The 57671-nt window shown below is 37.2% G+C and carries 62 protein-coding genes and 1 pseudogene (2 of these 63 running past the window's edge); 41 read left to right on the forward strand and 22 right to left on the reverse strand.

Annotated features, from left to right (window positions below; genetic code table 11):
- Both HCH28_RS12965 and HCH28_RS12970 read left to right on the forward strand, forming a co-directional pair.
- Nucleotides 1–1122: the 3' portion of a polysaccharide deacetylase family protein gene (locus HCH28_RS12965; protein WP_221681263.1), read on the forward strand. 630 nt of this gene lie to the left of the window's left edge; the window shows 1122 of its 1752 coding nt (coding positions 631–1752); its start codon lies off the left edge, out of view; the stop codon is at nt 1120–1122.
- A gap of 22 nt (nt 1123–1144) precedes the next feature.
- The gene (locus HCH28_RS12970; protein WP_221681264.1) at nt 1145–2191 is read left to right on the forward strand and encodes a glycosyl hydrolase family 18 protein; all 1047 of its coding nucleotides are present in this window, start codon (nt 1145–1147) and stop codon (nt 2189–2191) included.
- 36 nt (nt 2192–2227) lie between these two features.
- Here HCH28_RS12970 and gltC read toward each other — a convergent pair whose 3' ends face one another.
- Entirely contained in the window at nt 2228–3130 is a 903-nt protein-coding gene (gltC, locus tag HCH28_RS12975) for a glutamate biosynthesis transcriptional regulator GltC (RefSeq protein WP_004228242.1), read from the reverse strand.
- Nucleotides 3131–3285: 155 nt separating this feature from the next.
- Here gltC and HCH28_RS12980 point away from each other — a divergent pair, with 155 nt between their 5' ends.
- The 17 genes from HCH28_RS12980 to HCH28_RS13060 all read left to right on the forward strand — a co-directional run bounded on the left by HCH28_RS12980 (nt 3286) and on the right by HCH28_RS13060 (nt 21454).
- Complete coding sequence (locus HCH28_RS12980) at nt 3286–6231, forward strand: histidine kinase (RefSeq protein WP_221681265.1); 2946 nt, start codon at nt 3286–3288, stop codon at nt 6229–6231.
- Complete coding sequence (locus HCH28_RS12985) at nt 6203–6967, forward strand: response regulator (RefSeq protein WP_221681266.1); 765 nt, start codon at nt 6203–6205, stop codon at nt 6965–6967. The genes HCH28_RS12980 and HCH28_RS12985 overlap by 29 nt, the downstream gene beginning before the upstream one ends.
- A gap of 477 nt (nt 6968–7444) precedes the next feature.
- Nucleotides 7445–8224, forward strand: a complete 780-nt coding sequence (gene sufC, locus HCH28_RS12990; RefSeq protein WP_004228249.1) for a Fe-S cluster assembly ATPase SufC — start codon at nt 7445–7447, stop codon at nt 8222–8224.
- Nucleotides 8225–8242: 18 nt separating this feature from the next.
- A complete protein-coding gene (gene sufD / locus HCH28_RS12995; protein WP_221681267.1) occupies nt 8243–9550 on the forward strand; it encodes a Fe-S cluster assembly protein SufD in 1308 nt (435 codons plus the stop codon).
- Complete coding sequence (locus HCH28_RS13000) at nt 9550–10779, forward strand: cysteine desulfurase (RefSeq protein ID WP_221681268.1); 1230 nt, start codon at nt 9550–9552, stop codon at nt 10777–10779. Before sufD ends, HCH28_RS13000 begins: the two co-directional genes overlap by 1 nt.
- Nucleotides 10769–11194, forward strand: a complete 426-nt coding sequence (gene sufU, locus HCH28_RS13005; protein WP_221681269.1) for a Fe-S cluster assembly sulfur transfer protein SufU — start codon at nt 10769–10771, stop codon at nt 11192–11194. The genes HCH28_RS13000 and sufU overlap by 11 nt, the downstream gene beginning before the upstream one ends.
- Before the next feature lie 99 nt (nt 11195–11293).
- Nucleotides 11294–12691, forward strand: a complete 1398-nt coding sequence (gene sufB / locus HCH28_RS13010) for a Fe-S cluster assembly protein SufB (protein ID WP_016993620.1) — start codon at nt 11294–11296, stop codon at nt 12689–12691.
- 279 nt (nt 12692–12970) lie between these two features.
- Nucleotides 12971–13945, forward strand: coding sequence for an ABC transporter substrate-binding protein (locus HCH28_RS13015; RefSeq protein ID WP_221681402.1), 975 nt, complete (start codon nt 12971–12973; stop codon nt 13943–13945).
- A gap of 181 nt (nt 13946–14126) precedes the next feature.
- Nucleotides 14127–14984 (forward strand): DUF72 domain-containing protein, encoded by an 858-nt coding sequence (locus HCH28_RS13020; protein ID WP_221681270.1) that lies wholly within the window; start codon nt 14127–14129, stop codon nt 14982–14984.
- Entirely contained in the window at nt 14984–15808 is an 825-nt protein-coding gene (locus HCH28_RS13025) for a sulfite exporter TauE/SafE family protein (RefSeq protein ID WP_221681271.1), read from the forward strand. Before HCH28_RS13020 ends, HCH28_RS13025 begins: the two co-directional genes overlap by 1 nt.
- A 20-nt stretch (nt 15809–15828) precedes the next feature.
- Nucleotides 15829–17196 (forward strand): bifunctional metallophosphatase/5'-nucleotidase, encoded by a 1368-nt coding sequence (locus tag HCH28_RS13030; RefSeq protein WP_221681272.1) that lies wholly within the window; start codon nt 15829–15831, stop codon nt 17194–17196.
- A gap of 33 nt (nt 17197–17229) precedes the next feature.
- Entirely contained in the window at nt 17230–18339 is a 1110-nt protein-coding gene (locus HCH28_RS13035) for an HD-GYP domain-containing protein (RefSeq protein ID WP_004228267.1), read from the forward strand.
- Nucleotides 18340–18362: 23 nt separating this feature from the next.
- Complete coding sequence (gene yunB / locus HCH28_RS13040) at nt 18363–19160, forward strand: sporulation protein YunB (protein WP_048394406.1); 798 nt, start codon at nt 18363–18365, stop codon at nt 19158–19160.
- A 107-nt stretch (nt 19161–19267) separates the two neighbouring features.
- Nucleotides 19268–20185 (forward strand): lipoyl synthase, encoded by a 918-nt coding sequence (lipA, locus tag HCH28_RS13045; protein WP_004228269.1) that lies wholly within the window; start codon nt 19268–19270, stop codon nt 20183–20185.
- Nucleotides 20186–20218: 33 nt separating this feature from the next.
- Nucleotides 20219–20566: a YutD family protein gene (locus tag HCH28_RS13050; protein ID WP_004228271.1), complete on the forward strand. Its 348-nt coding sequence runs from the start codon at nt 20219–20221 to the stop codon at nt 20564–20566.
- Nucleotides 20567–20680: 114 nt separating this feature from the next.
- Nucleotides 20681–21208, forward strand: coding sequence for a D-glycero-alpha-D-manno-heptose-1,7-bisphosphate 7-phosphatase (locus HCH28_RS13055; RefSeq protein ID WP_221681273.1), 528 nt, complete (start codon nt 20681–20683; stop codon nt 21206–21208).
- A 51-nt stretch (nt 21209–21259) separates the two neighbouring features.
- Nucleotides 21260–21454 carry a hypothetical protein gene (locus tag HCH28_RS13060; RefSeq protein WP_175400780.1) on the forward strand — a complete coding sequence of 65 codons (195 nt, stop codon included), beginning with the start codon at nt 21260–21262 and terminating at the stop codon, nt 21452–21454.
- Between the two features lie 83 nt (nt 21455–21537).
- Here the strand turns inward: HCH28_RS13060 and HCH28_RS13065 are convergent, their stop codons facing one another.
- Nucleotides 21538–21804 (reverse strand): DUF3055 domain-containing protein, encoded by a 267-nt coding sequence (locus HCH28_RS13065; RefSeq protein WP_009371988.1) that lies wholly within the window; start codon nt 21802–21804, stop codon nt 21538–21540.
- A gap of 88 nt (nt 21805–21892) precedes the next feature.
- Here HCH28_RS13065 and HCH28_RS13070 point away from each other — a divergent pair, with 88 nt between their 5' ends.
- Entirely contained in the window at nt 21893–22345 is a 453-nt protein-coding gene (locus tag HCH28_RS13070) for a DUF86 domain-containing protein (RefSeq protein ID WP_009371987.1), read from the forward strand.
- The gene (locus HCH28_RS13075; RefSeq protein WP_048394415.1) at nt 22342–23094 is read left to right on the forward strand and encodes a TIGR01457 family HAD-type hydrolase; all 753 of its coding nucleotides are present in this window, start codon (nt 22342–22344) and stop codon (nt 23092–23094) included. The genes HCH28_RS13070 and HCH28_RS13075 overlap by 4 nt, the downstream gene beginning before the upstream one ends.
- Before the next feature lie 79 nt (nt 23095–23173).
- Here HCH28_RS13075 and HCH28_RS13080 read toward each other — a convergent pair whose 3' ends face one another.
- The gene (locus tag HCH28_RS13080; protein WP_004228286.1) at nt 23174–23410 is read right to left on the reverse strand and encodes a YuzB family protein; all 237 of its coding nucleotides are present in this window, start codon (nt 23408–23410) and stop codon (nt 23174–23176) included.
- 269 nt (nt 23411–23679) lie between these two features.
- On the opposite strand from HCH28_RS13080, the gene HCH28_RS13085 reads away from it, so the two are divergent.
- Nucleotides 23680–24744, forward strand: coding sequence for an NAD(P)/FAD-dependent oxidoreductase (locus HCH28_RS13085; protein ID WP_004228288.1), 1065 nt, complete (start codon nt 23680–23682; stop codon nt 24742–24744).
- 54 nt (nt 24745–24798) lie between these two features.
- Here HCH28_RS13085 and HCH28_RS13090 read toward each other — a convergent pair whose 3' ends face one another.
- Nucleotides 24799–25134 carry a YuzD family protein gene (locus tag HCH28_RS13090; protein WP_004228290.1) on the reverse strand — a complete coding sequence of 112 codons (336 nt, stop codon included), beginning with the start codon at nt 25132–25134 and terminating at the stop codon, nt 24799–24801.
- 83 nt (nt 25135–25217) lie between these two features.
- Between HCH28_RS13090 and HCH28_RS13095 the strand changes: the two genes are divergently transcribed.
- On the forward strand, nt 25218–25454 hold the full coding sequence (locus HCH28_RS13095; RefSeq protein WP_004228295.1) for a NifU family protein: 237 nt from the start codon (nt 25218–25220) through the stop codon (nt 25452–25454).
- 47 nt (nt 25455–25501) lie between these two features.
- Here HCH28_RS13095 and HCH28_RS13100 read toward each other — a convergent pair whose 3' ends face one another.
- Nucleotides 25502–26194: a DUF2225 domain-containing protein gene (locus tag HCH28_RS13100; RefSeq protein WP_221681274.1), complete on the reverse strand. Its 693-nt coding sequence runs from the start codon at nt 26192–26194 to the stop codon at nt 25502–25504.
- Nucleotides 26195–26380: 186 nt separating this feature from the next.
- Here HCH28_RS13100 and HCH28_RS13105 point away from each other — a divergent pair, with 186 nt between their 5' ends.
- A complete protein-coding gene (locus tag HCH28_RS13105; RefSeq protein WP_009371985.1) occupies nt 26381–26755 on the forward strand; it encodes a HesB/IscA family protein in 375 nt (124 codons plus the stop codon).
- A 186-nt stretch (nt 26756–26941) separates the two neighbouring features.
- On the opposite strand, the gene HCH28_RS13110 is transcribed toward HCH28_RS13105, so the two are convergent.
- From HCH28_RS13110 to HCH28_RS25445, 4 genes and pseudogenes are all read right to left on the reverse strand, one after another.
- Nucleotides 26942–27361: a DUF3139 domain-containing protein gene (locus HCH28_RS13110; RefSeq protein WP_221681275.1), complete on the reverse strand. Its 420-nt coding sequence runs from the start codon at nt 27359–27361 to the stop codon at nt 26942–26944.
- 439 nt (nt 27362–27800) lie between these two features.
- Nucleotides 27801–28205 carry an NUDIX hydrolase gene (locus HCH28_RS13115; protein ID WP_221681276.1) on the reverse strand — a complete coding sequence of 135 codons (405 nt, stop codon included), beginning with the start codon at nt 28203–28205 and terminating at the stop codon, nt 27801–27803.
- A gap of 219 nt (nt 28206–28424) precedes the next feature.
- A complete protein-coding gene (locus HCH28_RS13120) occupies nt 28425–28811 on the reverse strand; it encodes a hypothetical protein (protein ID WP_221681277.1) in 387 nt (128 codons plus the stop codon).
- Between the two features lie 233 nt (nt 28812–29044).
- Nucleotides 29045–29532, reverse strand: a pseudogene (locus tag HCH28_RS25445) (GNAT family N-acetyltransferase).
- 178 nt (nt 29533–29710) lie between these two features.
- Here HCH28_RS25445 and HCH28_RS13130 point away from each other — a divergent pair.
- Nucleotides 29711–29929 (forward strand): NUDIX hydrolase, encoded by a 219-nt coding sequence (locus HCH28_RS13130; protein ID WP_082431457.1) that lies wholly within the window; start codon nt 29711–29713, stop codon nt 29927–29929.
- On the opposite strand, the gene HCH28_RS13135 is transcribed toward HCH28_RS13130, so the two are convergent.
- Entirely contained in the window at nt 29888–30439 is a 552-nt protein-coding gene (locus HCH28_RS13135) for a hypothetical protein (RefSeq protein WP_221681278.1), read from the reverse strand. The two genes, HCH28_RS13130 and HCH28_RS13135, sit on opposite strands and share 42 nt — an antisense overlap.
- Before the next feature lie 149 nt (nt 30440–30588).
- Here HCH28_RS13135 and HCH28_RS13140 point away from each other — a divergent pair, with 149 nt between their 5' ends.
- From HCH28_RS13140 to HCH28_RS13160, 5 genes are all read left to right on the forward strand, one after another.
- Complete coding sequence (locus HCH28_RS13140) at nt 30589–31086, forward strand: NUDIX hydrolase (RefSeq protein WP_221681279.1); 498 nt, start codon at nt 30589–30591, stop codon at nt 31084–31086.
- 25 nt (nt 31087–31111) lie between these two features.
- Nucleotides 31112–32863: a sensor histidine kinase gene (locus HCH28_RS13145; RefSeq protein ID WP_221681280.1), complete on the forward strand. Its 1752-nt coding sequence runs from the start codon at nt 31112–31114 to the stop codon at nt 32861–32863.
- A 6-nt stretch (nt 32864–32869) separates the two neighbouring features.
- Entirely contained in the window at nt 32870–33613 is a 744-nt protein-coding gene (locus tag HCH28_RS13150; protein WP_221681281.1) for a LytR/AlgR family response regulator transcription factor, read from the forward strand.
- Nucleotides 33614–33730: 117 nt separating this feature from the next.
- Nucleotides 33731–35524, forward strand: a complete 1794-nt coding sequence (locus HCH28_RS13155) for a carbon starvation CstA family protein (protein WP_221681282.1) — start codon at nt 33731–33733, stop codon at nt 35522–35524.
- Nucleotides 35525–35768: 244 nt separating this feature from the next.
- Nucleotides 35769–36098, forward strand: coding sequence for a YuiB family protein (locus tag HCH28_RS13160; protein WP_004228336.1), 330 nt, complete (start codon nt 35769–35771; stop codon nt 36096–36098).
- Nucleotides 36099–36188: 90 nt separating this feature from the next.
- Here the strand turns inward: HCH28_RS13160 and HCH28_RS13165 are convergent, their stop codons facing one another.
- Entirely contained in the window at nt 36189–36671 is a 483-nt protein-coding gene (locus HCH28_RS13165) for a divergent PAP2 family protein (RefSeq protein ID WP_221681283.1), read from the reverse strand.
- A gap of 123 nt (nt 36672–36794) precedes the next feature.
- On the opposite strand from HCH28_RS13165, the gene HCH28_RS13170 reads away from it, so the two are divergent.
- The 7 genes from HCH28_RS13170 to cysI all read left to right on the forward strand — a co-directional run bounded on the left by HCH28_RS13170 (nt 36795) and on the right by cysI (nt 44344).
- The gene (locus tag HCH28_RS13170) at nt 36795–38303 is read left to right on the forward strand and encodes a leucyl aminopeptidase (protein WP_221681284.1); all 1509 of its coding nucleotides are present in this window, start codon (nt 36795–36797) and stop codon (nt 38301–38303) included.
- Nucleotides 38304–38438: 135 nt separating this feature from the next.
- Nucleotides 38439–38642 carry a hypothetical protein gene (locus HCH28_RS13175; RefSeq protein WP_016991509.1) on the forward strand — a complete coding sequence of 68 codons (204 nt, stop codon included), beginning with the start codon at nt 38439–38441 and terminating at the stop codon, nt 38640–38642.
- A 350-nt stretch (nt 38643–38992) separates the two neighbouring features.
- Entirely contained in the window at nt 38993–39766 is a 774-nt protein-coding gene (gene cobA / locus HCH28_RS13180) for a uroporphyrinogen-III C-methyltransferase (protein WP_221681285.1), read from the forward strand.
- Between the two features lie 12 nt (nt 39767–39778).
- Nucleotides 39779–40519, forward strand: a complete 741-nt coding sequence (locus HCH28_RS13185; protein ID WP_221681286.1) for a sirohydrochlorin chelatase — start codon at nt 39779–39781, stop codon at nt 40517–40519.
- Nucleotides 40519–40668 (forward strand): YezD family protein, encoded by a 150-nt coding sequence (locus HCH28_RS13190; protein ID WP_004228347.1) that lies wholly within the window; start codon nt 40519–40521, stop codon nt 40666–40668. The genes HCH28_RS13185 and HCH28_RS13190 overlap by 1 nt, the downstream gene beginning before the upstream one ends.
- Before the next feature lie 43 nt (nt 40669–40711).
- The gene (locus HCH28_RS13195) at nt 40712–42505 is read left to right on the forward strand and encodes an assimilatory sulfite reductase (NADPH) flavoprotein subunit (protein WP_221681287.1); all 1794 of its coding nucleotides are present in this window, start codon (nt 40712–40714) and stop codon (nt 42503–42505) included.
- A 123-nt stretch (nt 42506–42628) separates the two neighbouring features.
- Nucleotides 42629–44344 carry an assimilatory sulfite reductase (NADPH) hemoprotein subunit gene (gene cysI, locus HCH28_RS13200; protein ID WP_221681288.1) on the forward strand — a complete coding sequence of 572 codons (1716 nt, stop codon included), beginning with the start codon at nt 42629–42631 and terminating at the stop codon, nt 44342–44344.
- Nucleotides 44345–44387: 43 nt separating this feature from the next.
- Here cysI and HCH28_RS13205 read toward each other — a convergent pair whose 3' ends face one another.
- Genes HCH28_RS13205 through HCH28_RS13220 form a run of 4 tightly spaced genes read right to left on the reverse strand, consistent with a single transcriptional unit; the run spans nt 44388 to nt 48257 of the window.
- Nucleotides 44388–45458 (reverse strand): sulfate/molybdate ABC transporter ATP-binding protein, encoded by a 1071-nt coding sequence (locus HCH28_RS13205; protein ID WP_221681289.1) that lies wholly within the window; start codon nt 45456–45458, stop codon nt 44388–44390.
- 15 nt (nt 45459–45473) lie between these two features.
- On the reverse strand, nt 45474–46349 hold the full coding sequence (cysW, locus tag HCH28_RS13210; protein ID WP_221681290.1) for a sulfate ABC transporter permease subunit CysW: 876 nt from the start codon (nt 46347–46349) through the stop codon (nt 45474–45476).
- Between the two features lie 10 nt (nt 46350–46359).
- Nucleotides 46360–47193 carry a sulfate ABC transporter permease subunit CysT gene (gene cysT, locus HCH28_RS13215; protein ID WP_221681291.1) on the reverse strand — a complete coding sequence of 278 codons (834 nt, stop codon included), beginning with the start codon at nt 47191–47193 and terminating at the stop codon, nt 46360–46362.
- Nucleotides 47194–47204: 11 nt separating this feature from the next.
- Nucleotides 47205–48257 carry a sulfate ABC transporter substrate-binding protein gene (locus tag HCH28_RS13220; protein WP_221681292.1) on the reverse strand — a complete coding sequence of 351 codons (1053 nt, stop codon included), beginning with the start codon at nt 48255–48257 and terminating at the stop codon, nt 47205–47207.
- 466 nt (nt 48258–48723) lie between these two features.
- Between HCH28_RS13220 and HCH28_RS13225 the strand changes: the two genes are divergently transcribed.
- From HCH28_RS13225 to cysC, 4 genes are all read left to right on the forward strand, one after another.
- Nucleotides 48724–49425 (forward strand): phosphoadenylyl-sulfate reductase, encoded by a 702-nt coding sequence (locus tag HCH28_RS13225; RefSeq protein ID WP_004228361.1) that lies wholly within the window; start codon nt 48724–48726, stop codon nt 49423–49425.
- 12 nt (nt 49426–49437) lie between these two features.
- Complete coding sequence (locus HCH28_RS13230) at nt 49438–50502, forward strand: sulfate permease (protein ID WP_221681293.1); 1065 nt, start codon at nt 49438–49440, stop codon at nt 50500–50502.
- Nucleotides 50503–50572: 70 nt separating this feature from the next.
- On the forward strand, nt 50573–51712 hold the full coding sequence (sat, locus tag HCH28_RS13235; RefSeq protein ID WP_221681294.1) for a sulfate adenylyltransferase: 1140 nt from the start codon (nt 50573–50575) through the stop codon (nt 51710–51712).
- A complete protein-coding gene (gene cysC, locus HCH28_RS13240; RefSeq protein WP_004228371.1) occupies nt 51709–52302 on the forward strand; it encodes an adenylyl-sulfate kinase in 594 nt (197 codons plus the stop codon). The genes sat and cysC overlap by 4 nt, the downstream gene beginning before the upstream one ends.
- A 44-nt stretch (nt 52303–52346) precedes the next feature.
- Here the strand turns inward: cysC and mnhG are convergent, their stop codons facing one another.
- The 7 genes in view from mnhG to HCH28_RS13275 are tightly spaced (at most 4 nt apart) and all read right to left on the reverse strand, a layout consistent with a single transcriptional unit that may run on beyond the window.
- Nucleotides 52347–52715 (reverse strand): monovalent cation/H(+) antiporter subunit G, encoded by a 369-nt coding sequence (gene mnhG, locus HCH28_RS13245; RefSeq protein ID WP_004228373.1) that lies wholly within the window; start codon nt 52713–52715, stop codon nt 52347–52349.
- Nucleotides 52699–52980 carry a Na(+)/H(+) antiporter subunit F1 gene (locus HCH28_RS13250; protein WP_004228375.1) on the reverse strand — a complete coding sequence of 94 codons (282 nt, stop codon included), beginning with the start codon at nt 52978–52980 and terminating at the stop codon, nt 52699–52701. Before HCH28_RS13250 ends, mnhG begins: the two co-directional genes overlap by 17 nt.
- Entirely contained in the window at nt 52977–53456 is a 480-nt protein-coding gene (locus HCH28_RS13255; RefSeq protein WP_004228376.1) for a Na+/H+ antiporter subunit E, read from the reverse strand. Before HCH28_RS13255 ends, HCH28_RS13250 begins: the two co-directional genes overlap by 4 nt.
- 4 nt (nt 53457–53460) lie before the next feature.
- Nucleotides 53461–54948, reverse strand: coding sequence for a Na+/H+ antiporter subunit D (locus HCH28_RS13260; RefSeq protein WP_274770028.1), 1488 nt, complete (start codon nt 54946–54948; stop codon nt 53461–53463).
- Complete coding sequence (locus tag HCH28_RS13265) at nt 54941–55282, reverse strand: Na(+)/H(+) antiporter subunit C (RefSeq protein ID WP_004228379.1); 342 nt, start codon at nt 55280–55282, stop codon at nt 54941–54943. Before HCH28_RS13265 ends, HCH28_RS13260 begins: the two co-directional genes overlap by 8 nt.
- Nucleotides 55282–55704: a Na(+)/H(+) antiporter subunit B gene (locus HCH28_RS13270; protein ID WP_004228380.1), complete on the reverse strand. Its 423-nt coding sequence runs from the start codon at nt 55702–55704 to the stop codon at nt 55282–55284. Before HCH28_RS13270 ends, HCH28_RS13265 begins: the two co-directional genes overlap by 1 nt.
- Nucleotides 55691–57671: the 3' portion of a Na+/H+ antiporter subunit A gene (locus HCH28_RS13275; protein WP_221681296.1), read on the reverse strand. It continues 434 nt past the right edge of the window; 1981 of the gene's 2415 nt are visible here — the last part of the coding sequence; its start codon lies off the right edge, out of view; its stop codon occupies nt 55691–55693. The genes HCH28_RS13270 and HCH28_RS13275 overlap by 14 nt, the downstream gene beginning before the upstream one ends.

Raw genomic sequence — 57671 nt, forward strand, 5'->3', positions numbered from 1 at the left:
TACAACCATTATTTAATGGACTTTATTCGGAATCCATATATGATTCCAAGTGAAACACGACAAGAGATGGAAGAACGCATTAAGAAGGATTACACGTTGATGGAGGATATTTATCAACAAGAGTTTGGCGAAGTGCCAAAAGCTTATGCGATTATGCATGCTAATTCCCTTTATAACAATATGGACCTGTTAGTCCAAAAAATGAATGACAAGGAAATTAAAGACAAGTTTCGCCTGCATTTTAATTTAGAGAGGAGTGCCTATAATGATCGAGAGGCAGATCTTTATAACTTAAATCGCTTACAAGTATCACCGTATTGGTCAACCAATCATGTCATGATGAAAATTTTTCAAACTAGTAAACAAAACATTGAATTTAAGATAGGCGATCCTCAAATAGCACAAAATTGGCATGTGGTAAATGGAGCAGCTGAATTTGAAAATAATGAAATTACCTTAACCTCTCCTCCATCTAGTGAAGGCAGAATTCTCTTAAAGGATGCTTTAGCCGAAAGCTTTCAAGCACACTTTACTTTTAAAGGAAATGTTGTAGGTCAGCAAGCTTTCTACACCAATTACGATGAAAAAACAAACAGCTATTTACGAATTGCATTAGTAGATAATGAGATTGTAGTAAGTGAAAAATTACCAGAGGCAGGTATTGTTGAGAAGGAGCGCTTTCAGTTAAATAAAATAAAATGGAATGAAGAGGAATATGCATTTAACAAAGCGACCGTTTACACCTATCGTGATACTCAAAAGGGTTCTCGCATTGACGACAAAGAGTACCCAAGAAACCTAGCGAAAAAAAGAGTATTTCACATTAACGTCAATCAGGATAAAATAGAAATAAATGTAGATAATGTATTATCCGAGACCGTTCAAATAAATCCAGCATTACAAGGGTCACAGATTGGGTTTGGTGCGTTATACAGTAAAAAGGATACTTCACATGAACAGTATGCAGATGATATTTACGATACATTCGTAGAGGATATTTTGATTACAGATAGTAAAAAGCAAATCATTTATACAAACCAATATACGAATTTTGAGAAGGTAAAGAAAAAAACTATAGCTATGATAAACGATGTAGTGGATTTCTTTATTGAAACCTTCTAAACTGAGGTGAAATTTAATTCAAGTGAAGAATTTTGTATTGTTTATCTGTATAGCGCTCCTATTTATTACGGCTTGTAGTCCTAGTAAAGAACCATCAGCTGTAGCAAAAATTGATGAAAAAAATAAAGAGAAGCTTCGTTTGTCTATCTGGTTACCTGAATGGCAAAATTATTTTGCTATGGAGGATTTGAAAAATTCTCAAAAAGGACTACACGATATAAGGGTTTTCGGTGCTTATTTTAATAGTAATGATGAATTGCTTTTAACAGAAAATGCAATTGATATGTTGCAACAAACACAGCAGCAATTTACTAAATCACATCATGTAATCCTAACGCTTATTAATGATTATGTTACAGATAACGCTCCATCAGTTCAAAAGGATAGTAAGCTTTTGCACAGACTGGTCTATGATTCTGCTGCTAGAAAAAGGCATATCAGCAATATTTTAGAGGTAGTAGAACAGTACCAATTGGCTGGGATTGAAATTGATTATGAAAAGGTAGCACAAGAAGACCTAAAAAAATATACCCTCTTTTTAAAAGAGCTGTACCAAGCGCTTTCCAAAAAGAATAAGACATTACATGTCGTCCTAGAGCCAAGCTTTCCATTTGATGTGAAATTACCTGATGGACCTATCTATACTGTAATGGCCTATAATGTTCATGGCTATCATAGTGGACCAGGTGCAAAAGCCACTTTTTCTTTTCTTAATGATTTAGTGAAAAAAATCAAGAAGTCAAATCAAGATTTAGCCATTGCCTTTGCTACAGGTGGTTTTGAATGGGTAGCAGAAGATAAAACGTTTGCTTTAACGGAACTGGAGGCTGAGCAAATATTAGCTGATACGAAAGCAGAAAAGAGACGTGATAAGGCAAGTGGTGCGGTTTATTTTACGTATATAGATGATAGCGGAATCAGCCATGAAGTTTGGTATGCTGATCAAGTAACGCTTGAAAAATGGGTGAACTATGTACAGAGGAGAAACTATCATGACGTGGTGTTATGGCGTGCAGGAGGCTTAGGCGCAAAAACATTACAATGGATTGGTGAGCATTCAACTAAATAATGTGAAGTCAAAAAAAATCGCCAAAAAGGCGATTTTTTATTGGAATTGAGAAAGACGAGAAAAGAAGTTTTTCACAAAGTCTAAAAATATAGCTTCTGAAGGTGCGATTTCTCGATTAACTGGTGAAATAATACCAACTGTTCTAGGTATTGTTGGAGATTCGATAGGGACCTTAATGGTAAAGCGAGCTGCTGAATCATAAAGAGAGCTCTCTGGTAATAGACTAACACCTATGCCAGCTGCGACTAAGCCCTTTAGTGCATCCAAATCTTCTCCCTCTGAAATGACATTTGGTAAAAAGCCTGCAGCTCGACAAGCATCCATTGCTACCTTATGCAAAATGTAACCATCTGGAAATAATACAAATAGATCATTTCTCAACTCTGCAAGCTGTATGCTTTCTCTTTTAGCTAATGGATGATTGGCTGGTAAAAGAGCAGCAATATTTTCAGTAAACAGAATGGTTGATTGGATGGATTCGTCCTTCGGGGGCAGGGGTCCCAAAAAGGCGAGGTTCAACTCCCGATTTTTGACTGCATCAATCAAAAATCGATAAGACCCTTGACGTAGTTGAAATTGTAAATCAGGATATTCGCGTTTAAAGGCAGAAATAACGGTTGGCAGAACATAGCTAGCTAAACTTGTTGGAAAGCCGATTTTAATTGAGCCCTTTGCAGGATCAAGATATTCTTCTATTTGCTTTGCTGCAAAATCGATGGCCTTTAATGCCGTAATGGTATGTTCAAGAAATGTCTTCCCTATTGGTGTTAATTTGACATTTCGTCCCACTCGTTCAAATAACGGGGTGCCTAACTCATCTTCAAGATTTGCGATTTGCCGACTAATGGCAGATTGGGCTACATGAAGATGCTCAGCTGCCTCTGAAATATGCTCACGTTCAGCAACCTCTACAAAATAGCGTAATTGACGTAACTCCACTAACATTTCACCTCTATTAATCTAAAAATAAGATTGATTATACCTTAATTATATATTATTTAAGATGAAAAATGACTGTTCATGTCAAAATAAAAATTATAAGCTGTTAGATATTTGAGAGTTTGCTATTGTAAGATGAGGAGGAGGTGGGATTCATGATAAAAAAAAGTTTAAGTTGGTTATTTATTTTAGTAGCCATCACGATGCTAACTTATTTAATTTTTAACGATCAAGATACAAGCAATACTAAGTTACAGGCAGTGGATGGTCAATTAGATTTATCGGAAATAACAAAAGAGGAAGAGATTGTAGCATTGTCTGGAGAATGGCGTTTTATAGGCAATAAATTTCTTGAACCTGCTAATTTTCCTGATCATGCTCCCATTGAAAAGGTTCCTGGACCATGGCAGGCCGATGCAGAGTATGGTACTTATCAACTTAAAATTAAGCTACCACCTCATTTCAAAAAAATAGGTATTCGGGTACGAAATATTTGGTCATCTCATCGACTTTTTATAAATAATGAGATCGCTGCCTCCTATGGTAAACTTGCTACTGCTCGAGAAGCATCAGAACCAAGTAATCCTGTTTATGAAGTGTATTTTTCACCTTCTTCAGATTCGGTGATCCTAACAATACAAGTTGCAGATTTTTATAATGCAAGGCATGGCATTATATTTCCTATAGATATTGGAGATGCGGATGCTCTAGCAAAAGATGTCATTCAAGATGTGTACTTAGAAAAAACAACGATTATCATGTTATTAATATTTTCAATCTTTCATTTTAGTTTGTATTTATTAAGAATAAGAGACAAAGCGTTTTTTTATAGTGCAATGTATTTTTTTACGTTGGCAATTTTGGTATGTACAAGAGGCGAACGAACTCTTTATAGAGAGTTTCCTACTATAGAATTTGAATTTTATTTTCGTTTGCAAGATTTTATAACGTATATAAATGCAGTGATGCTATTCCTGTTCTTTGCCTATACGGTAACAGCTATGATGAAGCGTAGGACAGCTTTATTATTTGTGTCACCACTACTATTATATGGTGTTGGAACACTGCTTTTACCAGCAAGATCCTTATCAGAGCTACAATATATATTTTTTACCTATATAAATTTCCTAGCATTTTTTATAATAGGACGATTATTGTATTTGATCATGACGAAAAGTGCTCATGTTCCGAAAAATGAACTGATAATATTAAGTGCCACAATTATATCTCTATTAATTTTTAGCATAAGTGGAACCTTTGATCAGCTTTTTTTCTCTGGACGAAATGTTTTTAATCGTATTGGTCTGCTATTCTTTGTAGTATGTATGAATATTTATTTGGCAATGCGACTAATTAATCGAACAAGAGACGCTGAATTATATAGTCAACGTCTAGAAAAGGCGACAATCGGTAAGGATTCCTTTTTAGAAGTGACAACAAATGAATTAGAACAACCTCTTTATCATGCATTAAATATAATAAAATCCTTATCCAATCAATCTATGACGGATAAGCAACAACTACTAGAACAACAATTAGAACGCTTATTATATCTAGTAAATGACTTAAAAGATTTTACTAGAATAAGATTTCAGGATTTCAAAATAGATGTACATCCAGTTAATATGCAAATGATTATTCAGCATGTACTAACTATGCACGAAAAGAAAATAAAAAAAACGCATATTCGTTTATACAAGCACATGAATCCGAAATTATTAGTTCAAGCTGATGAGCAGCGTGTAGGACAAATCTTATACAGGGTACTTGAAACAGCTATTGCTCACGCTGGGAATGGGGATGTGATCCTAACTGTTTTACATCTTGATACAGACGTAAGGCTCTTGGTAGAAGGAGCTGGCCCTGAGCCTATACAGCAAAAAGCAGCAGATGAGACAGGACAGTCGATAGGGAAAGCCATCATTGAGCAGATGGGTGGTACATATTCGATAGATTTATTACAAAATGGCATTCGATTTATCATCACCTTGCCATTTGGGGGCTACGAGCAAGTGCTAAAAGACAATGAGAAGTTTATCATTACGAATGATCAGCCACTGTTCAATGAAAATTTGCCAAGATTACTCATAGTTGAGGATGATGTCATTCATGCAGAGGTTTTACAAACATTACTACAAGGCCAATATGCGATAGAGGTAGTGCATTGTCCTGAGGAGGCACTCAGCATTATTCAGCAAAAAAGACCTGATTTTTTATTAATAGATGAAGTGATGCCTGGAATGGGGGGCATTGCCCTAACCAAATATATACGTCAGTATTATAGCTATATAGATTTACCGATTATTATGTTAGTAGCCAATGAATATCCAACGAATATTTCACTTATCCTGGAATCAGGGGCCAATGATTATATCCGTAAGCCAGCTACAAAAGAAATGTTACTTTCGCGTTTATCGGCTATAGCATTAACGAAAGAGGCTATGGGCAAAGCGATACAGCATGAAATGGCTTTTCTACAGGCACAAATCAATCCTCATTTTTTATACAATGCACTCAGCAGTATTATTTCGTTTTGTTATACAGACGGGGAGCGAGCAGGGCATTTATTAACGATGCTTTCTACCTATTTACGTTATATATTAGAATCAGGTAAGGATGGACAACGCGCAACGTTAGAGAAAGAGCTTGAAATTATACATGCCTATGTAGAGATTGAACAAGCACGCTTTGGTGATAAGTTAACGGTTATTTTGACAGTAGAAGAGACATTAGATGCTGCCAAGGTAGAAATTCCAAGTTTACTGATACAGCCTTTGGTTGAAAATGCAATTCGTCATGGGATTTTTGAAAAGGATGGAAATGGGACAGTCTTTATTGAAATTAAAAGGCAGCAAAATAATCTTAGCATTCAAGTGAGAGATGATGGCGTTGGTATGACTGAGGAACAGGTAAAAGCTTTAAACAATGGAGAAAATATATTTTCAAATGGCATCGGATTTACTAATGTTCTACGTCGAGTAAAAGAAATGCCGAGTGCTACTCTTTCTATTACTTCTAAAAAAGATGAAGGTACAACAATGATATTTATACAACCTTTAAAGGAGCTTCAACATGTGGAAAATTATTATGGTAGAGGATGAACAGCCAATTTTAGATTTGCACAAGCTATTACTTGAAAAAGAGGGACTTTTTCAAGTTATTGCCACCTTTACATCACCTTTAGAAGCAATAACTCAAATTTTGTCCATTAAGGGTGAATATGATGCGCTAATTTTAGATATAGAAATGCCTAAGATGAATGGATTAGAGCTTGCGGCTATTTTAGTAGAAGAAGGCATTGATGTCCCTATTATTTTTTCAACAGCCTATGCAAAATATGCTGTTGATGCTTTTCGAGTACAAGCATTAGATTATGTATTAAAGCCCATGACACCAAGTATTGTACTACAAGTAAATGAAAGACTTACAAAATATTATGGGCGTCAAACACAGCGAAACACTACGAAGTTGGTAGTTAGTTTAAAAGGTGAGGTTGGAACAAGGATACATGACAAAGCTATTAAATGGCGAACAAAGGTTATGGAGGAGCTATTTTATTATTTATTAGTCCATGAAGGCATCGTAGTATCGAAGTATCGTATTTTAGATGATATTTGGCCTAATATAGATGAGAAAAAAGCGTTAGCTAATCTTTATAATACGATTTACCGTCTACGTCAGCTTTTTATAGAGCTAGGTTTACCTATTCAAATAGAACGCGTGAATGAGGGCTATGAGCTGAAGACAAATGATGCAATTGTTATCACTTCTACCTCAGAGTCAGATGCTTTTTTACTGGAATCAAAAGGATATTTATGGGCATATCATCTAAATTAATGGAGAAATGGCAGAAATGTTGGATACAATCTACGTTTCTGTCTTTTCATTTACCTAAATTTACTTTTTTGAGGATACAATCCATTAATTTTTATAGCAAAATTTCTTTCTTCCAATATGAACTTAAATTGATTCCATCTTAATGAAATAGGTTATAGTATAGATATGTTGTTTATGCTAATTTGTCACAAAACCGCTACAATTAGCACTTTTCTCGAGGTTTTCACTATGTAGCTAGATGAAATCAATTCTCAATTAGGGATATTTTATTGAAAATGAAGAAAGTCTATTCTCATTGTTTAGGTGAAGTAGTAATAATCTGAAAATGCTTACAAAGTCTTTATTTTTAAAGATTTTATTTAAGGAATAGGAAAGTAATTGAAATGGTTTGCATAGAGAACGATTTTCAGTTAAGATTAGAATGATGATAATTAAGGAATGGTTGACCCATTCACTGAACACTATGGAGGTATTTTCATGTCAACTTTAGTTATTAAAGATCTTCACGTTGCTATCGACGGAAAAGAGATTTTAAAAGGCGTAAATCTAACAATTAATACAAACGAAATTCACGCAATTATGGGACCAAACGGAACTGGTAAATCAACACTAGCTTCTGCTATTATGGGTCATCCAAAATATGAAGTAACTTCAGGTACTGTTGAGCTTGATGGCGAAGATGTGCTTGAGATGGAAGTAGACGAGCGTGCTCAAGCTGGTTTATTCCTAGCTATGCAGTATCCTTCTGAAATTGCTGGTGTTACAAATGCTGATTTCCTACGTTCAGCAATTAACGCGCGTCGTGAAGAAGGCGATGAAATTTCATTAATGAAATTTATCCGCGAATTAGATAAAAACATGGAATTCCTTGAAATGAACGAAGATATGGCACAACGTTATTTAAATGAAGGTTTCTCTGGCGGTGAGAAAAAACGTAATGAAATTCTTCAATTAATGATGATTAAACCAACGATCGCTATTTTAGACGAAATTGACTCGGGTCTTGATATTGATGCTCTTAAAGTAGTATCTAAAGGAATCAACGCAATGCGCGGTGAAGGCTTTGGCTGCTTAATGATTACACACTATCAACGTCTTCTTAACTACATTACACCAGACCATGTACACGTAATGATGCAAGGACGTGTTGTGAAATCAGGTGGTGCAGAGCTTGCACAACGCTTAGAAGCAGAAGGTTATGACTGGATTAAAAAAGAATTAGGAATCGAAGAAGAAACAGAAGAACAAGAAGCATAAGAAGGAGGACGAACTAGCATGACAGTGGAACTTAACTTGCCTGTAACAGTACAGGACGTGCGCTCGTTCTCAGAAGCAAATGGTGAACCTACTTGGTTTACAGAACTTCGCGCGGCAGCACTAGACAAAGTAACTGGTTTAGATTTGCCAAAACCAGATAGAACGAATATTACAAAATGGGATTTCATGAACTTCCCAGCGTTGGCAGTTCATAGTGAGGCATTCCCTTCATTGGATGCTCTACCTGAAGAAGCAAAAGGTTTAATTGACCTTGAAGCACAAGAAAACCTATATATTCAACGTAATAATACACCAGCATATATTAAGGCATCACAAGAACTTGCTGATAAAGGTGTTATTTTTACTGATATTTTCACAGCAGTTCGTGAACATGGCGAACTTGTACAAAAATACTTTATGACAGAAGCTGTTAAAGTAGATGAGCATAAGTTAACAGCACTTCATACAGCACTTGTTAATGGTGGAGTGTTTGTATACGTACCAAAAAACGTGATCATTGAGCAACCACTTCAAGTTGTTTTCCTTAATGACAATGCGGAAGCTTCATTATATAACCATGTTTTAGTAGTAGCAGAAGCGAATTCAGCAGTAACATATGTGGAAACTTATGTTTCAACAGTTGAAGAGGCAAAAGGTCAAGCAAATATTATTGCGGAAGTCGTTGTTCAAGATAATGCACAGGTGACATATGGTGCAGTAGATGTCCTTGCAAAAGGCTTTACGACTTATGTAAATCGTCGTGCACGTTTAGCACGTGACGCAAAAGTAGATTGGGCTCTTGGTTTAATGAATGACTCAGATACAATCTCAGAAAATATTACTCATCTAATTGGTGACGGTTCTCATGCAGATACAAAAACAGTAGTTGTTGGTCGTGGAGAACAAAAACTTAACTTCACTACAGAGGTTCGTCACTGGGGTAAAAACTCAAACGGGCATATCTTAAAACATGGTGTCATGAAAGATGCAGCTCAATCTATCTTTAATGGTATTGGCTATATCGAGCATGGTGCAACAAAAGCAGATGCACAGCAAGAATCACGTGTACTAATGCTGTCAGAAAAAGCTCGTGGGGATGCAAACCCAATTTTATTAATTGACGAAGATGATGTAACAGCAGGACACGCAGCATCTGTTGGTCGAGTAGATCCATTACAGCTTTACTATTTAATGAGCCGTGGTATCTCGAAAACAGAAGCAGAGCGCCTTGTTATCCATGGATTCCTTGCGCCAGTTGTTACGCAATTACCAATTGAAGGCGTTCAAAAGCAACTGACGGAGGTTATTGAAAGGAAAGTTCGCTAATGATGAATAAAGACATTAAAAGCTATTTCCCAATTTTAAATCAGGATGTAAATGGTCATAGACTTGTATATCTTGATAGTGCAGCGACGTCTCAGAAGCCTGTTCAAGTGATTGAAGCCATTAAAGCTTATTATGAATTTGATAATTCCAATGTTCACCGTGGGGTGCATACACTAGGAAACCGTGCAACAGATAAATATGAAGGTGCTCGTGAAAAGGTTCGTAAGTTTATTAATGCACAATCAACACAGGAAATTATTTTTACGCGTGGTACAACAACCGCTTTAAATACAGTTGCGACAAGTTATGGACGTGCAAATGTTGTCGAGGGTGATGAAATAGTCATTACTCATATGGAGCATCATTCCAATATTATTCCTTGGCAACAATTAGCCAAAGAAAAAAATGCAACTTTAAAATACATTGAGCTTGAAGCTGACGGCACTCTTAGCCTAGAGAAAGTACGTGCGACAGTCACACCTAAAACTAAAATTGTTGCGGTGTCTATGGCATCAAACGTACTTGGAACAATAAATCCAATTAAAGAAATTGCTCAAATTGCACATGCTAATGGTGCTGTCATGGTAGCCGATGGTGCACAAGCTGCGCCACATATGAAAATTGATGTGCAAGATTTGGATGTAGATTTCTTAGGTTTCTCAGGGCATAAAATGTGCGGACCAACTGGAATAGGTGTACTATATGGTAAAAAGGAACACCTTGAAAAGATGGAGCCAATTGAATTTGGTGGCGAAATGATTGATTTTGTTGGGCTTTATGAGTCAACGTGGAAGGAATTACCGTGGAAATTTGAAGGTGGAACGCCTATTATTGCAGGTGCAATAGGTTTAGGAGCCGCTATAGATTTCTTAACTGATATCGGGTTAGATAACATTCTAGAGCATGAGCATAAGCTTGCAGGCTACGCAATGGATCAACTTGAAACAATTGACGGTTTGAAAATTTTCGGCCCACGTGACCCTATGAAGCGTTGTGGATTAGTGACATTTAATCTAGATGATGTACATCCACATGATGTGGCAACGGTGCTTGATATGAACGGTATTGCTGTTCGTGCTGGACACCATTGTGCACAGCCACTAATGAAATGTCTTCAGCAAGTAGCGACAGCACGAGCAAGCTTCTATCTGTACAATACAGAGGAGGATATTGACCGTTTAGTTGCAGGGTTACGTTCTGCGAAGGAGTATTTTGGCGATGTCTTTTAATAATTTAGATCAACTATATCGTTCAGTCATTATGGATCACTATAAGAATCCTCGTAATAAAGGATCTTTAGAAGAGAATGCTGTAACGATCGATATGAACAATCCGACTTGTGGCGACCGTATTCACTTAACATTGAAAGTGACAGACGGTGTTGTAGAGGATGCAAAATTTGATGGTGAAGGCTGTTCTATTTCTATGTCCTCTGCATCAATGATGACACAGCTCATCAAAGGAAAGAAAGTAGAAGAAGCTATTGAGCTTTCTGATATTTTTTCTAAAATGATGATGGGTGAAGAGTACAGTGATAAATATGACCTTGAGGATGTTGAGGCACTGCAAGGTGTTTCACAATTCCCAGCACGAATTAAATGTGCAACATTGGCTTGGAAAGCAATGGAAAAAGGTGTGAAATAAATCTTACTTCCTTGTTCTTGAGTGAAAGCTACTATGGCTTCACTCAAAGCAAGGGATGATTATCTAGAAAAATACATCTCAATGAACGGAGGAGAAACTATGGCTAAAAAAATGCCTGATATCGGCGATTACAAATACGGTTTCCATGACAAGGACGTATCAATTTTCCGTTCAAAACGCGGTTTAACTGAAGAAATCGTCCGTGAAATTTCAAATATGAAACAAGAGCCAGAATGGATGCTAGAATACCGTTTAAAAGCTCTTGAAACATTTTATACAAAACCGATGCCACAATGGGGTGGCGATCTTGGAGATTTAGATTTTGATGAAATTACGTACTATGTAAAACCATCAGAAGCTACTCAAAAATCATGGGATGAAGTACCTGATGAAATCAAAGCAACTTTTGATAAATTAGGTATCCCAGAAGCAGAACAAAAATATCTTGCAGGTGTATCTGCACAATATGAGTCTGAGGTAGTTTATCACAACATGAAAAAAGACCTTGAAGATCTTGGTATTGTGTTCAAAGATACTGACTCTGCTCTACGTGAAAACGAAGATATTTTTAAACAATATTGGGGCAAAGTGATTCCTTACACAGACAATAAATTTGCTGCTTTAAACTCAGCAGTATGGTCAGGTGGATCATTTATTTATGTGCCACCAGGAGTTAAAGTAGAAACACCGTTACAAGCTTACTTCCGTATTAACTCAGAAAATATGGGTCAATTCGAACGTACACTTATTATTGTAGATGAAGGCGCTCACGTACACTATGTTGAAGGTTGTACAGCTCCTGTTTACACAACAAACTCTTTACACTCAGCAGTTGTAGAAATCGTTGTACGTAAAGATGCATATTGCCGTTATACAACAATTCAAAACTGGGCGAACAATGTTTACAATCTTGTAACGAAACGTACAGTTGTAGAAGAAAACGGTACAATGGAATGGATTGATGGTAACATCGGTTCTAAATTAACAATGAAATATCCAGCATGTATCCTAAAAGGTGAAGGTGCTCGTGGTATGACATTATCGATTGCATTAGCAGGTAAAGGACAACACCAACATGCTGGCGCAAAAATGATCCATATGGCACCGAACACATCTTCAACAATCGTTTCTAAATCGATTGCTAAACAAGGTGGTAAGGTAACGTATATGGGACAAGTTCGTTTCGGTCCTAAAGCAAGTGGTGCACGTGCTAACATCGAATGTGATACGCTGATTATGGATAATCAATCGACTTCTGATACAATCCCTTATAACGAGATCTTTAATGATAATGTATCTTTAGAGCACGAAGCAAAAGTTTCAAAAGTATCTGAAGAACAATTATTCTATTTAATGTCTCGCGGAATTTCCGAAGAAGAAGCAACAGAAATGATCGTAATGGGCTTCATCGAGCCATTCACAAAAGAACTACCAATGGAATACGCAGTAGAAATGAACCGTCTGATTAAATTTGAGATGGAAGGTTCTATCGGTTAATTTATTAGCCACCCCTAGTCACAACATACATTGTGACTAGGGGTTTTTTGTTTTGTGTTTTTACTTGAGAATGAAAGTGGATATTTATAATATATCGAAATAGTACTGGATTTTTTTAAGATTACATACTAAAATGATAACGAAAATCAATATCAATTAAAAAAGGGGTTGATAAATCTAGAAGATGTTCGGTATTTCAATAAAACCAGATGAGATAGTTAATGATCATAACAATCATCATTCAAAGGAGAATATGTAAATGAAAAAAAGTTTTTATTTATTAGCTACATAGCATTATTTACCCTCATTCTCGCCGCATGTGGAGAGAAGAAGGCAGTAGTAGAGGAATCTTCCACTGATACATCAAAAGAAGAAGTGACACAAACAAAAGAAGAATCAACAAATGAAAATGGCACGAGAACGATTGAATATCTTGGTGAAAGCTATGAAGTGCCAGAAAAAGTGGAAAAAATTGTTGTAACAGGAGCTATGGAAGCGATGGAGGATATGGTTGTGCTGGATGTTCACCCAGCTGGAGCTATTGCTATTGGTGGCAAGTTCCCTGAGTTATATGCTTCTGTAACAGACAAAGCAGAATCTATTGGTGAGAAGATTAAACCAAACTTTGAAAAAATATTAGAATTAAATCCAGATGTCATTTTAGGGTCGACAAAGTTCCCAGAAGAGGTGCAAAGTAAATTAGAGAAAATTGCCCCTACAATTTTGGTTTCACATATTTCGACGAACTGGGAATCTAATTTGAATTTACTAGCTGAACTAACTGGTAAGCAAGCAGCTGCTGAGAAGATATTATCTAGATATAAGGCTGATATTGAAGCTGCTAAATCCACGTTAACTGAAAAACTACAAGACCAAAAAGTGGCGGCTATTCGTATTCGTGGAGGACAAGCGTATGTTTATCCAAAAGAAGTATTTTTAAATGCTGTTCTTTATGGAGAGCTTGGTTTAGCAGTACCTGATGAAGTTGCTAAAGCTAAATCTCAAGAGGCCATTTCTGTTGAGCAACTTGCAGATATGAATCCTGATTATTTATTTGTGCAGTTTTCAACAGAAGAAAATGCGGATGCGCCGAATGCTTTAGAAGACTTTAAAAAGAATCCAATCATCCAAAACATTAATGCATTTAAAAATGACCAAGTATTTGTTAATGTATTAGATCCATTAATGGAAGGCGGCCCTGCATACAGCCGGATTAAGTTTTTAGAGGCGATTCAGCAAAATCTTGTGAAATAAACGTCGCCTGTTAAAGTAGCATGAGTTCAATGGAAGATGGACTCATGCTTTTTCTTTTGCAAAATTAAGTAGATGCTCAATCTGCTATTAGTTTAGACAAAAGAAGGTATATTTTTTACATGATGTTTATTTGTAGTGACATACTGTGTGCTATGATTATGTACATAGAGGAGGATGTCACATGATTGTAGTAGGATTAACTGGTTGGGGCGATCACCCTTCACTTTATAGTGGAGTGACTACTTCAAAGGATAAATTATTTGATTACACAGGTCATTTTTTAACGGTTGAAGTAGATACTTCTTTTTATGCTATACCAGCCAAAGAGCATGTTCGCAAATGGTGTGAGGATACACCTGAAAACTTCCGTTTTGTTGTGAAAGCTTACCAAGGCATGACGGGGCATTTACGTGGAGAGATTCCCTTTGAATCCAAAAATGATATGTTCAATGCATTTATTGAAAGTGCCAATGAATTTAAACGTTATGGAAAGCTAGCCATGGTATTAGCACAATTTCCACCATGGTTTGATTGCCAAGGAAAAAATGTGCAATATTTATTGTATATCCGACAACAGTTAAAGGATTTTGAAGTAGCGATTGAGTTTCGAAATCAAACATGGTATGCGGAAAATGTTGTCAAGCAAACGATAGATTTCTTACGAGAACAACAATTTATCCATACGATTTGTGATGAACCACAGGCTGGTGTAGGATCTGTTCCTTTCTATCCTGTAGTGACTACAAATAAAGCGTTGATTCGTCTCCATGGTCGCAATATACATGGATGGCGGAACACAGGAAATGCAGAAAATTGGCGTAAAGTTCGCTTCTTATATGATTATAATAAAGAAGAATTACAGCAGCTTGGGGATAGCATGAAAAAGCTTGAAACAGAGGTCAATGAACTCTTCGTTTTATTTAATAATAATTCAGGTAATCATGCAGCGAAAAACGCAAAGGAGCTACAAGGTATGTTGAATATTAACGATGTCGGGTTGGCACCTAAACAATTAAACATGTTTGAAGGGGAACTATAATGGAGTTTATTTTATTAGTCATCATTGCATTGCTAGCTGGTCTAATTGGCTCATTAGTTGGGCTAGGTGGTGGTGTAGTATTAGTACCAGCAACATTATACATCGGCTTAAATTTAGGAATGATCCCAGATATTACACCACAAAAAGTAGTCGGTTTATCAGTTGTGATGATGATTTTCACGGGACTTGCCTCCACACTAAGCTATATGAAGTCGAAAACGGTGGATTATAAAAGTGGTTTTATATTCTTTATTGGAAGTATCCCTGGAACGATTCTTGGCGCATGGGTCAATAAAGGGTTAGATTTACCATCCTTCAATTTATATTTTGGTATTTTACTTATTATTTTATCGATTATTTTGCTTGTGCGTGACAAACTGAAGCCTGTAAAATGGTTTGTAAAAAATGGTATGCAGCAAGAATTTACTGACTCTGAGGGAAAAACCTATGTATATGGCTATCCCATATGGTTTGCCATTACATTAACATTTGGTATTGGCTTTGCTTCCGGGTTATTTGGAATAGGTGGCGGCTCCATGATTGTGCCAGCAATGATTATTTTATTCTTATTCCCACCACATGTCGCGGTGGCAACATCGATGTTTATGGTATTTTTAACCTCCATCGTTAATTCCACAAGCCATATTGCGTTAGGACATGTCCCTTGGCTCTATACAATCCCAGTGATCCCGGGTGCTTACTTGGGTGCAAAGCTAGGTGCTGCGTTAAATAAAAAGATTAAATCCGATACACTTGTACTAGCTTTAAGGATTATTCTATTATTATTAGGAATTCGATCTATTATAGAAGGCATATTAGCTTAATTTGAAGTGAGGTGGCTTTAATGCTTGAAAAGATCCATATTTTTCACACAAATGATTTGCATAGTCATTTTAAGTATTGGCCACGAATGCAAAGCTATGTGAAAGAGAAAAGAAATAATCTGGCGAATATCGGGGAAACAAGCTATTTGTTTGATGTTGGAGATCATTTAGATCGGTCCAACATTTATACAGAAGCAACAGTTGGGAAAGGCAATGTGCGATTGCTCAATGAAGCAGGTTACGATGTGGTGACAATCGGCAACAATGAAGGCATTACATTATCTCATGAAGAGCTCTTTCACTTGTATGACAATGCTAATTTTGATGTCGTTGTGGCAAATGTATATGCCTCACATGGGAAGAGGCCAGCATGGATGAAACCCTATGTAATATTAACAACAGCAACGGGTACGAAGCTGGGTGTCATTGCAGCCACGGCCATGTTTGAAGTATATTATGAAGAATTAAATTGGCATATGGACGACGCTCGTAGTACATTGCTACGTTTAGCGCATCAACTACGTGAAGAAGTAGACATTGTTGTATGCTTATCCCATTTAGGCATTACAGAGGATGAGCTCTTAGCGGATGAGTGTCCAGAAATTGATGTTATATTCGGCTCTCATACGCATCATGTCCTACCAGAGGGCAAAATGGTTAATGGGGTTTTACTGACAGGTGGAGGTAAGTTTGGCCAATATACTGGACATCTTATCATAGAATATGATAAAAAATTGAGGAAAATTGTTGAAAAAAAGGATACTTTAATTCATAATAAGGATTTGCCAATTGTTAAGAATGAACAAAACATGGTGCAGTTTTTGGAGGATGAGGGTAACAGAATTTTGGATACTCCAGTTTTTACAACAAAGAAAGCCTACAACAAGGAATGGTTCCATTATTCACAGCTATCTGATTTATTTGCACATGCAATTTTGGAGAAAAGTGGTGCCGACTGTGCATTATTCAATGCAGGGATATTTTTAGATGGTCTTCCTAAGGGAATAGTGACTGCCTTAGATTTGCACCGAATTTTCCCACATCCCATTAATTTATGTACAATTGAATTATCCGTTGCTGAAATGAAAGAAATTTATATGCAATCCAAAAATGAAGAATGGCCCTATATCGAACTAAAAGGATTAGGGTTTAGAGGCGTCATTTTTGGAAAAATATTGACATATGGATTTTCCATGAATGAAAATCGACAATTATTAATTAATGGTAAGCTAGCCGATCAAAATCACATTTATAAACTGGTCACATTGGATCTGTTTACATTTGGTTATTTTTATCCAAGTTTTAAATATGCAAAAAAACAATATATTTTACCTGAATTTTTACGAAACATTATGATAGATTATGGTCAAAGATTCTTTAAACAATAGAGAGAGTTTAAAGAATGGAATGGGGAAGAAGTCATGCGATTAATTTCAATCGATGTATTAAAAGAAGGAATGGTATTAGGAAGAACCATTTGGAATGAGGCAGGTCATCCGCTTTTAAAGAAAGATGTTGTCATTAATGACCGTATTATTCAAAGACTTCAACAGTTAAATACACATTATTTATATATTGACGATGAGATTTCTGAGGGGATAGAAGTAGAAGAGACCGTTCCACCTGCTATGCGAAATAAAGTCATCAAAACTATAAAGGATTCGTTCCAATCCATTGATGGTTTGAATCCAGTAAATGCTTCTTATATATTAGATCAGCAATCAAAGACAATTGTTTCGATTGTAGATGAATTACTTTCTGCAGTTACTGGAAATAATGAAATTCTAACCATTTTAACAGATGCTTATTTATTTGATGAATATTTATATCAACACTCTTTCCAAGTGACATTGTATTCTATTGCCATTGCCAAAGAACTTGGTTACTCTGCTGAGGATTTACGTTTGATCGGGATCGGTGCATTATTACACGATGTCGGTAAACTAATGGTACCGAAAGATATTTTAACAAAGCCAGGACGTTTAACGAATGATGAGTTTGAAATGATGAAGATGCATGCTCGTTACGGTTTTGATTTATTGCGGAATTTACATTCAATCTCTCTGCTTGTGGCGCACTGTGCTTTCCAACACCATGAACGTATTGATGGAAGTGGCTATCCAAGAGGACTTGTTGACTTTGAAATTCATCCATTTGCCAAGATAATTGGCGTTGCAGATGTTTTTGATGCGGTGACGACGAATCGTGTATACCGGGAAAAGATGCTTCCTTCACAAGGACTAGCTATTGTTGAAGCTGGCTCGGGTACTCTTTATGATGCTCGAATTGTAAAAGCTTTAAAAAGAGCTGTCGTTCATTATCCAAATGGTGTTATTTTAAAATTATCAGATGGACGCCGTGGGATTGTATCTAGACAAAACACGTTGGATGCGGCATTACCATGGATTCGTATTTTTGAAGAACAAGATCAATTGCTTGCAGCTACATATGAAATTAATTTAGTGGATTATCCTGAGGTAACAGTTGAAAATGTTGAGACGGATTATGTGGTTCCCGCAAAAGTAGAATAAATTACTCCTCCTGTTCATACGTTATGGAACAGGAGGAGATTTTTTTGTTTTTCCCTCGAAAAAGAATGAAATTACGCTCATATGGTAGAAGGGGAATGCGTCTTAATAAATTAACGATTTTAATTGTTAGTATGGTTGTTTGCCTTATATTATTTATTTATTATTTAAATGAACGGCTCATGCCAACCTATTTGCAATATGCAGAAGTACAAACTACGAAGATTGCCTCATATGTTGTGAGTAAAGCCATTAATTCACGTACCTCTAATGTATTAGATGTAAATGATATCATTGAAGATATTCCTCCAGGTACGTCTGAAATGATGACCACTAAGTTTAATACAGAAATCATTAATCGTGTTCGAGCAGAGACATTAGAGCTTGTTAAAATGTATTTGGAGCAAGCTGAACAAGGAGAGCTATCCCATTTACCTGAATTAGATAATGTTGAATATGATATTAACAGGATCCAAGATGGTGATGGCATTGTCTTTTTTGTACCGCTTGGTCAAGCAGCCAATATTCCTTTGCTTGGAAATTTGGGGCCCAAGATCCCGATCCGCTTCCATGTGATTGGGAATGTTCATAGTAATGTGACATCCTCTATTCAAGAATTTGGAATCAATAGTGCTTATGTGGAGGTAGGTATTCATTTAGAGGTAAATGTTCAGATTATTGTTCCATTCGCTAGTAAGTCTTCTACCGTTGCGCAGGATATACCTGTAGCGATGGGTCTAACAAGGGGACCAGTTCCAAACATTTATACCAATAGTAGTGACGCGCCCCAACCGTCCATAGAAATACCTGTCCCTTATAAATAGAAATGTTTGTTGTGATAGTTGTTGGAGTGCCTTTAATATGTTACATTGACAACAGTGAAGATAGTTAATATTAAAAAATGTATATTTTTGATAGGGGCGATATTCGTATGACATCTTGTAAACCTACAAGTAAAGAAGAACATGTAAGAAAACCAGACTGGCTAAAAATAAAACTAAACACGAATGATGAATATAAAGGGCTTAAAAAGCTGATGCGTGAGAAAAATCTGCATACAGTATGTGAAGAAGCTCGTTGTCCAAACATCCATGAATGCTGGGGAGAGAGACGTACTGCTACCATGATGATTCTTGGTTCCGTTTGTACACGTGCTTGTCGTTTCTGTGCAGTGAAAACAGGTTTACCAAATGAACTAGATTTGGCAGAACCAGAGCGCGTTGCAGATTCAGTAGCCATTATGAATTTAAAGCACGTAGTTATTACAATGGTAGCACGTGACGATTTAAAGGATGGTGGAGCGCAAGTTTTAGCAGAAACAGTACGTGCAATTCGTCGTAAAAGTCCTTTCACATCTGTAGAGGTATTGCCATCAGATTTAGGTGGGATGAAGGAGAACCTTCAAATGTTAATGGATGCAAAACCAGACATTTTAAATCATAATATTGAAACAGTACGCCGTTTAACACCAAGAGTGCGCGCTCGTGCAAAATACGAACGCTCTTTAGAGTTCCTGCGTTTAGCTAAAGAGATGCAGCCTGAAATACCAACGAAATCATCACTAATGATCGGATTAGGCGAGACACATGAAGAAATTTTAGAAGTCATGGACGATTTACGTGCAAATAATGTTGATATTATGACGATCGGTCAATATTTACAGCCAACGAAAAAGCATTTACCAGTTAAAAAATACTATTCACCAATAGAATTTGGTAAACTGCGTAAGATAGCCATGGAGAAAGGCTTTAAGCATTGTGAGGCTGGCCCACTTGTACGTAGTAGTTATCATGCAGACGAACAAGTAAATGCTGCAACGAAAGAACGTCAATTACAAGCGGAAGTGTAAACGTCAAGGCTGAACGAAAAGGGTGGTGTTACTTTGATCATAGTTGAAGGATTAGAATATGAACTAATAGAGGATTATCGCGAGGCCTTTCAGGAGGAAGTTTTTCAGGAAAGATACTCAGATATCTTAGCCAGATACGATTATATTGTAGGTGATTGGGGCTATAACCAGTTACGTTTAAAGGGCTTTTTTGATGACAAAAATCAAAAATCCACTTTTGATACAAAAATAAGTACGCTTCAAGATTATCTATACGAATACTGTAATTTTGGTTGTGCTTATTTCGTATTACGTAAACTGGGGAAAGTTATGAAACAGCCAGAAGTAGTGGATATGAGTGAAGTAACAAAGCCAACAGACCATGAACCTTTAGCAGAATAAATTCTTATACAAAAACCTGATGTGATAGGCATCAGGTTTTTTTTCATCATTGTTAGCTTTTGTGTAATTAGGGAAAACTAAAGCACAAAACAGCTTATCGAAGGTGTGTTGTAAATGAAAAGAGCCGTATTTTTAGATCGTGATGGTGTTATCAATGAAGTACTAACAAATCGTGTGAGGTTTGTGAATAAGCCTAAGGATTTATACTTTTTACCGCAAGTGCCTGAGGCAATCAGAAAGCTAAATAAGCATTTTGATTATGTGTTTGTCGTGACAAATCAAGGTGGGGTTGGATTAGGCTTTATGAAGGAAAGTGGCTTACAGAAAATACATGAACATATGGTGAAGGAGCTAAAGAAAAAAGGGGCAACGATCCATGAAGTCGTTTATTGTCCGCACAAACCTAAGTCAGGTTGTGCCTGCCGAAAGCCCAATAGTAAATTAATTGTGGATTTAGGAAAGAAATATAACATTGATTTATCAAAATCCTATATGGTAGGCGATACAGATACGGATATTATTGCAGGAAAACGGGCAGGAACAAAGGGTGTTTTCTTAGGAGAACAAGATTCATTAGCAGATGCTGTCTTTCCAGATTTAATAAGCGCTGCCCAGTGGATTATTAAGGATGCAACAGCTTAAACGTATTGAGAAAAAGGAAGTATAAATCATTAAAAAAGGGATAATTTATGAATGGAGGTGATGATGTTGGCAAAAGAAAAACGCAATAAAAAGCCATTAGATCGAGAGGAATATGGGTATGGTTTTGATATTAGTGTAGACGATTTAGCTGTGATTGGTCAAAATCAGCAAGCGAAAAAACAAAATGATAATGAAAATAAAGACAAGCCCCATAATAAAGATAATCCATCCACTTTAAATAAATAACAATACGTAAAAAGATTTCGCAATCGCCCATGGCTAGCGAAATTTTTTTATATAATATAAAAAAACACCCAATAAATTGGGTGTTAGTTCAATAATTCACGCAAGTATTCCCGTAATTCGATTGTTTCTTCCTCTGTGCGATTGTACACATGTTCTAAGTAACCAGGCTCTTCTACATCATCAGGACCAATAATAGCAAAGCGACCGAACTGGATATCCATGACAAGCACTTTTCCAAAGAAGCGGCCAGATTGTAATATAGCTAAATCATAACGTAGCTTTTGTCCAGCAAAACTAACAAATCTTGTTTTCGTATCTTCTACATCATCATATAAAAAAAAACGTTCCATCTTTTAATCTCCTTCCAATCCTATAGTTATGGTACTATAGAAGAGAAAAGACTATCAACTTTTAAAGATTTGAATGGAGGCTTTCCTTGTGTATTTTGTAGATCGTAATAAAATCACAAAAAATTTACAGTACTTAGATGGGCTATTAACTATTTTGGAAACAGAGGATAACTGGCTTCAGAATGATATAAAGAAATTAGCTATCGAGCGAATTGGACACAACATTATGGAGTCAATGATGGATGTAGGAAATTTAATGATTGACGGTTTCATTATGCGCGATCCAGGAAGCTACGAGGATATTATTGATATTTTAGTCGATGAAAAAGTTGTAGCTGCTGATTTGGAAGCACCATACAAAGCAGTTGTTGGCTTACGTAAAATGCTTGTGCGTGAGTTTATAGAGGTAGATATCCAAGAGGTTATCCATGTACTAACAGCTAATCTAACAGCTTTAAAGCAGTTCTCGCCAGCAGTTCATAATTATTTAACAAATGAATTAGGACCTGTTTCAGCATTTTTGCCAGAGGATCATCAATGAAACAATATAAGGCCTATTGCTTTGATTTAGATGGAACTGTCTACCGTGGGAAGGAAGGTATTCCTTCTGCGGTAGCTTTTATTCATCGTTTACAGCAAGCAGGAATTGAGCCATTCTATGTAACGAATAATTCTTCGAAGACGCGAGAACAACTGCAAGAAGCTTTACTGTCTATTGGTGTGAACGCGCCATTAGAGCATATTTATTCAAGTGCATTGGTCACAGCAAAGTATGTGGCCTTACATTTTCCAAGCAAGAAAGTAGCCATGATGGGTACAGATGGTATTCGTCAGGCACTACTCAATGAAAATATTGTGCCTGTTGAGGATGAGCCCGATGTATTTGTTATGGGGATTGATCGTACGCTTGATTATATGGCACTAGCTAGGGCAACGGTTTTTGTTCAGCAAGGAGCAACCTTTATTGCCACGAATCAGGATATTAAATTCCCAACAGAATATGGGTTCTTACCAGGCAATGGTTCTTTTGCACGCTTGGTAGGAGAAGTTGCAGATGTTGAACCAATCTATATTGGTAAGCCATCGCCAGCCATGCTGGAAGTAATTGCTACCGAGCATGGGATTGCGAAAGAAGACATGGTAATGATCGGTGATAATTATGATACGGACATTATGTGTGGTATTCGTTTTGGCTGTGACACCATTCATGTGAATACTGGGGTGACGCCTACAAAGACTGTCCTCGAAAAAGAATGCCAACCTACATATGTAGTGGACGTACTAAAGTAATAAAAGGATGTTTATGCTAATTTTCAGCATAACATCCTTTTTATTTGTTCAAATTTATTCATATAGGCATTTTAGAAAACTACCATAAAGGATTTTCTTCGATAAATTGATAAATGGCTTTCGTTAATTCATCAGGAGAATCAGCTTCTACTAATTCACCGTTTACAATTGCATAAAAGGATTCTGAGCACTTTGTACAATAACTGAGGCAGCCATATTCCAAAACGTCGATGTTTGGATCGCGTTCGAGTACTTCATAAGTTGCTTGAGAGCCATTTGCTAAATTACTTATACAAAATTCAACCATTGGATTCATCCATGTCACCTCACCAAAGTAATGCTACTCGGTTTTGCGATTTTCGTCAATTATTTATGTTTAAGAGAAAAGAAACGTTTTTTAATAAAAGATAAAGGGAATTTGTTATTAATGGCTTAAAAATCAATAGAAATGAACAGGTTTTCGTTTATTTTGTGAAATCTTTCACAAAATTTCATTCTGATATTGTGAAACTTCTCACAATCGGTTATACTCGTTTGTGGATACTTTGTGAACAATTATTAAAAGAGATATAAAAGGAGACTATTATGGGAAAATTAGTACTTTTAGGTGGCGGCTACGGCAATATGCGTGTCATGCTTCGTCTATTAAACAGCCTACCATTAGACAGAGAGGTAGTTATAGTAGATAGAGCCCCTTTCCATAGTTTAAAAACAGAGTTTTATGCATTGGCGGCAGGGACAGCAACAGATAAAGAAATTCGTGTAAGCTTCCCAGAGCATGAACGTTTAACAGCCGTATATGGAGAAGTCGTTGAAATTAATCGTGCGGAAAAAGTAGTCATTCTTGAAGACGGACAACGTATAGAATATGATGATTTAGTCATCGGGCTTGGCTGTGAAGATAAATATCATGGTGTACCAGGTGCGGAAGAGTATACGTACAGCATTCAAACAATGGGCAAATCACGTGCAACATTCCAAGCACTTTGTGGGTTACCAGCTGGATCTACAGTTGGAATTATAGGGGCTGGCTTAAGTGGAATCGAGCTTGCAAGTGAGCTACGTGAAAGTCGCTCAGATTTAAAAATCAAGCTATTTGACCGTGGTCAACGTATATTGAAAGATTTTCCAGAAAAACTAAGTAAGTATGTAAAGGATTGGTTTGTTAAGCATAATGTTGATGTTGTTGCCAATTCAAATATTACAAGAGTAGAGCCAGGTAAAATTTTTAACCATGATGATGAAATTTTACTCGATGCAGTGGTTTGGACTGCTGGTGTTCAGCCAGTCAAAATTGTTCGTGATATGGATGTTGAAAAAGATAAACATGACCGTCCACTTGTCACACAGTATTTTAATTTACTGGATGATGAACATGTCTATGTTGTAGGAGATTGTGCTTCATCAGATTTAGCCCCAACAGCACAATTAGCAGAGGAACAAGCGGAGCAAATTGTGAAAGTACTTCGTATGCGTTGGAAAGGTGAACATTTACCAGAGAAGATGCCAGATATTAAATTAAAAGGCTTCATGGGGGCTCTTGGTAAAAAACAAGGCTTTGTATACTTAGCTGATACAACAGTAACGGGGCGTATCGCTCGCTTAATGAAATCAGGATTATTATGGTATTACAAACGTCAAAATGATTAATTAGCTAAAAGGGATTGTTTCAAAAATTATTTTGATACAATCCCTTTATTTTTGTTAAACCGTTTCGTCTGGAACAAACCCTAAATTTTCAAGCGCTGTAAATACAGGCTTTAATTGGACATAGCCCTCTCCAACTACCTCATTGTTAATAAGGACAAGGGGATAGAAAAATTCATCATCTTGAATACGTGATGCATACTCTTGATCGCGTTCATTCTCAATTGGCCCTTCAATATCGATATAGCGAATATCATATACTTGATCTGGATATTTCCGATTGATGGCCGCTTGTAGCCATTCATATGTATCCTTGGAAGATGGGGCATTGACACAGCTAGCACATATGACAGCTGTTCCATAAATTTCAATCATAGGTTTTGTTGATGGCATAGTATTTTCTCTCCTTGTGATTCAATATTGGATTTTTTCTGTTGCTAACATTATAATCATTATAAGGAAAGGAGTCGAGATAAATGGCAGAAGCAACAATTAACGACCAAGTTCAAGAGGTATTAGATAAATTACGTCCATTCTTACTACGTGACGGTGGAGACTGTGAATTAGTAGATGTTGAGGATGGCGTTGTGAAATTACGTTTATTAGGTGCTTGTGGCAGTTGCCCAAGTTCTACGATTACATTAAAAGCTGGTATTGAACGAGCATTATTAGAAGAAGTACCAGGTATTGTAGAAGTAGAGCAAGTATTCTAAGCCTTTCTAAAAAGTTCTAGCTGTTAAGCTAGAACTTTTTTATCTCCCTATATATGACGCGCATGTTCTTTTTCTTCACGAATAATAGTCCACTGTTCTTTCGCCATATCTATAATTTTTGCCTCACCACCGACACTTTGTTTTTCAATGACTCTAGAAAAGAAGCGTGTCGCATTTTCAATATCTCCAATACGTCTAGATAATTCAGCAATCATATACATAATTCGGACGGCTGACATTTGTGTGGAGCTGTAGTCCTCGGTTGAATAAGATTCCATATAATAATCACGTGCTAATTTCATAAAGCGCTCTTCTTGTCCACTATTGTTTAAGGAACGATAAAGCCATGCAAGACGTAAAGTTAGTCCAGCAATCGCTACATTTTTTTCTTTTTTAATCGTGCCACAAAGAAACGCTAACTTATAGGCTTGAATGGCTTGAAATACAGTACGTTCACCCTTGAAATCATGATGCACCCATTTTTCTGTAATTTGTGTACGTATATGATCTTGGATACCTGGTGCAAAATATTTTGTAAAATCTTCTGTAAAGGAAAAGCCACAATGCTCACATACAAAAACATTGTAATAAAGAGCATTCACTTCATCTGCATAAATAGGTTGAAAATCTGTTTCTGTATGATCTACTTTAATAAATTTTGAACGCACTTTTAATGTGGGAAATTCTTTTTTGCAATTTAAACATTGAATCTTTTTCTCGTAATATGGTGAAATCTCCATATATATTACCCCCTGCCAAGAATTCGTTGTAACTATTATACCAATGATGTTTTTATTAACATGAATAAAAAATACTATTAATGTGAAAAATATGAGAATTATAACTTAAAATCGACATGAAGCTGAATGTTTGTCATACAATGGTCAAAATTGTTATGATAATACGTAAGAAGGAAGGTGATTGGGATGACAAGTACAAAGCAAATTATAGAAGTGACACAGGCTGCTGGCTTTCATATTAATGAAATGATGGAGCATAATGAAGAACAAGGTTCTTTTTTACGTGTAGTGGTGAATGGTGGCGGCTGTAGCGGGCTATCCTATGGCATGCATTTTGATAAAGAGAAAAAAGAGGATGATTTTGAAGATGTACAGCATGGTTTAACAATTCTTGTTTCCCGTGAAGATGCGCCGATTTTGATGGGAACAAAAATTGACTATAAACAATCGCTAATGGGCGGTGGCTTCACAATCGATAATCCAAATGCCATTGCATCATGTGGCTGCGGCACGTCTTTCAAAACGGCGAAACGTGAAGGTACACCTGAGGTTTGTGAGTAATTCAACGTAATATAAATGTAGAACAAGGATTGTAAATTGCAGTGAAAATCTGAGTGTCACAATCCCGATTATATGTAAACACAACTCTAAATTAGCGTATTTAGGGTTGTGAATACCAAGCCTTTTTGATTTGTATGTTGCAAAACATTACGAATTAAGGAGGCTTTTTTAATAGTCCAAAGCAAATTAATCTCTATTATCAAGAGAATTTTTACATTCCTTTTCACTATATTTTGTCTCACCCTCAAATATTTCAGTAACACCATCTAATGAAAGTCTGTCTTTTTCGCAAAATTGCTGAACTTGTTTTCCCTTTTTAGTTATTCCGTAATAATAGGTTGTATTAGGTTCATCTTTAAAAATAACCATATAATGTCCGTGATAAAAATCTTTATTTATTAAGTGCTTGGGTTCAACAAAATGTGATTCTTCAATTTCTTCGTCTATATATCCCTTCTCTTCTAAATATTCTGGAACATACTTATTAGCAATGTATTTTGTATATGGATTACCGTTGTTTAGAACATAAATAAAACCTGTTGGCAGTGCAAAGACAATAACAGCGATTAGGGTACTAGTTATAATTAATATCTTTTTTTTATTCATCTTACATCCCCCTAAAAATTGTTTTTTTCCTTCTCTTTAATAACGGAATAATCATTATTTACGCACAAGTCCTTGATTGATATGTGATAGACTTTGTTTCGCTTATTGAAAAATGAAAATACCCCCTATTATTCCGAGTGAAATTGAAGCTACAAACCATTTGCTCAATTTACCAACTAAAGTATCTCTTTTTGTGTAATTTTACACCATTTCAGTGTTTAGTCAATTGGTAATTATAATTCTATCTACATTTAACAGCCTATAGGGGTTGATAGTAGAGTAGAAGAGTGTTAGTTTATTGGTGCTACAATGCCATTTGTGAAGCATTACAGGAGTAAGCCTAGGGGCATAACAAAAGGACTTGCATATATGTAAATCAATCATAAACACCAGTCCTAATCTTATTGAACTAAAGCCCCTCGTTAGCGTAATAAAAAGTCTATTTAAATGTAATAAAAAATGGATGATTATTTTTATCTAAACATATTAAAAGTTCCTCTTTAAAGTCATCATTTCTTATCAGTTTTAGTGCCTCTTCAATGCTAAAAAAACCAACCTCTAAACTTTCTTTGCTTGTTTTTAAACGTCCATTTATAGGTGTTCCTAACCACCACATATTACATATATTTCTTTCTAACTCTTGTGAGGCTCCACAAAATCCAATAATATCAATGTTTATTCCTGTTTCTTCTTTAACCTCTCTAATCACTGCACTCTTTATATTCTCATTTTCTTCTACAATCCCACCTGGTAACTCCCAACCCCGATTAGGATCCTTTTTTAATAAAATCCTCTTATGTTCATCAAGAACTATCGCACCTGATGTAATAATAAATCGATTCATAGAAACACCACCTACCATATCATTATCTATCTTGAACTAAACTGCCACGTTAGCTCAATAAGAAAAAAAGAGCTGCTTATGCAACTCAATAATCTTTAAGTAAAGCCCCCGTTTGAACAAGAAATGCTCCCAAACCAAAGTTTTGTTATCTAACTTTGGTTTGGGAACGTAATTCAATTGTGGTCGTATAGAAAGTACAAGATACTATTTCTTAAAACATTATTTACTATACCATTTGCTATCAAGTTGAAATATTTCTCCATCTTTTGTTACACGATAAGTCACTCCTATTTTTGGTGTAGACTTATTACTTACATCATAATCACCTAATTGAATGGCATCGTCGTAGTTTCTTGAATAAATAATAAACTCTTCATTTGGATATGTGTTCTGTAAATATTCCTCTAATTCATCATATCGATTTGCATGAAGGTTTGAAAGTATAGTAGGATAGATTGCGACAAAAACAATATAACTACTGACAATTATACTAACGATAGTTCGTGCAATCTTTTTTCTTTTTCGAAAAACTATAAATAATAAAGCGACAGGTATTGAAATAATCACTGCAATCAAAATTAAAAAAAGAGAATCTTGTGGTTTCAAAAAAATCACCTCATTAAATTAAATGACACCAAAATTCTTCACCAATTGTAGGTTTACTCTATGCTTTGGTAGAAAATTCTCTCAAGAAAAATATAAAATTTGTTTAAATTCCAGGGTGGTTAGTTTACATTCGAGCTATTTTTTATGGGATAAATAGAAGAAAAAAACGTTTGTATAATACTTGAAAAGAACAACATAACTATCGAGCCTCTTTGTTCATGACGACAGAATATTTAAAATTTATAATACCAAAAAATCGCTATTTCATTAGCTGAAGGGAAGTTTGAATAGAGCATCGTATCAACTGTGCCTATAACAAAATTTTTTTTGCATAAAAATTACAAGCTGATACATTAATATCTTGTGTTTCAAGCATCAGGCCACACATGTTATTCACCTTTGCCCATTCCATCGGTCGATTAATGCTGTTCCAACACCATTTTTCCTATAAGCTGTTCCAACAGCAATGTCTTCAATAAGTCCATATCCATTCCAATTCGAGCGGAGCTTAATTTTTCCAAAACAGTTGTGATCAACGTTATAAAAAATACAGCTTTCCCCTTATCTTCAACATAACTAATGTTATTTCATCATCTTCATATTTTTTTTAGTATGGTGTAGAAAATATTTCTTCTGTATAGGTCCAAACATTATTTTCATAGGTCGGTATAATTCTTCCAAAGACCTTGAAACCCTCGTTGCATTTATTAAAGTCTTTCATATTTTAATGATCATTTTAGTCTCCTTCCTATAGAAAGTGAGAATAAGATTTTAAGAACAGAATATTAAATCTATTCTGAATTGTAACAGGTTATAATGAATAAGGGGAGCAATATGGTAATTATTTATCAGAGGAAATGACTTTTCTAAACAATTGAGAAGATGAGAATCATACAACTGTGTGCAGTATAATAGATCATCAAAATAAAGTACTTTTAAAGAAAGATTCTACTAGAGGTTGGGAGTTGCCAGGGGGGTGTGTAGAAAAGGAAGAAACGTTTAAAGAAGCGGCTATTCGAGAGATGAAAGAGGATAAATGTGTATTAGGTTCTAAGAAAAGGCGTTTTTCCATTAAGCTAAATAGACTTTTCACGCTCAGTAAATTTTGCCCCATTTAGCATTGCTAGCTGATAAATTGCTCTTTTTTCGTCGAGGCCAAATTGTCCGTTTTCCATGATTACAAATTTTTCATTGTTTGTTGTTTGAAAGTAATATGTTCCCACTGTACCTATTTCATATTCATAGATAACCTCATGTATATCTTGCCATTTGTAAATAGTTTGATGGTGATACTGTTGAAAAACGATTTGATCCTTTTGTATCGCGCTATAGCTTGAAAAAGAATAATAACCTAATACGAAGCTGCTTAAGGTGATTGCAGACGAAATGACGTAAATATATGGATTTCTTTTTAATCCGAGGACAATCAAAGCTAATACTATCAATCCGAAGGCTATTAAAAGCATAATAAAGTTGCTAGGAGGAGTAATCAGTACGACATTATCTTTATTAAAATAAAATGTATGGGATATAGTTAAGGGCATAAAAAAGCCTAGAAAAGGAGTTAATATCGCTAACATAAGTGCTGCTATAAAGTACTTTGCTCGTGGTGAGAATGCATTTAACATAAAATTCACCTCCTAAATAAGAATTTATAGTTATTTTAAGTGTAACATATTTACAAAATACATATTATAAAATCGGTCGTAAAATTCAGAATAAATGCTTCATTCCATAGAAAGTGAGCAGGTATAATAGGTAGATAGAGGTGAGGGTTATGAGAAAAGATCGAGGGAAAATATGGTTAGGTGTATCAGGTGTTACAGTTAATGAGCTTGGGCAATGGTTGGTTGTAAAGAAGGCTTATAGTGGTTTGAAGGGGCGTTGGTCATTGCCAGCAGGTTTTGTTAATGCAGGAGAAACGGTGGATGAGGCGGTCATTCGTGAAATCAAAGAAGAAACAGGCATCGATTGTAGAGTCTCAGGCTTAATTGGATTTAGAACAGGTGTTATCCGTGATGACATCAGTGATAATATGGCCATTTTTTATTGTCGAATGCTAGATGAGCAGCAGCAGGTATGTATTCAGGAAAATGAAATTTTAGAAGCTAAATGGTTGTACCCTAATGAGCTAGCCCAAGATGAATCAACATCTGTTATGTTAAAGGAAATGGCTTCCAATCAATTTGAAAGACATCAACTAGAGGCGATAGAAGGGATTAATCCAGGTGATATTTTTGGTTATACCTCTTATCGTTTATTCTTTAAAAAATAATATGACCTTTAGGAGGTGACCTTTGATGGAGCTGTTTTTATTTATGTTAGAGCGAGTTGGGCTGATCATTGTGTTTGCCTTTTTAATGTCAAGATGGCGACTCTTTCGAGAAAAGCTGTTTCAGGAGCAAGGAACGAAAGAGAAAATATGGCTCATCATTATCTTTAGTAGCCTATGTATTATCAGCAGTTATACAGGGATTAAAATTGAAAGTGGGACAATCCATCCTTTAAATCAGATGATACATAGTACGATCAATGCGGAGGAGGCCATTGCTAATACGAGATTAATTGGTGTCGCCATTGCAGGAATTTTTGGTGGACCACTTGTTGGTGTATGTGTAGGAATTATTGCAGGTATTCACCGAATTACACTTGGTGGTTTTACAGCAATAGCCTGCGGTATTTCAACGATTCTAGCTGGCTTTATTACAGGTGGTTTAAGTAAACGCTTTAAAATACGTCAAACTTTTTCCTATAAGAAAGCAGTCATCATCGGCATCTGTGCGGAAACAATTCAAATGCTGGTGATTTTAGTAGTTGCGAAGCCATTTGAGCAGGCTTTGCAGTTAGTCTCATTAATTGCAATGCCGATGATTTTAATGAATGCCTTTGGGATATTTTTATTTTTCATGATTATTAAAACGTTTATTGATGAAGAGGAGCGAACAAAGGCGTTACAAACCCATCAAGCTTTTTCAATTGCCCAACAAACAATTGAGCATTTTCGTAAGGGCTTGAATGAAGAATCATGCCAAACGGTTGCAGAAATTATTAAAAGAGAAATAAAAGTAGATGCGGTCGCTATTACCGATAAAAATGGGGTGCTTGCACATGTTGGCGTTGGTGAGGATCATCATTTAATTCATCGAGAAATTATGACAGCTTTGACAAAACGAGTATTAGAGGAAGGCAAAATTTTAATGGCTACATCTGAAAAAGAAATTCAATGTCCACACGCTAGCTGCCCATTAAGTGCTGCCATTGTCTTGCCCCTGAAGGTACAGCATCGAACAGTTGGAAGCTTAAAGCTTTATTTCACTAAAGCAGATTCTTTGACAGGGGTGAAGAAGGAGCTAGCAGAGGGTTTGAGTAGACTATTTTCCTCACAGCTTGAATATGCTGAAATTGAGCAACAGCGAAAATTATTAAAGGATGCTGAAATCAAGGCATTACAAGCACAAGTTCATCCACATTTCTTCTTTAATAGTCTAAATACTATTTCAAGCTTGATTCGGACAGATGCAGATGAGGCAAGAGCGTTATTAATCAAGCTTAGTACATTTTTTAGAAGCAATTTGCAGGGCGCACGACAAATGCTTATTCCATTAAAAAATGAAATTGATCATGTTGAAGCTTATTTATCTATTGAGCAAACACGGTTTCCAAATCGTTACGAAGTTGAATTTATCATGGATGAAACACTCTTTGATGTGCAAATTCCTCCATTTACCTTACAGCCTCTTGTCGAGAATGCTATTTATCATGCCTTTAAAAATCGTAAAGAAGGCAAAATTTATGTCAAAGTACAACGCGTGAATGATAAGCTACTGCTGTTGACCGAGGATAATGGGTGTGGCATGAGGAAAGAACAGGTGAAACAACTAGGTAAACGTATTATGGAATCGGAACAAGGGACAGGCACGGCTTTATGGAATATTTATCAGCGAATTCATGAAATTTACGGTTCGGAGGCTGATTTTTATATAACAAGTACGTTAGATGTGGGCACAAAAATTATGATTCAACTGCCGTTGAAGGCTACTAGATGGGAGTAGAAGAATTTGAATGTATATATTGTGGATGATGAACCCTTAGCACGCGCGGAACTGCGTTATTTATTAGAGCAAACAGCATTAGTGAATGTTTGTGGTGAATCTGAAAATCTTGAGGAATTGTGCAAAGCGTCACAGCTTGAAGAAGTCGATTGTATATTTTTAGATATTGAATTAGGCATGAACAATGGACTTGACTTAGCTAAACAATTATTACTGAATGCGCAGAGACCTGAAATTATTTTTGCTACAGCTTACGATGACTATGCTTTGCAGGCATTTGAAGTCAATGCATTCGATTATATATTGAAACCCTTTGAGGCACAAAGGGTACAAACGGCCGTGGAAAAACTGTTAGCTAAAAAAAGAGCTGCTCAGGCAAAAACATTGGAGGAGTTAAAGGTGTCGCAGCTGGACAAGCTCGATAAATTAACCGTTTATGCAAACGATCGAATTTTGTTACTGAAAATACAGGATATTTTGTATTGCACCTCTGAGGATAGTAAAACGGTTGTTGTGACAGAGCAGGGGCGCTTTATTGCTTCCGAATCATTGGCTGCGTTAGAAAAAAGACTTACCTTAAAAGGCTTTGTACGTGTCCATCGTGCATATATTGTCAATTTAGAGCATATTGTGGAACTTGAGCCTTGGAGTAGTTCGAAATTTAATTTAATCGTGCACAACAGACATGCCATTCCTGTCAGTAGGCTGTATATGAAGGATGTACGGAAAATTTTTGACCTATCGAGGTAGTTGCATTTCAACGGACAAATACTACCTTTCAACTTTAATTTCTGACATTTCAGTTATTTTGAGAATAATAGGGACATTCCTTTGCTATGATGTGGAAAAAGTAAAAGGGGTGTTTGCATGAATGCGATTACAATAGTGATAGGGTCTATTTGTATTTTGATGATCAGCTATCGTTTGTATGGCATTTTCTTTACAAAGAAGGTACTCAAAATAAAAGATGATACGCCCACCCCAGCCCACGCTTTGGAAGATGGTAAAGACTATGTTCCGACGAATAAATGGGTAACCTTTGGGCATCATTTTGCAGCGATTGCAGCAGCAGGACCTTTAGTTGGACCAATCCTAGCCGCACAGTTTGGATATTTACCTGGACTTCTATGGCTATTAATCGGGGCAGTAATTGGTGGGGCAGTTCATGATGCTGTTGTTTTATTTGCATCCATGCGTCATGGTGGTAAATCCCTATCTGAAGTGATGAAGGAGGAGTTAGGCCCTATCGCAGGTTTCTGTACAGGCCTTGCGATGCTATTCATTATTACGATTACAATGGCAGGTCTTTCGATGGTGGTGTTAGGTGCTTTAGAGCGCAATCCATGGGGAACGTTTGCGGTAGGTATAACGATACCAATCGCCATGCTTGTGGGTATTGCCTATCGTAAAACAGGCAATTTAATTGTTACATCTACTATAGGCTTTATTTTATTAATGATTGGGGTATTTATCGGACCGCTTATTCAAGGCACAGCATTCGGTGACTTTTTAACATTTGATCGGGAGACATTAGCTATCATCTTACCGATCTATGCCTTTTTCGCCGCTGCGTTACCTGTGTGGCTATTATTAGCACCTCGTGATTATTTAAGTAGTTTCATGAAGATTGGGGTATTTATTGCACTAATTATTGGCGTTTTCTTTGTTAATCCTGCTATTCAATTCCCTCCATTGACAGAGTTTATTCATGGTGGTGGACCAGTAATTGCCGGTCCTGTGTGGCCGTTTGTCTCTATTACAATTGCCTGTGGTGCCATTTCTGGCTTCCATGCTTTTGTAGGCTCAGGAACAACGCCTAAGATGATTGATCGTTGGGAGGATATTCGTATTGTAGGCTTTGGCGCTATGTTAGTAGAGTCACTAGTAGGTGTGATGGCTTTAATCGCAGCTACTGCTCTTCATCCAGCCGACTATTTTGCGATTAACTCAGCACCAGCTGTGTTTGCTACATTAGGGATGGAGCCCGTTCATCTACAAGCATTGTCTCAAAGTATCGGCATGGACTTGGAAGGACGAACAGGAGGTGCTGTAACGCTAGCAGTGGGCATGACAGATATCTTTACAGGTATTCCTTGGTTCGCAGAGTTATCTTCGTACTTCTATCAATTTGTCATTATGTTTGAGGCAGTTTTCATTCTTACAGCCATTGATGCTGGAACAAGGGTAGCTCGTTATTTAATACAGGACTTTGGTGGCAATGTATATAAACCACTGAAGCGTACCAATTGGGTACCAGGTACAATTTTTGCTAGTGCACTTGCCTGCTTTATGTGGGGCTATTTATTGTATTCAGGGGATATTAGCTCTATCTGGGTATTATTCGGTGTATCCAATCAGCTCATGGCAGCCATTGGTCTAGTATGTGGAGTAACGATGGTATTGAAGGTCGCAGATAAACGCATCTATGCATTGACATGCTTTATCCCATTGGCTTATTTATACATTACGGTCAACGTTGCAGGCTATTGGATGATTAAAAATGTATACTGGAATCCAGCCGCTGCAGGTTTTAATATGTTAAATGGGATTTTATCAGTTATCATGCTAATGCTTGGCTTCTTAATTGTGCTGACAGCATTTAAAAAATGGGCACAGCTTTGGAAATCACCAAAGTTTTTAGTAGCTCAATCAACTTCATAAAATCATTGAAACTATTGAAGATAAGCATTTGTCTTCAATAGTTTTTTGATGAAAAAGCATCTACGGTGAAGGAGAAGCAAATACCCGAGGAAGAAGCAAATACCCCTAAATTTAAAGATCAACCATAGATGATCGATTAATGATTTTCCCAAATATGACGAACAAGCGAAAACAAGGATATGTTCATTGAAAGCGGTGTCGTAATCATGTAAACTAATGAGAGGAAAACGGAGGTTATACATACATGGATGGTCCAGTTTCATTAGTACAGTTAATCATTTCTATTTTGTTATTTTTCGTCATGTTTTTTGGTATCGGATTCTTGTTAAATATGCTGTTACGGATGACATGGTTAATGGCAATTGTGTATCCAATTGTTGTCATCTTTATTGTAGATGAAGTAAGCTTCTTAGATTATATTTTTAAGCCAGGCTCTGCATTCCCAGCATTAATTGATAAATTACAGGCACTTCAGTTTGTGGATATTGCTATTTTATCAGGTGGCTTTGCGGGTTCTATTGTGGCGGGTATCGTGATGATTTATTTACGTAAAAGTGGCTATCGAATGTTCTAACGTGCTTAGTATTCTTTCTTCAACTGAAGGGGGAATACTTTTTTTATACAAAAAAACACAGCCTCCCTCTAGAGGATGTGTTTATGTCTGTTAGATAAAAAACTCGTAGGTTATGATGGCGATAAAAATACCCGTGAGAGCCCCAAAAAATACTTCACTTCGTTTATGGCCTAATAGTGTTTTTAATTCCTCCAATTTTTCTTGTCCGTCCATCTGTGGCCATTTTTTTAAATCATGAAGCAATGTTTGGAAATCCTTACGTAGTTGATTTAAAATGGCTGCATGCTGCCCTGCTTGGTAACGAACACCACTAGCATCATACATCACAATAATGGAAAACATGGCGGCTACCGCAAAAATGGGGGATTCCAAACCCGTCTCATAGGCAATTGAGGTTGCCAATCCAGTGACAGAAGCAGAGTGAGAACTAGGCATTCCACCTGTTGACGTAAAAAGTCCCCATTTTACTTGTCTGGTCATTAAAAAATGAATGGGGATTTTAACAAACTGTGCAAAGAGAACCGCAAAGAGGGCAATTAGTAATGGGGTATTTTGGAGTAAACTCAATTTCATCACAACCTTCGCAAATAATTGCTTTTATTATAACATTCATTATTTTCTAAAAGAAGATATAGGCAAATATTACGCGCTTTTCAGAAACTTCGTTATAATAGTATATGGAATGGAGGAATTTACATGCATATTGTAAAAGAAGCAAAAACATTTGAAACGATTTCTACAGAACTATTAGTGGTAGGAGTCACAAAACATCGTGAACAAATGCAGGACTGGGCAAGCTTTTCATCTTTTTACGGTGAAACCCTTGATACATGGATTAGTGCAGGAGACGTCTCAACTGAATTAAAGAAACTAACGAAATTACCATTTGTGAAAAACCATAACAACCTGAAACGTATTGTATTTGTAGGTTTAGATGAGCGTAAAAACCTAACAGAAGGTGATATTCGCGCAGCATTTGGTTTAGTAGGAAAAGAATTAAGAGCTTTAAAAGTAAAAGAGTATTCCATCTGGCTTGAATCATTTACAACAGAGTCAATTTCAACAGCAGATGTAGCATTTTTAGCGGGTGAAGGAATTGGCCTTGGCTATTATGCTGTTCCACATTATAAAACAACTTCAAACGAAGTAGATAAACGTATTGATGCTGTTCACCTTGTGACTACAGCAGAGGATTTAGATGAAGTGGTGGCAAGCTTTGAGGTAGGTGTGATTTATGCAGATGCTGTCAATGAAGCTCGTAGCTTAATTAATTTACCTCCAAATCTACTTACAGCTACGGATTTAGCTAACTATGCACAATCTCTAGCTGTGGAATACGATTTTGAAGTAGAGATATTAGATAAAGCACAATTAGAGGAATTAGGTATGGGTGGTATATTATGTGTTAACCAAGGCTCTTATGAAGAACCACGATTAATTACCTTAAAATATAAAGCGACTGAAGATTTTGAAGATCCGATTGGTCTTGTTGGTAAGGGTGTAACGTATGATACAGGCGGCTATTCTTTAAAACCAAAGGATTCTATGGTTGGTATGAAAGGTGATATGGGCGGTGCTGCTGCTGTACTTGGTGCGATGAAAATTATCGGCGAATTACGTCCAAATAAAAATGTTGTAGCCGTTATCGGTTCTACAGATAATATGGTGTCGGATACAGCGTTTAAACCAGATGATGTGATTACGACGTACAGTGGAAAAACGGTAGAAGTATTAAATACGGATGCAGAAGGGCGTTTAGTTCTGGCAGATGCAACTACATATGCTAAACAGCAAGGGGTTACTTCACTGATCGATGTTGCTACTTTAACTGGAGGCGTTATTACTGCACTAGGTATGGATAAAACAGGTGCACTTGCAAATGATGATGCATTTTTTGAAGCATTTATGGAAGCTGCAAAAGAGACAGATGAATTTGTTTGGCGTATGCCTTTAACAGAAAATGATAAAAAACGAATTCGAAAATCAGATGTAGCTGATTTAAATAACTCACCTGGTCGTGATGGTCATATGATTTTCGGCGGCGGTTTTGTGGGCGAATTTGTTGGTGATACACCATGGATTCACCTGGATATAGCAGGCACATCAGATGCAGTAGCTGTACATGATTTAGGACCTAAGGGTGGTACTGGTGTTATGGTCCGTACACTCGCGAATTTTGTCCAACGTTTAGGGGAAGAAAAATAATAAACTGTGTCAATCAGCGGGAGTTTATTCTCGCTGATTTTTTGTAATTTACGCACTAATCCCGTTAGAATAGGCATTCTACATATGATAGATGTATCTTCCTTCATACGATAGAGTAAAAAGGGGAGGTAGCATATGCGCAATTTCGGAGGTTATCCAGGCGGAGGATTTGGAGGCTTTATTTGGCCATTTGGCGCACCGTTTTTTGGTGGTTTTTTAGGCAGTTTCCTTGGCTCTCAATTTAATCAATATCCTTACAATCCATATTATCCAAACTATCGACCATATCCACCAGGTCCATATTTTCGACCAGGTCCGCGATATCGTAGACCATGGTAAGCACATAATTAGATCAGCCAGTTGTCGATCTTGATATCGACAACTGGTTTTTATTGTGCCTAACGAAGTATCAAATTTGTGTTGACAGAATATACTAAATTATTTATTATTCTTATTATATTACTAAGAATTAAATATGTGGCTGACTAGCAAACTAGAGGCTTTTATTATTCATAGGCATTTTTGTGCCTAAGGGTAATATTAGCCTTTTTTCTTTATCTTAATTTAGTAAAGGTTTTTGTACTGAAAGCAAAGTGTCAGGTTTAGAAAATCGAGGACCATTATTAGTAAGTTTAATCAATCTGAAATGCCATGACAACAAGGCTAATTAACAGAAGGAGTGAGATGAAATGGGGAAAGTGTATATTGTCGGTGCAGGTCCTGGAGATGTTGACCTCCTTACGATTAAAGGATTACGTTGCATTGAATGTGCAGATGTCATTTTATATGACAGACTCATTAATAAAGAGCTATTAGCCTATGCCAAGAAAGACGCTAAATTAATCTTTTGCGGGAAGTTGCCTCAGCAACATGCCATGATTCAGGAGCAAATCAACCAAACGCTTGTTGATTATGCCCAACAAGGATATGTTGTCACAAGATTAAAAGGAGGAGACCCATTTGTTTTTGGTAGAGGGGCAGAGGAGGCAGGTGTGCTAGCGAAGCATCAAATTCCCTTTGAAATTGTGCCTGGTATTACGTCAGGTATAGCAGCTCCAGCATATGCAGGTATTCCTGTCACACATCGTGATTTAGGCTCAAGCTTTGCTATGGTTACTGGGCATATGCAGGATGGAAAAGAAGATGCTATCCGTTGGGAAAGTCTTGCAAAAGGGATTGATACGATTGCCATTTATATGGGTGTTGGTAATCTGCCTTATATCCGTCAACAATTACTCAAATATGGCCGTGATGAAAAAACGCCTGTGGCTGTTATTCACTGGGGAACAGTTTCTACTAAGCAAAGAACTGTTACGGGTACTTTAGCTACAATTGAGGAAATCGTGTGTGTGGAAAAGATTCAAAACCCTAGCATCATATTAGTAGGGAAGGTTGTGACCTTAAGAGAAACCATTCATTGGTTTGAGGAAAACCCAGCACAGCCAATCCAAATAACGGGATAAGGTTGTGGGATTATGCAGGCTATTTTATATATTGCACATGGCAGTCGTGTAAAGGAGGGTGTAGAGCAGGCCGTAAACTTTCTTCAAGGCGTTCAACAAGAAGTGACAGTACCTATTCAGGAAATATGCTTTTTAGAGCTGGCAACACCAACCATTGCAGAAGGCATTGCTAGCTGTATTCGTAAAGGAGCAACAGCGATTGCCGTAATGCCTATTCTCCTACTAGCTGCTCAACACGCAAAGCATGATATTCCGAAAGAAATGGCAAAAGCTCAAAAACTATATCCATATGTAAAGTTTACATATGGTGAGCCTCTTGGCATTCATGAACGATTAATTGACACGTTACAGGCTAGGATAATAGAAAAACTGAAACCTAACAGCAATGCGAGTGTTTTACTCATAGGACGCGGGAGTAGTGATCCAGCCGTCAAGAGGGATTTAGCCAAAATTGCCAAAAGGCTACGTACTAAATATCACTATAAAGCCGTTGATACATGCTTCTTATACGGAATGGGACCAACCTTTGAAGACTGGTTACTGCAAGTTAAAGGGAAGCAACAGCAAATTTTTATTGTCCCTTATTTATTATTTACAGGCATTTTAAGACAAAGTATTGCCAAGCGATTACAAGGCTTTGACAGCCAAAACATTTTGTTATGTGAAAGCTTAGGCTATGACGACAATGTGAAAAAAGTATTAGTGGAACGTATTGATGAATTACTACATTTTAAAGAGGAAGGTGTTTCGTAATGGTAGATAAAAGAACTGAAAATGTAAATCTAGCATTAGATAATGTCCGCCAAATGTTAAATACTGTGAACCACGGATCCATTACATTGATTGTTCAAAATTCCTATGTGGTTCAGATTGAGAAAAAGGAAAAAATAAGGCTTCGATAAATTTAAAAATATGAAATGATGATGATTCGTGAGGTGGCAAAGATTGAAATTACAAGTAATAAACAGTCCATTTAATGAAGAGCAGGTGAAGTTATTAAACGAGCTTCTCCCTAAATTAACAATTGAACAAAAATTTTGGCTAAACGGTTACTTAAGTGCTCCCCAAGCAACTCTTGATGCAATTGCTGAACAGGCACCACCAGCAGCCCAACCGATTACAAAAACAATAGCAATTTTATATGGTTCCCAAACAGGCAATAGTCAAGGATTAGCTGAGAAGTATGCAGCAGCTTTAAAAGAACAGCAGGTAGATGTAACTGTCTCATCATTAGGGAAATTTAAAGCTAGTAATTTAAAAAAGATCACCAATCTATTACTTATTGTGAGTACACATGGAGAGGGAGATCCCCCAGATCAAGCAATACAATTCTATGAATTTTTGCATAGCAAACGGGCGCCTAAACTGGAACACCTACAGTATTCGGTCCTTGCTTTAGGGGATAGCTCCTATGAATTTTTCTGTAAGACAGGTAAGGACTTCGATGAGCGATTTGCGCAATTAGGTGCAACAAGAATTGTTCCTCGTATAGATTGCGATGTAGATTATGATGACGCAGCTGCACAGTGGTTCTCTGCGGTTCAACAGGAATTTCTTCAGCACACAACTTCAGCAACGTCTACTTCAGCACATAACGAAGGGGCGCAAGTACTTGAAGAATCTACATATTCAAGAAAAAATCCATTTTACGCTGAAGTACTTGAAAATATAAATTTAAATGGTCGTGGCTCCAATAAAGAGACACGTCATCTTGAATTATCGATTGAGGGAGCTAATTTTCATTTTGAACCTGGCGATAGCATTGGCATTCTGCCAGAGAACGATGAACAATTAGTCAATGCATTGCTGACAGCACTTCAATTTGATTCGGAGACAGAAGTGACTGTTTTTGATGAAACAATAACAATAAAAGATGCACTACAGAAAAAATTAGAAATTACGGTGTTATCTAAGCCGTTACTCGAAAAAATTGCTGCTCATACAGAGCATAAAGAATTTTCTAAGCTATTTGAAGAACCAAAAGCATGGAAGGATTATGCAAAAGGAAGAGACTTGCTCGACCTAGTAGAGGAATTTACACCATTTACTTGGAATGCTCAGCAGTTTGTAGAGTTACTGCGTAAAATTCCAGCTCGACTTTATTCTATTGCTAGTAGCCAAAAGGCCAATAGCGAAGAGGTTCATTTAACGATTGGCAAGGTAAGCTATGAAACAGCAGGTAGACAACGCCTTGGTGTTTGCTCTGGAAGTGTGGCAGAACGAATACAAATAGGTGATACATTACCAATCTATGTTCATAAAAATCCGAATTTCAGATTGCCAGAGAATAATGAAACGCCAATTATTATGATTGGTGCAGGCACAGGTGTTGCACCATATCGAGCTTTTCTAGAGGAGCGAGAAGAGTTAGGGATTGAGGGGAAAGCATGGCTCATCTTTGGTGATCAGCATTTTGTTACGGATTTCCTCTATCAAACGGATTGGCAACGTTGGCTAGCTACTGGCACATTAAGTCACATGCATGTAGCCTTTTCACGTGATACAGACAAAAAAATCTATGTTCAACATAAATTGCAAGAAAATGCCGCAAGTTTTTTTGAGTGGCTGGAGCAGGGGGCTGTCATTTATGTATGTGGTGACGAAAAATCAATGGCATCTGATGTGGATGCAACCATTCATCAAATCATTGAGCAGCGAGGACAGAAAACACCAGAGGAAGCAAAAGCCTATGTGAATGAATTAAAACAGCAAAAACGCTACCAACGTGACGTTTATTAATGCAGTTCAACACAAATTTCTAAAAATCCTTCCCTGATTAATGAGTTGATCTCTTTGTTAGCAAGTAAACCCTCAGGTATGCCCAATACGCTGAGGTGTAATGGATTAAAGGAGCGATAAAGAATGACTGAAAAAATAGTGTTACCTCCACAGCCTGGGAAACCAAGCGATGTAGAGCGTATTAAAACCGAAAGCAATTACCTACGTGGAACACTGGAACGTACCATGAACAATCCATTAAGCTCTGGTATTCCAGAGGACGATAATCGCCTTATGAAATTTCATGGCAGTTACTTACAGGATGATCGAGATCTTCGGAATGAACGTCAGAAACAAAAGCTGGAACCTGCCTATCAATTTATGGTACGTGTACGAACACCGGGTGGAGCAGCCACCCCAGCACAATGGCTTGTGATGGATGAAATGGCTAGAAAGTATGGCAATGGCTCTTTAAAATTAACAACACGTCAAGCATTTCAAGTACATGGCATTTTAAAATGGAATGTTAAAAAATATATGAAGGAAATCAATGAGGTGTTATTGGATTCTCTTGCGGCATGTGGAGATGTGAACCGTAATGTGATGTGTAATGTCAATCCAAACCAATCTGCATTACATGAAGAGGTTTATAATTGGTCTGCGAAACTAAGTGAGCATTTACTGCCGCGAACACGCGCTTATCATGAATTATGGTTAGATGGAGAAAAGGTAGTAGATAGTCAGGATGTAGAAATTGAACCAATTTACGGAGCTCAATATTTGCCCCGTAAATTTAAAATTGGTATTGCAATTCCACCAAGTAATGATGTAGATGTTTTTTCACAAGATATCGGACTGATTGCCATCGTTGAAGACAATCAGCTTGTTGGTTTTAATGTAGCGGTTGGTGGAGGCATGGGCATGACACATGGTGATCATGAAACCTATCCACAGCTTGCTCGTGAAATTGGCTTTATAACGCCAGATAAATTACTAGAAACAGCAGAAAAAATAATCACGATACAGCGTGATTATGGGAATCGCTCTGTCCGTAAAAATGCACGATTTAAATACACAATTGATGCGAGAGGACTTGAATGGTTCCAAGAAGAATTAACGCGTCGTCTAGGCTGGGAAATTCAGCAGGCTCGTCCTTATACTTTTGAGCGTACAGGTGATGAATTTGGCTGGGTAAAAGGGGCAGATGGTCATTGGCATTATACGTTATTTATTCAAAATGGCCGTATAAAAGACTTTGAGGATTATCAGTTGTTAACTGGCTTACGTGAAATAGCTAAGGTGCACACGGGTGATTTTCGTTTAACACCGAACCAAAATTTAATGATTAGCAATGTAACCCCCCAGAAAAAGAAACAAATAAATACGCTTATTGAACAATACAAGCTAACAGATGGTGCGCATTATTCTGCCTTACGCCGCAATTCTATTGCCTGTGTCTCATTACCGACATGTGGCTTAGCCATGGCAGAAGCAGAACGCTATTTACCTTCTCTTATAACAAAAATTGATGCCATTATTGATGAGGCTGGCTTAAATGAAACAGAAATTGTTATTCGCATGTCTGGTTGTCCAAATGGCTGTTCACGTGCAGCAATGGGTGAAATCGGCTTTATTGGCAAAGGGCCAGGTAAATACAATATGTACCTTGGTGCAAGTTTTACAGGCAATCGCTTAAATAAAATCTATCGTGAAAATATTGGTGAAGAGGAAATTTTAGCAGAGCTACGCCCAATTCTTCTGCATTTTTCAAAGGAACGTTTAGAGGGCGAGCATTTTGGAGACTTTGTCATTCGTGCAGGGTATGTCACAGCTGTTTATGATGGAAGAGAATTTCATTAAAAATAAAACCATGTAGCAAATTTTTCTTTGCTACATGGTTTTTTTATATAGAATAATCTTCAGGAATAAACACCTTTAATTGTTTCGGCTTTACAAATACCTGATCGCCCACCTTCAGTTGAAGAAGATGAAATTGTTCTTTTGATAACTCCGCTTCTAAAAATTCATCAAGATCCTCACGACGTAGCTCAATTTGGACAATAGGGCCTAGCAAATGAATGTGGCTGATTTTAACAGGAACCGTACCTGGAATACTTGTTTTCTCAATCTGAATATCATGTGGACGTACATAGCCTATCGCATTGTCCTCTGAATGTGTTAGGGCATCAGGTACATCAAGTACAACTTCGCCCTGCATGAGCTTACCATTATATAAGCGACCTTTAAATAAATTGACATTGCCCAAGAAGTCATAGACAAATGGACTTTTGGGATTTGTATAGACCTCGTCTGGACTACCAATTTGCTCGATTTTGCCATTGTTCATGACCACAATGCGATCTGCAACATCGAGAGCTTCCTCCTGGTCATGTGTCACAAAAATACTTGTAATATGAAATTCATCATGTAACTTTCGAAGCCAACGACGTAACTCCTTGCGTACTTTTGCATCGAGAGCTCCAAATGGTTCATCTAGTAACAGTACCTTTGGCTCTACGGCAAGCGCTCTTGCCAGAGCAACACGTTGTCGTTGCCCACCCGAAAGCTGTGTTGGATACCGATCTGAGAAATTTTCAAGCTTCACAAGTTGTAATAATTCCATCACTTTATTTTTGATTTGTTGTCTTGAAGGTCTGTTTTTTCGAGGACGTACCTTCAAGCCATAAGCTACATTGTCAAAGACCGTCATATGGCGAAAAAGCGCATAATGTTGAAAGACAAAGCCCACATTACGTTCCTTTGGATGGCGATCTGTGATGGATTGACCATCAAATAAAATATTGCCAACATCCGTTGTTTCAAGCCCAGCAATCACACGTAATAATGAGGTTTTTCCTGATCCAGAAGGGCCAAGCAGTGCAACTAGTTCCCCAGACTGAATATGTACGGATATATCCTCTAGTGCCTGAAAGGACCCATATTTTTTGGATACGTTTTGAATTTGTATACTCATTCAGACCATCTCCTTTTAACTAGATCTTGATTTCCAAGCAATAATGTCCTTCACAATTAATGTAAAGATGGCCATTACGCTCATTAAGGAAGCAACTGCAAAAGCTGCTGCAAATTGATATTCATTATAGAGAATTTCAATATGAAGTGGCATCGTATTTGTCATGCCACGAATATGACCAGATACAACAGACACAGCCCCGAATTCTCCGATGGCTCGTGCATTACATAAAATCAAACCATAGAATAGTCCCCATTTAATATTGGGTAATGTGACATACCAAAAGGTTTTAAAGCCACTTGCCCCCAATGAAATGGACGCTTCTTCCTCAGATGTACCTTGGGTTTGCATCAGCGGTATTAATTCACGTGCAACAAAGGGCAATGTGACGAAAATTGTGGCAAGGACAATGCCTGGTAGTGCAAACACAATTTTAATATCATGTGCAAACAACCAATCACCAAATAGTCCCTGTGAGCCAAACAATAAAATAAACACTAAACCTGCGATAACAGGTGAAACTGCAAAAGGTAAATCTACCATAGTAAGTAATAGATTTTTCCCCTTAAAATTAAACTTTGTGAGTGCCCAGGCAGCCATTACGCCAAAGATTGCATTGAGGGGTACAGTAATGGCTACGACGATTAAAGTAAGCTTAATAGCAGCTAATGCATCTGGATGTGTAATCGCAGCAAAGTAAACGTCGGCTCCTTTTTGAAAGGCTGTAATAAAAATAGATACTAAAGGTAGTACGATAAAGAAAGCTAAAAAAGCTAAGGCAATAAATATTAACGTATAGCGAATAATACGAGGTTCCTGTAAGGCAGCAGACTGAGTAGCTGCTTTACTTTTTTCTGTACTAGCCTGCTGAATAAAAGTTGATTGTTCCATATAGTACCTCCTAATGTACAAACCGACGATTGGCTAGCCATTGTATCAAGTTAATGGTGAACAACAAAATAAAGGATGTCACAAGCATGACAACAGCTATGGCAGTTGCCCCTGCATAATCATATTGCTCAAGCTTTGTCATAATAATTAACGGCGTAATTTCCGTTTTCATCGGCATATTTCCTGCAATAAAAACAACCGAGCCATATTCACCTAAAGCGCGCGCAAAGGCCAAGGAAAAGCCAGTTAAAATAGCTGGTACTAGCTCTGGTAAGATGACTTTACGGAAGGTTTGTAAACGATTGGCTCCAAGGCTTGCCGAAGCTTCCTCAACCTCAGCACTGATATTTTGTAAGACGGGCTGGACCGTTCGTACAACAAAGGGTAGCCCGATAAAGGTTAAAGCAATAATGATGCCAAGAGGTGTAAAAGCAATTTTAAAATCAAAAAATTGACCAATCCAACCATTTGGCGCATAAAGAGATGTTAAAGCAATTCCAGCAACAGCAGTAGGTAATGCAAAAGGTAAGTCTACAAGCCCATCAATGATTCGTTTAAAGGGGTATTGATAGCGAACGAGAACCCATGCTATAGTCGTACCGAAAAAAACATTTAGTAAGCCTGCAATCAGTGCAGTGCTAAAGCTTACTTTGTAGGAAGCAACAGCACGGGGATCTGTAATGATATCGATAAATGCTGACCAGCTTAAGGACATGGTATGAATGAAAATCATTGAAAGTGGTAGTAACACTAGTAAACTTACGTAAAGCATTGTATAACCAAGAGATAAATGAAAGCCTGGAATAATTCGACGCGATTTTTTAGGAATGATTAAACTGCTCATCAAAACGCTCCTTATTGTGGTACGTATATTTCATCAAAGGTACCACCGTCTTTAAAATGGTTTGCTTGTGCTTGTGACCAACCACCAAAATCATCAATGGAAACAAGTTCAAGCTGAGGGAATTGATCTTTATATTTTGCTAGAATCGTTTCACTACGTGGGCGATAATAATTTTTCGCCGCAATTTCTTGCCCTGTATCACTATATAAATGCTGTAAGTAAGCTTCAGCGACTTCACGTGTCCCTTTTTTATCTACGATTTTGTCTACAACTGCAACTGGTGGCTCTGCTAAAATACTTAATGAAGGCGTGATGATTTCAAATTCATCCTTACCTAATTCATTGAGAGAGAGATATGCTTCATTTTCCCACGCAATTAAGACATCTCCAATTTTACGTTCTACGAATGTTGTTGTAGCTCCACGAGCGCCAGAATCAAGTACTTCTACATTGCTGTAAAGTGATGTCATAAATTCTTTTATTTTTGTCTCATCATTGTTATATAACTTTCCGGCATAAGCCCAAGCAGCTAAGTAGTTCCAACGTGCACCTCCAGATGTTTTGGGATTAGGTGTAATGACAGATACATCATCTTGAATCAAATCATCCCAATCTTGTATGTTTTTTGGATTGCCCTGGCGAACTAAAAAAACAATTGTAGATGTATAGGGCGTCGAATTATGATCAAATTCGGTTTGCCAATCTTTATTCAGCAGCTCACGTGTTTGAGCAATTTCATCAATATCGTAAGCCAGTGCGAGTGTCACAACGTCGGCTTCAAGACCATCTATAACTGCACGTCCCTGTTTGCCAGATCCACCATGTGATTGATTGATTGTGACTTCTTGGCCAGTATCATCCTTCCATTTTTTTATAAAATCTTTGTTGAACTCATCGTAAAGCTCCCGTGTTGGATCATAGGATACATTTAGTAGCTCTACAGACTTCTTGTCTTCCTGGCTGCTTGCTTTTTCATCTGAGTTAGCACTTCCACAGCCAGTTAAACTAAGTGTTAGAATAGTTAAAAATGCTAATGATTGGAGAACATAGCTCTTTTTTCTCATAGTTAATCCGCCCCTTTTCTGTCTTAAGAATGCAAAAAGCCATCACCCACAATGACATGACAACATTGGGTAGATGGCCTTCAGATCCTCTGATCAGCGTTTTTTTATTTAGGTCAAAGCTTTAGTAATACATTAAACATATATTTCCTATTAGTCAACAAGGAATTATGAAAAAGATTATTTATTTTGAAAATTAATGGAAGTGTCCCTAGATACCATTCATCATATGCGGCAAGGAACAAAAAAAATGGGTGTAAGGAAAAGATATTAAAAAAACCTAGTTGACTGCTTGGTGTACTTTAGTATATATTTGGTAATAAGTAGAATGATTGTGATACGAGGTAGCAACTACTAGTGAACAATCATTAAATATAGAGCTGGCTAGTCAAACTAGAGGCGTTTTAACAAAGACCTGTTTTTCCTATGTCTTTTGTTAGAACGCCTTTTTTGCTATGAGGGGGATTCGATGTTAACTTACGAAAATTGGCAAGAACCGATCATTGATTTTCAGGTTGATGATTTGTATAAGGCTGCACTAGAGGTTTTACAGTGGAGCTATCAAGAATATGGAGATGAAATCGTCTATGCATGTAGCTTTGGTATTGAGGGCATTGTCTTAATTGATCTCATTTCAAAGGTAAAGCCTAACGCTACGATTGTTTTTTTGGATACAGATGTACACTTTAAAGAAACATATGAAACCATTAATAAAGTCAAAGAAAAATATCCACAACTCAACATTGTCATGAAAAAGCCAGCCCTTACACTAGAGCAACAAGCTACACAACATGGTGACGAGCTATGGAAGTCCAACCCAAATAAGTGCTGTGATATTCGTAAGATAAAACCTTTACACGAAGCCTTATCAGGTAAAAAGGCTTGGATATCAGGCTTACGTCGTGAGCAATCACCAACACGTCAACAAACAAACTTTCTAAATCGTGACGATAAATTTAAATCGATTAAAGTTTGTCCATTGATTCATTGGACTTGGAAGGATGTCTGGCGCTATGTTTCAAAGCACAGTTTGCCATATAATCCGTTACACGATCAAGGCTATCCAAGCATCGGCTGTGAGCATTGTACGAAACCAGCATTTACAATGGAGGATTTACGTTCAGGTAGATGGCAAGGTTCTGGTAAAACTGAGTGCGGGTTACATGAATAAAGGAGTTCTGCCATGCTTGAATATTTTGCAATAGCTATTAGCTTATTTTTTGCGATGAACATAGGGGCAAGCGGAGCAGCAGCCTCAATGGGTGTTGCTTATGGGGCAGGTGCCATCAAAAAAGCGTGGCAAGCATTGCTTTTATGCGCGATAGGCGTATACAGTGGAGCTGTATTAGGCGGAGGAGAGGTAGTCAAAACGATAAGCTCAGGCATTATGCCCCAGGAATATATTACGGTAAAGGTTGTCATCATTATCTTGATTTCTGCGACAAGCTCGTTATTTTTCGCCAATCTTTTAGGCATTCCCTTATCAACGAGTGAAGTAACAGTGGGTGCTGTCGTGGGTGTAGGAATTGCCTATAAAGTTTTATTCGTCAATTCGCTGCTTGTCATTATATCATTTTGGGTGATTGTACCGCTTGTTGCCTTTGTCATTGCTCTTGTATGTGGAAAGTTATTATATAAGTTACAAAACAGAGGGCTGCTGAAAGATCGGCCAATTTTAACTGTTCTTCTCATATTAGCAGGATTTTTTGAAGCATTTTCAGCGGGTATGAATAATGTTGCCAATGCAGTTGGACCGTTGGTGGGAGCAGGAATGATGGATGTGACAACAGGCATTGTGCTTGGCGGTGCATTTGTCGCAATAGGTGCTATGCTACTTGGTAAACGAGTGCTTGAAACAAACGGTAAAAAAATAGTGCGCTTTCAAAAGGTTGAGGGCATTCTCATTTCAAGTACAGGTGCATTGCTTGTTGGCGTAAGCTCAATTTTTGGGCTTCCAGTACCCTTAACACAAGTCACTTCTTCATCCATCATTGGGATGGGGATGGCGAAAAACGGAAAGCAAATCTTCCATAAGCATATTGTGAAAAAAATTATACGTATTTGGGTTGTATCACCCATCTTTTCATTAGTCATTTCTTATTTTTTAGTGCAGTTATTTTTAGAAAAAGACTTTTATGCCATTATTTTAAATGGCAGCATTATTGTTGGGACGCTAGGGGTTATTAGTCTGATGCGTACGATGCGTGAAGAAGAGCAGTCTATCTATGATGCAGGGGAAGGCATTTAAATTGAATCATGCCATCACTAGCTCTTGACTATAAAACTTAGTATTTAACTAGAATTAGGAGGAGATTTTAATGAGTCTACAACCACATGGTGGGCTACTTGTGCAAGCATTTAATCCAGAAAAAGAAATCACATCTATTCATAAGGAAATTGAGTTGGATGCGATTTCGTTGAGTGATTTAGAGCTAATTGCTATAGGGGGTTATAGCCCAATTGAAGGTTTTTTAACACAAATAGATTATGAGTCAGTCGTGGCACAAAGTCGTTTAGCATCAGGTGTAGTATGGAGTATTCCGATTACATTACCTGTTTCAAAAGAGAAAGCGTCCATTTTACAGCCTGGTGACGAGGTAAAGCTGGTTTATGGTGATGAAGTATATGGCGTTATTGAAGTAGCAGATATTTATGAGCCGAATAAACGAAAAGAGGCTTTACTTGTCTATGGAACAGAGGATTTAGCACATGCGGGCGTTCAAAAGCTTTTTGATCGTCCTGCCATTTATGTTGGAGGAAAAATTACGTTAATTAAACGTCTTACACAAAAGTTCCCTGCTTATTCATTTGACCCAATAGAAACACGACAATTATTTGCTGACAAGGGATGGAAAACCATTGTTGGCTTCCAAACACGTAATCCAGTCCATAGGGCGCATGAATATATTCAAAAGGCAGCACTTGAAACGATTGATGGGTTATTTCTAAATCCACTTGTTGGTGAAACAAAGTCAGATGATGTATCAGCTGCTATACGTATGGAGAGCTATGAGGTTTTATTAAAAAACTATTATCCTGAAAGTCGTGTACAATTAGGTATTTTTCCAGCCGCTATGCGGTATGCAGGACCAAAGGAAGCTATTTTCCATGCACTTGTTAGAAAAAATTATGGCTGTACTCATTTTATTGTTGGTCGTGATCATGCAGGTGTTGGTGATTATTATGGCACATATGATGCACAAAAGATTTTTGAACAGTTTACTGAAGATGAATTAGGAATTGTCCCACTAAAATTTGAGCATAGCTTTTATTGTCAGCAATGTGAAGGCATGGCTACGACAAAGACATGTCCACATGATAGCTCTGCCCATGTCATTCTATCAGGAACGAAGGTACGTGAGATGCTACGAAATGGAGAAGTACCACCAAGTACATTCAGTCGTAAAGAAGTCGTAGACATTTTAATTAAAGGCATGAGTAAGGAGGTAGTGAAATGAGTTCAAACATTGTTTGGCATGAAGCCTCCATTACAAAAGAGGAACGCCGTTCAAAAAATAAACATCAAAGCTTTATTTTATGGTTTACGGGTTTATCTGCTTCAGGGAAATCATCAGTGGCCAATGCTTTTGCCCGTCGATTATTTGAAAGGAGCAATCAAGCCTTCGTATTAGATGGTGATAATGTGCGTCATGGCTTAAATAGTGACTTAGGATTCGATGAAGCAGGGCGCAAAGAAAATATTCGTCGAATAGGTGAAGTCTCAAAGCTATTTATAGAGAGCGGTCAAATTGTACTAACAGCTTTTATTTCACCTTATCGAGAAGATCGTCAGGTAGTTCGTGAACTTGTAGAGGATGGTGAATTTTTAGAGGTCTATGTAAAGTGTTCAGTAGAAACATGTGAAAAAAGAGATCCTAAAGGTTTGTATAAAAAAGCAAGGAATGCTGAAATTGCTAATTTTACAGGGATTAGCGCTCCATATGAAGAACCAATTAACCCAGAAGTTATTTTGGATACAGAACAGCATTCTATAGAAGAATGTGTGGAGCAACTGACAAATATTTTAACTGCCAAGGGATATATTTAACTAAAAAAATCTGCTCGATTTTGTAATCGGGCAGATTTTTATATTTATTTTACACCTTGTTCCTTTTTCATTCTGTCAATTTCAGGACCTAGTTCATCACGTACAGTACCTTTCCATGGCTTAACACCAGCAATATAGGAAGAACGCGTCATAATGTGTCCGCCAACAGGACCAGTGATAAAGAGGAAGAGTATCCCCAGTAAAATACGAGGGTTGAAATGATCTTCAATCAGCCAAAAGTGAAAGAATACACCGATCAGTACACACATGACGCCAAGTGTTGCACTTTTTGAAGCGGCATGGGCACGTGTATACAAATCAGGTAAACGGACAAGTCCGATAGCTGTCACGACAATAAAGAGTACTCCAACAGTAATGAAAAAGATAACTAAACTATTAGCGAGAATTGTCACGTTTGATGATATCTCCTTTCTCTATGAATTTAGAGAAGGCCATCGTACCGATAAACGATAAAATTGCTAGCAATAAAATGATTTCAAGAAAGAAGCTTGTTTCCACTAAAATCGAAAATAGTCCGATTAGGGAAATGAGTGAAACCCCAAGTGAATCCAAAGCTACAACTCGATCGGATGCGGAAGGACCTTTTACCATTCGATAAATGACCGCTATCATCGATAAGCAAATCACTACGATTACAGCAATAATAAATGTTGTCATGATTTACTCACCTCCAAAATCGCTTTCTCAAATGAATCTCGAATGGAAGCAATGGCTTCATCTGCATCATTAATATCAATTGCATGTACATACAATGTTTTCGCATCGTCTGATACATGCACTACGACTGTTCCTGGTGTTAGAGTAATAAGGCTTGATAATAAAGTGATTTCCCAGTCTTGTGTTAGAACAGTTGGATAAGCAAAAAAGGCAGGTTGCATGTCCAACTTTGGCTTTAATACTACTTTCAATACTTGAACATTTGCTAAAATTAACTCTTTTAAGAACAACAAAGTTAATTTTAGAATGGCCCATAATCGATAGACATAAAGACGCGACTTGAAAAACCTCCGCATGAGAAAGAGTAAGATTATTCCCATAATGAATCCTATGATAAAACCAGTTGCTGTGTAATTAGAGGAAAGGAACATCCAGACAAAGGCAAGTACAAAATTTAAAATCATTTGAAATGCCATAGTGCTAATCCTCCTTCATCACAGCATCTATATAGATAGATGGATCATTTAATAGTTTTGCAGCATCATCCATAAATGGCGTAATCCATTCAGAACCCACACCATATGCGACAGTAATAAGTACTAGCAACGCAGTAGGCATAAATAGCATTTTATAGGTAGATTTGTCGACGGTACCTTGTGTTTCTTTTTCCTCACCCCAAAAGGCATAGAGGAAAATACGAATCACGGATAGTAAAACAAGCAGTGAAGATGCTAAAATGAAAATACTGCTCCACATACTTCCAGCCTCAAAGCCTCCCTGAACAATTAACAGCTTTCCAACAAACCCACTAAGTGGTGGAATTCCAGCTAAGCCAAAAGCTGCTATTAAATAACACCAACCCAGTGCAGGGTATTTTTTCATAAGCCCACCCATTTTACGCAAGTCAGATGTACCAGTAATATAGATGATAATGCCGATTAACATAAAGAGTGCTGCCTTAATCAGCATATCGTGTATTAAATAAAACATAGCTCCTTTTAAAGAAGCCTCATTCATTTGAGAGACACCAAATAAAATGACACCTACTGCAATGACAATGTTATAGATAATAATGAGCTTTACATCGAAATAAGCGAGTGCTCCAATACAACCAGCCACAATTGTTGCAATAGCTAATGCCATTAGTAAATCATGTGTATAGGATAAATCATGTACAAAAAATAGTGTATAGGTACGTGTAATGGCATATACCCCAACCTTTGTGAGCAGAGCGCCAAATAGAGTTAAGACAGGGATCGGGGCTGCTGCATACGAAGTAGGAAGCCAAAAGTATAATGGGAAAATAGCTGCTTTTAGTCCAAATACCATTAAAAATAGTACGGCAATAACAGTAATAATTCCTGGTTGATTAATTTCAGCAATTTTTACCGCAATATCAGCCATATTTAATGTCCCTACTACAGAATATAAATAGGCAACGGTTATAACAAATAAGGCCGAAGAAATAACATTAATTAAAATATATTTAATAGACCCTTTCAGTTGCCCCTTCTCACCACCTAAAACGATAAGCAAATAGGAAGCCATTAACAATACTTCAAAGAACACAAATAAGTTAAAAATATCGCCTGTTGTAAAGGCACCATTGACCCCAGTTAAAATAAACATAATACCAGGGTAATAAAAGAAGCGTTCGCGTTCCTTAGTAATAGAACCGAAGCCATACCAAACAACAAATAGCGCAATAAGCAATGTCGTTGTAACGAGCAATGCAGACACCATATCAGATACCATTGTAATACCGTAAGGAACAGGCCAATTTCCAAATGTGACCTTTTGAATACCATCTTCCTTCACTTTTAAAAGCAGTGAAAGGGCAGAGAGGAGGGCTAGTCCAATCCCAAGTAATGAAAATGATCGCTGATAAGTTAGATTTTTTTGTCCAAACATTAAAATCATACCGAAGAAAAACGGGATGATTATGGGTAATAGTAGGAAGTTATTCATCCTCATCACTTCCTCTCATTAAGCTAATATCATCCGTATTAAGCTCTTGATAGGAACGGTAGGCAAGTACAAGGAAGAATGCTGTCACCCCAAAGCTTATAACAATCGCAGTTAAAATAAGTGCTTGGGGTAAAGGATCAGCAAATGTTTTGGCTCCTTCGTTTAAGACAGGTGGAGCTTCACCACCAAGACCACCCATTGTTAAGATGAGTAGATGAGCACCATGACTTAACAGACCTGTTCCAATAATAATGCGCAATAAACTTTTTGATAAGATTAAATAGACCGCTGCCATAAAGAGAAAGCCGATCACAAATGCCATAATTATTTCCATTATTCATCCTCTCCAATCGTTTGAATAATGGTCATCGTAACGCCGACAACAACCAAATAGACACCGCTATCAAAAAGCATAGCCGTGTGTAATGACTGTTTGCCTAGAAGCGGTAAATCGAAATAATCAAAGAAATGTGTGAAAAACGGTTTGCCCACAAACATTGGGTATGCCGCAGTAGCAAGGGCTAATAGTAAGCCAATGGCTGTTAAATATGTGTAATTAATCGGTAGAATATGGCGGACTGTGTTGATATCATAGGCTAACACTAAAAGAACAAGTGCACTTGATGTTAACAGACCACCAACAAAGCCTCCACCAGGCGTATAGTGACCAGCTAAAAAAATATGAATGGAGAAGAAGAAAATAATGAAAAATACAATTTTAGCTGTAAATTGTATTATCACATCATTTGTTTTCATGAGTGTTCTCCTTTCTATTCATACGTAACTTAATCATAGCTAAGATGCCCATGCCAGCTATGCCGAGTACTGTAATTTCAAACAATGTATCGAAACCACGATAGTCTACTAAAATTACGTTTACAATATTTCCGCCACCAGCTAATGAATAGACGGTTTCCTCGTAGTACTTAGCAATAGAGGGAATTAGTTTTTGGGAATGAGCTGATAACGCAACAAGTGTTACCATCACACCAACTGCAATGGAAACAATGGCACGATTTAACTGGAACCTCATTCGCTCCTCGCGTTTACCAAGCTTAGGTAGATGGTAAAATGCTAATAAAAATAGTGCTACTGAAATCGTTTCTATAACGAGCTGTGTCAACGCTAAATCAGGTGCGTTAAAAATGACAAAGAATAAGGCTACTGTATAGCCAACAGTACCAAGCCCAATAATGGCCGTTAATCGTGATTTTGCCAAAATGGTGATGCCAGTACCAATTAATAAGACAATGATCAAGATAATTTCGTATAGATTAATTGGTGAGGCTCCTTGGAATGAAATATTAAATGCATCTTTCACAAATAGAGAGCCGATAACAATAATAGTTATTCCGCTAAACATATAGAGTAAATAGTGACGCATAGAACCTGTCATATAGCGTCTAGATAAACGATTTAAGCCAACATCTAATCCCTGCATGATTTTGTCATAGGCATTGTTTAATGTTAACGCTTGTGGGAATCGTTGATACATCCCTTGCCATTTTGGTAAGGCAACAAATAACAATACGCCAACTATTATAATTCCAATAGTCATCAGTAGCTCAGGAGTGATCTTACCATGCCAAGCAGATACATGAATATCAACAGCTTGAGGCGAATCATACAAAAATGGCTGTATCGCTTGAACGGCTGGTTTTACAAAGGTATTACCTATAAAGTTTGGAATAAAGAAGATTGTCACAACTAAAGCCGCTAAAAGCATAGGAGAAATTAGCATACCAATCGGCGCCTCATGTGGTTTATGAGGTAACTGCTCCGGTTTGTAATTTCCATTAAATGTTCGGAAAACAAAATAGAAGCTATAGATAAATGTAAAAATACTAGCAATCCACGCAACAATAGGGAAAAGTGCTCCCCATGTTTCAAAGCCGAAAAATTCAAACTTTTGAAGTGCAAGCATGGCTGTTAAAAACATTTCTTTACTTAAGAAGCCATTAAATGGTGGAAGACCAGCCATTGATAAACTTCCTATTGCAGCCACAGTAAAACTAATTGGCATAATACTCATTAAACCACCGAGTTTACGAATATCTCGAGTTCCTGTTTCATGATCAACAATACCCGCAATCATGAAGAGACTGCCTTTAAATGTTGCATGATTAATAAGGTGGAAAATGGCAGCAAATGCAGCAAACTTAATGGTATCGACTGAGCCATTTGCATGAAAAGCAACAGCACTTGCCCCAAGTAGTGACATAATAAGCCCAAGCTGACTGACTGTAGAGAATGCTAGAATACCTTTTAAATCAGTTTGCTTGACAGCAAAGAAGGAACCCCAGAATAAAGTTAAGATACCGACACCTGTTACAAGCCAGACCCAAAGCTCAGAGGCTGCAAATATCGGCGTAAATCGTGCAACTAAATAGATACCTGCTTTAACCATTGTAGCTGAGTGAAGGTATGCACTTACTGGTGTTGGCGCCTCCATGGCATCTGGTAACCAAATGTAGAATGGGAATTGCGCGGATTTTGTAAATGCTCCCAAGAGTAATAGGACAAGTGACCAAGTAAATAAAGGCTGATCTACTAAATTTGGTGCCATGACAATCAATTCTCGAATGGAATAGGTTCCTCCCATTAAATAAAGAAGAACGAAGCCACCTAGCATCATTAAGCCGCCGCCAACTGTAATCATCATAGACTTTAATGCACCGAAGCGTGAGGCATCTCGATTATACCAATAGCCGATGAGTAAAAAT

The organism is Lysinibacillus sp. K60 (assembly GCF_019731275.1).
GTDB classification, from domain to species: domain Bacteria; phylum Bacillota; class Bacilli; order Bacillales_A; family Planococcaceae; genus Lysinibacillus; species Lysinibacillus capsici.

Bases quoted from the DNA above. Each gene is read 5' to 3' on its own strand.
- HCH28_RS12980 (WP_221681265.1), top strand. From the start codon at position 3,286: ATGATAAAAAAAAGTTTAAGTTGGTTATTTATTTTAGTAGCCATCACG.
- HCH28_RS12985 (WP_221681266.1), top strand. From the start codon at position 6,203: ATGTGGAAAATTATTATGGTAGAGGATGAACAGCCAATTTTAGATTTG.
- sufC (WP_004228249.1), top strand. From the start codon at position 7,445: ATGTCAACTTTAGTTATTAAAGATCTTCACGTTGCTATCGACGGAAAA.
- sufD (WP_221681267.1), top strand. From the start codon at position 8,243: ATGACAGTGGAACTTAACTTGCCTGTAACAGTACAGGACGTGCGCTCG.
- HCH28_RS13000 (WP_221681268.1), top strand. From the start codon at position 9,550: ATGATGAATAAAGACATTAAAAGCTATTTCCCAATTTTAAATCAGGAT.
- sufU (WP_221681269.1), top strand. From the start codon at position 10,769: ATGTCTTTTAATAATTTAGATCAACTATATCGTTCAGTCATTATGGAT.
- sufB (WP_016993620.1), top strand. From the start codon at position 11,294: ATGGCTAAAAAAATGCCTGATATCGGCGATTACAAATACGGTTTCCAT.
- HCH28_RS13020 (WP_221681270.1), top strand. From the start codon at position 14,127: ATGATTGTAGTAGGATTAACTGGTTGGGGCGATCACCCTTCACTTTAT.
- HCH28_RS13025 (WP_221681271.1), top strand. From the start codon at position 14,984: ATGGAGTTTATTTTATTAGTCATCATTGCATTGCTAGCTGGTCTAATT.
- HCH28_RS13030 (WP_221681272.1), top strand. From the start codon at position 15,829: ATGCTTGAAAAGATCCATATTTTTCACACAAATGATTTGCATAGTCAT.
- HCH28_RS13035 (WP_004228267.1), top strand. From the start codon at position 17,230: ATGCGATTAATTTCAATCGATGTATTAAAAGAAGGAATGGTATTAGGA.
- yunB (WP_048394406.1), top strand. From the start codon at position 18,363: ATGGAACAGGAGGAGATTTTTTTGTTTTTCCCTCGAAAAAGAATGAAA.
- lipA (WP_004228269.1), top strand. From the start codon at position 19,268: ATGACATCTTGTAAACCTACAAGTAAAGAAGAACATGTAAGAAAACCA.
- HCH28_RS13055 (WP_221681273.1), top strand. From the start codon at position 20,681: ATGAAAAGAGCCGTATTTTTAGATCGTGATGGTGTTATCAATGAAGTA.
- HCH28_RS13060 (WP_175400780.1), top strand. From the start codon at position 21,260: ATGGAGGTGATGATGTTGGCAAAAGAAAAACGCAATAAAAAGCCATTA.
- HCH28_RS13065 (WP_009371988.1), bottom strand. From the start codon at position 21,804: ATGGAACGTTTTTTTTTATATGATGATGTAGAAGATACGAAAACAAGA.
- HCH28_RS13075 (WP_048394415.1), top strand. From the start codon at position 22,342: ATGAAACAATATAAGGCCTATTGCTTTGATTTAGATGGAACTGTCTAC.
- HCH28_RS13080 (WP_004228286.1), bottom strand. From the start codon at position 23,410: ATGAATCCAATGGTTGAATTTTGTATAAGTAATTTAGCAAATGGCTCT.
- HCH28_RS13085 (WP_004228288.1), top strand. From the start codon at position 23,680: ATGGGAAAATTAGTACTTTTAGGTGGCGGCTACGGCAATATGCGTGTC.
- HCH28_RS13090 (WP_004228290.1), bottom strand. From the start codon at position 25,134: ATGCCATCAACAAAACCTATGATTGAAATTTATGGAACAGCTGTCATA.
- HCH28_RS13095 (WP_004228295.1), top strand. From the start codon at position 25,218: ATGGCAGAAGCAACAATTAACGACCAAGTTCAAGAGGTATTAGATAAA.
- HCH28_RS13100 (WP_221681274.1), bottom strand. From the start codon at position 26,194: ATGGAGATTTCACCATATTACGAGAAAAAGATTCAATGTTTAAATTGC.
- HCH28_RS13105 (WP_009371985.1), top strand. From the start codon at position 26,381: ATGACAAGTACAAAGCAAATTATAGAAGTGACACAGGCTGCTGGCTTT.
- HCH28_RS13110 (WP_221681275.1), bottom strand. From the start codon at position 27,361: ATGAATAAAAAAAAGATATTAATTATAACTAGTACCCTAATCGCTGTT.
- HCH28_RS13115 (WP_221681276.1), bottom strand. From the start codon at position 28,205: ATGAATCGATTTATTATTACATCAGGTGCGATAGTTCTTGATGAACAT.
- HCH28_RS13135 (WP_221681278.1), bottom strand. From the start codon at position 30,439: ATGTTAAATGCATTCTCACCACGAGCAAAGTACTTTATAGCAGCACTT.
- HCH28_RS13140 (WP_221681279.1), top strand. From the start codon at position 30,589: ATGAGAAAAGATCGAGGGAAAATATGGTTAGGTGTATCAGGTGTTACA.
- HCH28_RS13145 (WP_221681280.1), top strand. From the start codon at position 31,112: ATGGAGCTGTTTTTATTTATGTTAGAGCGAGTTGGGCTGATCATTGTG.
- HCH28_RS13155 (WP_221681282.1), top strand. From the start codon at position 33,731: ATGAATGCGATTACAATAGTGATAGGGTCTATTTGTATTTTGATGATC.
- HCH28_RS13160 (WP_004228336.1), top strand. From the start codon at position 35,769: ATGGATGGTCCAGTTTCATTAGTACAGTTAATCATTTCTATTTTGTTA.
- HCH28_RS13165 (WP_221681283.1), bottom strand. From the start codon at position 36,671: ATGAAATTGAGTTTACTCCAAAATACCCCATTACTAATTGCCCTCTTT.
- HCH28_RS13170 (WP_221681284.1), top strand. From the start codon at position 36,795: ATGCATATTGTAAAAGAAGCAAAAACATTTGAAACGATTTCTACAGAA.
- HCH28_RS13175 (WP_016991509.1), top strand. From the start codon at position 38,439: ATGCGCAATTTCGGAGGTTATCCAGGCGGAGGATTTGGAGGCTTTATT.
- cobA (WP_221681285.1), top strand. From the start codon at position 38,993: ATGGGGAAAGTGTATATTGTCGGTGCAGGTCCTGGAGATGTTGACCTC.
- HCH28_RS13185 (WP_221681286.1), top strand. From the start codon at position 39,779: ATGCAGGCTATTTTATATATTGCACATGGCAGTCGTGTAAAGGAGGGT.
- HCH28_RS13190 (WP_004228347.1), top strand. From the start codon at position 40,519: ATGGTAGATAAAAGAACTGAAAATGTAAATCTAGCATTAGATAATGTC.
- cysI (WP_221681288.1), top strand. From the start codon at position 42,629: ATGACTGAAAAAATAGTGTTACCTCCACAGCCTGGGAAACCAAGCGAT.
- HCH28_RS13205 (WP_221681289.1), bottom strand. From the start codon at position 45,458: ATGAGTATACAAATTCAAAACGTATCCAAAAAATATGGGTCCTTTCAG.
- cysW (WP_221681290.1), bottom strand. From the start codon at position 46,349: ATGGAACAATCAACTTTTATTCAGCAGGCTAGTACAGAAAAAAGTAAA.
- cysT (WP_221681291.1), bottom strand. From the start codon at position 47,193: ATGAGCAGTTTAATCATTCCTAAAAAATCGCGTCGAATTATTCCAGGC.
- HCH28_RS13220 (WP_221681292.1), bottom strand. From the start codon at position 48,257: ATGAGAAAAAAGAGCTATGTTCTCCAATCATTAGCATTTTTAACTATT.
- HCH28_RS13225 (WP_004228361.1), top strand. From the start codon at position 48,724: ATGTTAACTTACGAAAATTGGCAAGAACCGATCATTGATTTTCAGGTT.
- HCH28_RS13230 (WP_221681293.1), top strand. From the start codon at position 49,438: ATGCTTGAATATTTTGCAATAGCTATTAGCTTATTTTTTGCGATGAAC.
- sat (WP_221681294.1), top strand. From the start codon at position 50,573: ATGAGTCTACAACCACATGGTGGGCTACTTGTGCAAGCATTTAATCCA.
- cysC (WP_004228371.1), top strand. From the start codon at position 51,709: ATGAGTTCAAACATTGTTTGGCATGAAGCCTCCATTACAAAAGAGGAA.
- HCH28_RS13250 (WP_004228375.1), bottom strand. From the start codon at position 52,980: ATGACAACATTTATTATTGCTGTAATCGTAGTGATTTGCTTATCGATG.
- HCH28_RS13255 (WP_004228376.1), bottom strand. From the start codon at position 53,456: ATGGCATTTCAAATGATTTTAAATTTTGTACTTGCCTTTGTCTGGATG.
- HCH28_RS13260 (WP_274770028.1), bottom strand. From the start codon at position 54,948: ATGAATAACTTCCTACTATTACCCATAATCATCCCGTTTTTCTTCGGT.
- HCH28_RS13265 (WP_004228379.1), bottom strand. From the start codon at position 55,282: ATGGAAATAATTATGGCATTTGTGATCGGCTTTCTCTTTATGGCAGCG.
- HCH28_RS13270 (WP_004228380.1), bottom strand. From the start codon at position 55,704: ATGAAAACAAATGATGTGATAATACAATTTACAGCTAAAATTGTATTT.